Source organism: Rothia sp. HMSC072B03, assembly GCF_001809565.1.
GTDB lineage: Bacteria > Actinomycetota > Actinomycetes > Actinomycetales > Micrococcaceae > Rothia > Rothia mucilaginosa_A.
In genome coordinates this window covers 449,732-502,285 of record NZ_KV797970.1, presented here as the reverse complement: position 1 = coordinate 502,285, position 52,554 = coordinate 449,732, and the positions used below count along the sequence as shown (strand labels likewise).

The following is a 52,554-nucleotide window of genomic DNA, read 5'->3' as shown; positions in this document are numbered from 1 at the left end:
TTTAGACAGAGGTTTTCGATAGGTTAGTGTCTTCACCGTGGGTCTTTAACCCGCATTAAAGTCACTAACCTATCGAAAATCCATGAACCCGGTGCGCCCTCCATCTGCATCGGGTGGGGGCGCGAATATAACCCCCGCAGACACGCAGAAGCCACATGTGTTTCGAGAAGCCACGATATTGGTGGCTTTTCGAAACACATGTGGCTTCTCGGCGTTAATTAGACCGTCGGCTAGACCCTAGTTGCCGAAACCCTGCAGGGTTGCTGCCCAGGCGCGGCGCGCCTCCAGAGCTTCCTTAGCCTTGGCGATCTTCTTAGAGTCGCCGCCCTTTTCAGCTGCGGCGAGCTCTGCTTCCAGCTCGGCGAGGGAGTCCTCGATCTGTGCGAGCAGGGAGTTCGCGCGTGCCGCCTTGGCGGGGTCGTTGCGCTTCCACTTTGCCTCTTCGGCGCCGTTGATTTCGTCCTGAATGCGGCGCAGTTCGCCGTCGATACGGCGCAGGTCGTTGCGGGGCACGCGGCCAGCCGCATCCCAGCGATCCAGAATCTTCTCGAAGGCGGCCTTTGCTGCCTCAATATCCTCAACGGGCAGGAGCGCGCGGGCCTCCTCCAGCAGTGCCTCCTTGACCTTCAGGTTCTCGGCGTAGACGGCGTCCTGCGCGGCCTCAGCCTCGTGGCGGGCGTTGAAGAACACGTCCTGAGCGGCACGGAAACGAGCCCACAGCTTGTCGTCCTCGCGACGGTGGCCGCGCGGAACCTGCTTCCAGGCGCGCATCAGCTCACCGTACGCGCGGGAGGTCTCAGACCAATCGGTCGAGGTGGACAGCTCCTCGGCGCGAGCAATCAGCTCTTCCTTCGCGCGCTTGATGCGTGCGTTGCGGTCGTCCAGCTGGGAGAAGTGTGCGCGGCGGTTGCGGTCGAAGGTGGTGCGGGCGGCGCGGAAACGCTTCCACAGCTCATCCTCCACGCTCTTGGCCAGGTGAATCTCACGCTGAGCCTTCTTCCACGCCTCGAACAGCTCGTTCATGCGGGTATGCGAGTTCTTCCAGTGAATCTGGTCGGGGTCCTGGCCGGCAATCTGCTCGGCCTCGGCCACAATCTCTTCACGCACGGCCAGGGCACGTTCGCGGTTCTCGGTGCGGGCCTGCTGCTGCTTCTCGCCAAGTTCGGCGATCTGCTCAGCGAGGGAGACGAGGCGCTTCTGCAGGCCGGAGTAGTCGCCGACCATGTTGCGCACGCCAATCTGCGAGCCGATGGAGGCGATGCCCTTCTGCAGATCCGCGGCGGGGGCGTTATTGGCCAGGCGCGACTCGAGCAGGGCGACCTGCGCCTCAACGTTTTCAAACTTACGGGCGAAGTAGCTGAGCGCTTCATCTTCGGATGCGCCGGGCAGCTGACCTACAGCGTACTCTTCGCCATCGACAATGACGAAGACGTGGCCGTCCTCGGAGACGCGACCAAACTGGCGGGCCTTCTCGAGGTTTACAGTGTCGTCGGATTTGGTAGTCACCGCTATAACTCTTTCACTCGGGGGTGCCGGATGCGGGGAGCGCCTTCGCGCCGTCTCGCCGAGGCGTGGGCCGCGGCCAGCCGCAGGGCACCCGTTGGGTTGTGCGTGTGCACCTCCTAAGCATAGCCGGTACGGGCCTCGCGTGAGTAGTGTCCGGTCGTGTTGTGTTCGTGGCGAACCGCCCGCCGCCGCGCATGTGGGCTCCGGCTATTCCGTTGAGCCGCTACCTCCGTTGCCGCGCATGCGAACCGCCGCCGCTACGCGTGCCCGCGGGTGCTTCGGCTTGAATCAACCAACTGGCCCCTGCGGAGGGCCGCCGCCGGCACCACTCACACCGGCAATCAGCCAGGTAGTACCATCCCGGTGCATCGCTTCGACTCCTAATCGTCGTCGTCACGTTCAGGCGCGCCGCTCGCGAGTGTTGGCATGGGGACGAGCGGTTCACTCTGTCCGCGTGCGAGCCCCCGCCGTGCGTGCGGGTGTTGGTATGATGATAGATATGCCCGGCACCGTAGAGCGCCGGGGTTTTGTTGTCGAGTTCTTTATCAAGGAGTAGAGCGCATGGCTCGCAAGGCGTCGCTGTCTGGTTTCCCCGAGTATCTTCCGGCTGAACGACTGGTTGAGAACCACGTTCTCGACACCCTGCGTGAGACTTTTGAGCTGCACGGTTTTTCCCCGATTGAGACTCGTTCGGTGGAGACCATCGAGCAGCTGCTGCGCAAGGGCGAAATCGACAAGGAAGTGTACGCCATCTCGCGCCTGCAGGAGGACGACTCCGCGAAGGCCAAGGAGAAGCTGGCGCTGCACTTTGACCTGACCGTGCCGTTTGCCCGCTACGTGGTGGAGAACGCCGGCTACCTGAACTTCCCGTTCTCGCGTTACCAGATTCAGAAGGTCTGGCGTGGTGAGCGCCCGCAGGAGGGCCGCGCCCGCGAGTTCACCCAGGCAGATATTGACGTGGTTGGCGACGGCGAGCTGCCGTTCCGTTACGACGTGACCCTCGCGCTGGTCGTTGTCGATGCGCTGTCGAAGCTACCGATTCCCGATTTCAAGCTGCGCGTGAATAACCGCAAGCTGGCCGAGGGCTTCTACCTGGGCCTGGGCCTGACCGACACCGCGGCCGTGCTGCGCTCCATCGACAAGCTGGAGAAGATTGGTCCCGAGCGCGTGGCCGAGGAGCTTCAGTCCGAGGCCGGTGCGAGCGCGGAGGCTGCCGCGGCCGCCCTGGAGCTGGCCCAGATCCGTACCGAGGATGCATCCTTCGTGGAGCAGGTGCGTGCACTTGCGGCTAAGTATTCGGTGGAGCACGAGCTGCTGGACCAGGGCCTGGCTGAGCTGGCTGAGGTCATTGAGGAGGCGTCCCGCCGTGCGCCGGGTAAGGTGCTGGCTGACCTGTCGATTGCTCGCGGTCTGGACTACTACACCGGCACCGTGTACGAGACCGTGCTGGTCGGCCACGAGTCGCTGGGTTCGATTTGCTCGGGTGGTCGCTACGAGTCGCTGGCCTCAAACGGTAAGAAGACGTACCCTGGCGTGGGCCTGTCCATTGGCGTGACCCGCGTGGTGGCTCGTATTCTGTCGCAGGGTTTTGCGCAGGCGAGCCGTAAGGTGCCTTCGGCCGTGTTCGTGGCCCTGACGAATGATGAGGGCTGGTCGGCCGCGAATGATGTTGCGGATGCACTGCGCGCCCGCGGCATCGCCTGCGAGGTGTCTGCGAATGCGGCGAAGTTCGGCAAGCAGATTAAGTACGCCGAGAAGCGCGGTATTCCGTTCGTGTGGTTCATCTCTTCGGATGAGTCTGGTGCCCCGGTTCACGAGGTGAAGGATATCCGTTCGGGTGAGCAGGTGCCCGCCGACCCGAATTCGTGGATGCCGCCGGCTGAGGACCTGCACGTTCAGATTGTGCGTGCCGAGGGTCTGTAAATACCTGTAATACCCGTATTATCTGGCTGCGGTAATATTTGGCTGCTGTATTATCTGGCCGCTGTAAGTCTGTCGTTTACCCGCCCGGTGGGTGGTTTAGTAACCCGGTGGATGGGCTAGTCGCTTTTGGGATGGTTAAGACCCACCCCATACGCGACTAAACCACCCACAAACCGAAACCGCGACCCATTGAGAGGCGACCGGGCTCACCGCAGAAGCAACCTCCGCAGGTGGGCCACGACTTCCGGTTCCTTCTGGAAGATATCGGCCCAGGTCAGGTGTATAACCGTCCAGCCGGCGCGGGTGAGCGCCCGGTCGCGGGCCGCCTCCTGCCGGTCTCGACCCGGGTAATCGACGTACTTCTGCTCGCCGTCAAACTCGAGAATGACCCGTAGCTCGGGCCAAGCGAAATCCGTTCGGTAGCGTCGACCCTCGCACACAATCGGGTACTGGGTCACGGGGGAGGGCAGCTCGTGCTCCATGAGTAGGCATCGGGTGAGGCTTTCGCCGGCCGACTCGCTGGATGCATCCATCGCCCGGACAACGAGCGGCCCATTCGAGCGGCCGCGCCTCGTAAGGTGCGTGAGGGCGTCGGTCACAGCCTCGGGCGTCAGGAGCCCCCGCCGCATCACGGAGTCGGTCAGCACCACGGCGTTCCGAAAAGGCATGGTCCGCACGCAATCCTGCAGCGTGCGAGTCACTGTTGTAACGGGAATGGATGTGCCCGGAATTACGGTCACCTCGCTGGGGTCAAGAGTAAATCTGTACCGACGGATTCGCCCCCGGTCCGAGGGACTTTTAGCGTTGCTACACACGTTGAGTCTGGCCGGAACGCCCATCAGGTCGAGCCCCCAGAGCACCGCGGCTGATTCGTGCGAGAAGACCCCTTGCAGGCCGGCCTTGTGGGCGGCGATGCATCGTACACGAAGCCGATCATCGTCTCGAAGGCCGGTAGCATCGGAGGCGTAGATGTAGGCTCCTCGCTGGATGCGTTGCAGGGTCCCGGAGGCTATCAGTCTATTGACTTCCCTCGCGCCGATTCCCCGCAGCTTAAGGATGCGCGTGGTCAGCACGAGGGAGTACAGTTCGACGGTTCGTGGGGTGGGAGCGGTCAGGGAGTTCATACCCATCAGGCTGTCATGTTGTGGCCGTTGCACGTGGCGAAAATCAAAATCTGTGGATAACTCGGCTGAAGACGAAGGAGGTTGCCCATCCACAGGGGAGGGGTTCGTCCCGTCGGATGGATTCTGGGTGATCTAGTATCGGGGTCTGATTAGTCCGGTGGGTGGTTTAGTCACTCAAAGCATGGTTTAGTCGCATCCGCGGTGGGTCTTAACCACCCCAAACGCGACTAAACCACCCACAAACCGAAACCGCCCCTCGCAGCCCCTACCAACCTCCTTCCGCGAGAGAGTCCATGCCCCGGCAAGACGGGCTACAATGGATAGGGCGCACGCAGTGTGCGCATATCATCAACCGCGAGTACCCGGCTACTGTCTATAGTCGTGAGGTGCTCGCTATGAAAGGAATGTCTGTGCTTCGCACTCACACCAACGGCGAGCTGACCGCCGCAAATATTGGAGAGACTGTTACCCTGACCGGTTGGGTGGCTCGCCGCCGCGACCACGGTGGCGTCGCTTTCGTTGACCTGCGTGACCGTGAGGGTGTCACCCAGTGTGTTTTCCACAACGAGGCTGACTTCGAGCACCTGCGCAACGAGTACGTTCTGCGCGTGACCGGTAAGGTTTCCAAGCGCCCGGAGGGTAACGAGAACCCGAACCTGGCCACCGGTGAGATTGAGGTTGAGGTGTCCACCGTTGAGGTGCTGAACACCGCGGCCCCGCTGCCTTTCCAGATTGACGAGCACGTTGAGGTGGGTGAGGAGGCGCGCCTGCGCTACCGCTACCTGGACCTTCGCCGCCCGGAGCCGGCCCGCATCATGCGCCTGCGTTCGGACGCGAACCGTGCGGCACGCAACCTGCTGGCCGAGGACGGCTACATTGAGGTTGAGACCCCGACCCTGACCCGTTCCACCCCCGAGGGTGCACGCGACTTCCTGGTGCCGGCTCGTCTGGCTCCGGGTTCGTGGTACGCTCTGCCGCAGTCCCCGCAGCTGTTCAAGCAGCTGCTGCAGGTGGGCGGTATTGAGAAGTACTACCAGATTGCCCGCTGCTACCGTGACGAGGACTTCCGCGCCGACCGTCAGCCCGAGTTCACCCAGCTGGACATTGAGGCTTCGTTCATTGACCAGGAAGACATCATTGACCTGGGCGAGCGCATCGTTGAGGCTGTGTGGAACCTGATTGACGTGAAGGTTCCCCGCCCGATTCAGCGCATGACCTACAAGGATGCGATGGAGAAGTACGGTTCGGACAAGCCCGACCTGCGCTTCGGCCTGGAGCTGACCGAGCTGACCGAGTACTTCAAGGACACCACTTTCCGCGTGTTCAAGGCTCCCTACGTGGGCGCCGTTGTGATGCCCGGTGGCGCATCCCAGCCCCGCCGCACCCTGGACGCTTGGCAGGAATGGGCTAAGCAGCGCGGCGCTAAGGGCCTGGCTTACGTTCTCATTCAGGAGGACGGTGAGCTGACCGGCCCCGTGGCTAAGAACATTACCGACGCTGAGCGTGCTGGTCTGGCTGAGGCTACCGGCGCGAAGCCCGGCGACTGCATCTTCTTCGCTGCTGGTGAGGCTAAGGCTTCCCGTGCACTGCTGGGTGCTGCTCGTGTTGAGATTGGTCACCGCACCGGCCTGATTAAGGATGACGAGTGGTCCTTCGTGTGGGTTGTTGACGCCCCCATGTTCGAGTCTGCTGCTGAGGCTACCGAGTCCGGTGACGTGGCTCTGGGCCACTCCGCATGGACCGCTGTGCACCACGCGTTCACCTCCCCGAAGCCCGAGTTCATGGATACCTTTGACACCGACCCGGGTTCGGCTCTGGCCTACGCTTACGACATTGTCTGCAACGGTAACGAGATTGGTGGCGGTTCGATTCGTATTCACCGCCGCGACGTGCAGGAACGCGTGTTTGGCGTGATGGGCATTGGTGAGGAAGAGGCTCAGGAGAAGTTCGGCTTCCTGCTGGATGCGTTCAAGTACGGCGCACCCCCCATGGGTGGTATTGCGTTCGGTTGGGACCGTGTTGTGTCCCTGCTGGCTGGCGTTGATTCGATTCGCGAGGTTATTGCGTTCCCGAAGACCGGTAACGGTTATGACCCGCTGACCGCCGCACCCGCTCCGATTACTCCGGAGCAGCGTAAGGAAGCCGGCGTGGACTTCAAGCCGAAGAAGAAGGACGAGGAGTAATCTTCTCCAGTCTTTGGTCTTGCACCCCGTGCGGGGTGTGAGGCGTGCGGCGATTATCCGGCGGGGCATTGAGTCTTGAGCTTTGAGCTCCGAGCTGTGAGGCTCGGGTCTTGCCGGGGTCGCCGTTGAGGGTGGGCTGTGTATTCTGCTGTGCAGGGTCGCAGCCCACCTTTTTGTCAATGGATACGCGAGAGAACAGCGGGAGGGGAGTATGCGCATCCTGATTGCCGGCCCGAGCGGTAGCGGTAAGACGACGTTTGCGGCGCGGTTGGGGCGCATCCTGGACATTCCACATACGGAGATGGACTCGCTGCACTGGGGGCCGAACTGGACCCCGCGCCCTAGCTTCGAGGCGGATGTTCAGGCGCTCATCGAGCGGCCCGCGTGGATTACGGAGTGGCAGTATCCGCAGGTGCGTGGCCGCCTGCTGGAGCGTGCGGACGTGGTGATTTACCTGCGCTATAGCCGCGCGGTGGTCATGTGGCGCGTGGTTCGCCGGACGGTGCGCCGCGCGGTGACGGGTCAGAAGCTGTGGGCTGATAACGTGGAACCGCCGCTGAAGAATATTCTGCGGGACCCGGACAACATGATTCGGTACACGTGGAGGAGTTACCCGCACGTGGGCCAGCTGCTGGCGGAGGCTCGCGGGCAGCATCTGCAGAAGCGTTTTATCGAGTTCCGTACCCCGCGGGCGGCGAACCAGTTTTTGCGTGCCGTGCAGCTGCGCGGCGTGCTCTGAGGAGGCTGCCTCTAGAACTGCGGCTCCTTTTAAACAGACCGCCGCGGATGGTATCGAAAGAGATGCTCGAGCCCGGCGAAAGCCGGCTCCATGATGAAAGGTGAACGATGCGAGTAGTTATTCAGCGCGTAACCCGCGCGGCGGTGCGCGTGAACGGCGAGACGGTCGGCGCGATTGAGCAGCCCGGCTACCTGGTGCTGGTCGGCATCACCCACGGCGACGGCGCGGCGCAGATTGCGAAGCTTGCCGATAAGACCGCGAACCTGCGCCTGCTGGAGGGGGAGAAGTCCCTCCTCGATGAGGGTGCGCCCGTGCTGGCGGTCAGTCAGTTCACCCTGTACGGGGATGCGAAGAAGGGCCGCCGCCCCTCCTGGTCTGCCGCGGCCCCGGGCCCGGTGAGCGAGCCGCTGTTCAACGACTACGTTCAGGCGCTGCGTGAGCGTGGCCTGCACGTGGAGACGGGCGTGTTCGGCGCGGACATGCAGGTGGAGCTCGTCAACGACGGCCCGGTGACCCTGATCCTCGACAGCGAGACCCTCTAGGGTCGACATCTCAATCGGCGAGCGAATCGGCCCGGGGTATAAACCCTACCCCCGGGTTATAAACCCGCGGCGAAGACACTAACCTATCGAAAACCCCGTTGATAAAACCCGTGGCTTCACGCCGCGAGCTAAATCCACGCCTGTAAATCCACACCCCGCGCCCGCCTCAAGTCTGTGAAACGATAGAGTAAGACTATGGCTGATTCCCTCTTTGACCTTGAGCTGCCCGACGACGGGGACCGCGTGAGCCTGATTGGTGCGCCCGCCGAGGAGCCCGCCTCCTCGCGCCCCTCTGCGTCGCGTGCGCGCTCTGCCCGTTCGGCGTCCCGCGCGCCCCTGGCGGTGCGTATGCGTCCGCGCACCATCGACGAGGTTCTTGGCCAGGAGCACCTGCTGACCCCCGGCTCGCCCCTGCGCGTGCTGGCCGGGGAGAACGCCGGCCCGGCTGGCCCGTCCTCGGTGATTTTGTACGGCCCTCCGGGTACGGGTAAGACTACCCTGGCGCATGTGATTGCGCGCGCGCCGGGCCGCAAGTTCGTGGAGCTTTCGGCGATTACCGCGGGCGTGAAGGATGTGCGCGCGGTCATGGATCAGGCGCTACTCGACCGTGACATGTACGGCACGACCACCGTGCTCTTCCTCGATGAGATTCACCGTTTTACAAAGGCTCAGCAGGATGCGCTCCTGCCCGGCGTGGAGAACCGCTGGGTGATTTTGGTGGCGGCTACGACCGAGAACCCGTCGTTCAGCATTATTTCGCCGCTGCTCTCGCGCTCGCTACTGTTGCGGGTTCATTCGCTGGAGCAGTCCGATATTGAGCGTCTGATTGACCGTGCTCTGGCCGATCCGCGCGGTTTTGACGGTGCGGCGGTCATTGATGAGGACGCGCGCGCCCACCTCGCGGCGGTTTCCGGAGGCGACGCTCGCCGCTCCCTGACCTCGCTGGAGGCGGCGGCCGCCATCGCGTTCAGCGAGGCCGAACAGGCTTCGGCAGAGGCCGCCGGCTCGCACGGGGGCGGCTCCGCCGAAACCGCAGAAACCGCCGAAACCAACCCGGCTGAGAATGACCCCGCTCAGTCCGACCCTGCGCAGCCCGACCCCGCCGAGGGCTCAGATGAACCGGCGGGGGAGAAGTCCCCGAAACCCGCCGCCCCTGTCCGCATCACCCTGGCGCACGCCGTGGAAGCGGTGGACCGCGCCGCAATTCGTTACGACCGTTCGGGTGACCAGCACTATGACGTGGTGAGCGCGTTCATTAAGTCCATGCGCGGCTCCGACGCGGATGCCGCGGTGCACTATCTGGCGCGCATGTTGGAGGGCGGCGAGGACCCGCGCTTCGTGGCGCGTCGCATCATGATTCTGGCGAGCGAGGACATTGGCCTGGCCGATCCGCAGGCCCTGCAGGTGGCGACGGCCGCGGCGCAGTCGGTGGCGCTGGTGGGCATGCCGGAGGCGCGCATTATCCTCTCGCAGGCGGTGATTTATTGTGCGCTCGCGCCGAAGTCGAACGCCGCCTATAACGCGATTAACCGCGCGATTGCGGATGTGCGTGCGGGCGCCTCGGGTCAGGTTCCGGTGCACCTGCGCGACGCTCACTATGCGGGGGCTAAGCAGTTTGGTCACGGCGACGGCTACATTTACGCGCACGATGCGCCGGGCCACGTGGCGGCGCAGCAGTACCTGCCGGATACCCTGCGCGGCACGGTGTACTACGAGCCGACTCAGCACGGTTTTGAGCGTACGTTGACGGAGCGTCGTGAGCGTATCCGCAGGATTCTTGACGGCGGCAACTAGCCGCACGGAGGGGCCGTGTCGTTTCACCGCGCGAACTAGCCGCGGCGCGCGCTTGCTGCGTAGACTACTCGCGCAGACTAGCCGTGCTCATTAGCCGCGCGGGCCGGTTGGCTGAGCGGTTTAGCCGCATGAATTAGCCGCGCGGACTTATCACGCAAACCACCCGCGCCGGCCCGTCTATAGGACAGCAGACAGCGAGCACACGCAAAATGCGGTGCGCAGTACCTCGGTCGTACTGCGCACCGCATCAGAGTTTGAGTTGTGATAGATGTCTTGACCGCCGGCCAATCCCGGAAGGGCGGACGCCAAGCTTGTATGCCTAGTCTAGGCGATGCGAGAGCTCGAAAGCAAGCTAATCCCATAGATTCACAGGTTAAAAATAACGGAATGATTACAATCCAACATCTACACCCGGCAATTTTGTGGGGAAGGCTCCCCTAAATGCTTCTGACGGGTGTAAATATTCCCCGTGGGGTTCGTGTGGGTATATGTCAAAAACCCACACAAACGGCAATTTAAACTAAAGATTCCCCAAAAGGCTGGTAAAGCCGGGGCGCATCCGGTAAGCTTGACGGGTCTGGCAATTGCTATGCCCGCATCCGTGCGAGCATGAGTAATGTAGCTGCGAGGTACTCTGCCTCGCGCTCTCCGCCTCACCGCCGCGCAGCAACGACCGAATCGGTCGCGCGCGGGCCACGGCGAGGTCACCCGAGGAGGCCAGTATCCAAACAGACCGAGGCCCCACCCGTGAGGGTGCAGGAGCCTCACATAGAAAGGTAGATTGTGGCTAAGCACAACCGCACCCGCCGTACCGTGCGTCAGTCCCGTGCCCTGGGCATTGCACTGACCCCGAAGGCAGAAAAGTACCTCGAGCGTCGTCCTTACGGCCCCGGCCAGCACGGCCGTGCCCGCAAGAAGGCTGACTCCAACTACGCTACCCAGCTGAAGGAAAAGCAGCGTCTGCGCGCTCAGTACAACATCCGCGAGGCACAGATGCGCCGCGCATACCTCGAGGCAAAGCGTACCGAGGGCCAGACCGGTAAGAACCTGGTCGAGCTGCTCGAGACCCGCCTCGATGCCCTGGTTCTGCGTGCAGGTTTCGCCCGCACCATTGCTCAGGCACGTCAGATGGTTGTTCACCGTCACATTCTGGTTGACGGCGTTCGCGTGGACCGCCCCTCGTTCCTCGTCAAGCCCGGCCAGCTGATTCACGTTCACCCCAAGGCTGAGAAGACTGCCCCCTTCCAGGCTGCGGCTGCTGGCGAGCACCAGGCAGTTCTGCCCGAGGTTCCCGCATACCTGAACGTTGAGATTGAGAAGCTGCACGCAAAGCTTGAGCGCAAGCCCAAGCGCGAAGAGATCCCCGTGATCTGCGACGAGCAGCAGGTCGTTGAGTACTACTCGCGTCTGGCATAATCTCGATTTTTCGAGAAGCAACCCGTTCCGTACCGTTTCGGTGGGGGACGGGTTGTTCCCGTTTAAGGGCCCGGCTTGGGGTTCTGCCCCTCGGATGCGGGCTTCGCCTCGGCTCATTCGGGAACCTGTGAATTGTTCAATCCTGGGAGTTTCATGAGAGTTTAAGGGGCGCGAGAAGGAATTTTCGACTAGAATAGGGGATTGAACTGTGTAGGCAGTCCGACCGATGCGCCACGGCGGCGCGCCGGTGAGTATGACTATTGACAAGCACCATGCGTTACGCGAAATGAGGTACAGATGACTGGCGGAGATATTGCAGGCCTGATTGCGGCGGGAGTTTTCGCGATTCTCGTGGCGCTGTTGGCCCTTCCCATTATTCGCCTGACCAAGGTGTTTGATGAGCTGATTGTGACGATTCGTTCGCTCAACCAGAGCACCGCGCCGCTCATTGAAGAGGTGACCCGCACCGTGGTGACCACCAACGAGCAGCTCGAGAAGGTTGACGACATCACCTCGAACGTTTCGGACGCCTCCGCGAACGTTTCGGCCCTGTCCTCGCTGGTGACCTCGACCGTGGGCCAGCCGCTGATTAAGGTGGCTTCCTTCTCCTACGGCGTGCGCCAGGCCTTCCGCGGCGGCAACAAGTCCGGCCAGCAGGGTGGCACCTCCGCGGGCGGTGAGAACTAATGGGTCTGCTCCGTTCCGTTCTTCTGCTCGGTGCCGGTGCCGCGGCGGGCTACCTTGCCTCCCGACGCGCCTCCTCTTCGGAGCCCGCACAGCGTACCCCCGGTAGCGCCCTGCTCAAGCGTGAGCACGGCGAGCTGGCCCTCAACCCGGAGTCTCAGATGGCAAAATTCTTCGATTCGCCGATTGGCAAGCCCCTGCAGCCCTACGCGCTGAAGGCCGTCGAGTTCGCAGCCCGCGTGCGCGAGGGCATGCAGGAGAAGGAGATGGAGCTCAACGCCAAGGTGGAGCGCCAGAAGCAGGACCTGCGTCCCGGTTCCCTTGACACCTGGGAGAGGGGCATGAGCACGACCGAGATTGAGGCCGCAAACCGCCGCATTGCCGAGCGTGAGCTCATTGAGGTGGAGTCGCAGATTGCCTCGCTGGAGAAGGCCCGCGAGCAGCGCATCGCCCGCGACCGCGAGCTCGGGGACGACTTCTTCAACTAACTAGACTTTGGCCGAAAGGCCGCCGTCTACCGAACCGACCGACCCGTAGCGTGAGGGCGTTGGAGGGGCCCATAATGGCCCCTCGATTAGCCATTTTGCGCGCGGAGAGGCACCATAGGTCAGTAGACTATTTAGAATTTCGCACAGATTATTCAAAGGAACGAGATGCTCTCACAGGAGATTTCCAAGCGCTGGATCGATTTCTTCGCTTCCCGCGGCCACACCGTGGTGCCTTCGGCATCGCTGATTTCGAACGAACCCGGCGCCATGTTCACCATCGCCGGCATGGTTCCGTTCATTCCCTACTTCCTGGGCCGTGAGACCCCTCCGTTCTCCCGCGCGACCAGCGTGCAGAAGTGCATCCGCACCCTGGACATCGAAGAGGTCGGTAAGACCGCACGTCACGGTACTTTCTTCCAGATGGCCGGTAACTTCTCCTTTGGTGATTACTTCAAGGAGCAGGCGATTCCTTTCGCTTACGAGCTGCTGACCACCCCGCAGGATCAGGGTGGTTTTGGTCTGGATCCGGAGCGCCTGTGGGTCACCATTTATGAGGGTGACGACGAGGCGTTCGATATTTGGCACAACAAGGTGGGCTTCCCGGCTGAGCGTATTCAGCGCATGGGCATGAAGGAGAACTACTGGTCCACCGGCCAGCCCGGCCCCGCAGGCCCCGACTCCGAGATTTTCTACGACCGCGGCCCCGCCTACGGTAAGGAAGGCGGCCCGGCGGCTGACGACGACCGCTACATCGAGATCTGGAACCTCGTGTTCATGCAGTACCAGCGTGGCGAGGGCATCGGCAAGGACGACTTCGAGATTCTGGGCGACCTGCCGAAGAAGAACATCGATACCGGTCTGGGCGTTGAGCGTCTGGCCATGCTGCTGCAGGGTGTCGAGAACTTCTACGAGACCGACCAGGTGCGCCCCGTGCTGGATGCGGCGTCCAAGCTCTCCGGCAAGAAGTACCACGGCTCCGAGTCCGCCGAGGACGAGGGCTACGAGGACGACGTGCGCATGCGCGTGGTGGCCGACCACATCCGTTCCTCGCTCATGCTGATTGCCGACGGCGTGACCCCCTCGAACGAGGGTCGCGGCTACATTCTGCGTCGCCTGATGCGCCGCGCGATCCGCGCTATGCGCCTGCTGGGCGTGACCGAGCCCTGCCTGCCCGTGCTGTTCCCGGCTTCGCGTGACGCGATGAAGGGTGCTTTCCCGTACGTGGCTGACGACTTCGAGCGCATCTCCCGCATTGCCTACGCCGAGGAGAAGGCGTTCCTGCACACCATCGAGACCGGTACCGAGCGCCTGGAAGAGGCCGTGGCCGCCGCTAAGAAGGACGGCTCGAACTCCGTTTCCGGCGCCGAGGCCTTCGCACTGCACGACACCTACGGCTTCCCGATTGACCTGACCCTCGAGATGGCCGCCGAGGCCGGCGTGAAGGTTGACGAGAAGGCCTTCCGCGAGCTGATGGCAGAGCAGCGCCACCGCGCACAGGCTGACGCCAAGGCTAAGAAGGGTGCCTTTGCCGATCTCTCCGAGCTGCGTAAGCTCGTGGACGAGCGCGGCTCCATCTTCACCGGTTACACCGAGTTGCGCACCGAGACCAAGCTGCGCGCCATCCTGGTGGACGGCGTGTCCGTGCCCGCCGCCAAGGCCGGCGACAAGATTGAGGTCGTCCTGGACGAAACCCCGTTCTACGCCGAGGCCGGTGGCCAGGCAGCCGACACCGGTGTGATTACCGGTAACGGCTTCATCATTGACGTTCAGGACGTTCAGCAGCCCGTCAAGGGCCTGAGCGTTCACCGCGCCATCGTGCGTGAGGGCGAGGCTCACGTCGGTGCCGATGTTGTGGCACAGGTTGACGTGCAGCGCCGCCGCGACGGTGAGAAGGCACACTCGGGTACCCACATCATCCACGCCGCTCTGCACCAGGTGCTCGGCAACGAGGCAACCCAGCGCGGCTCCTTCAACAAGGAAGGCTACCTGCGCTTCGACTTCGCGTGGGGCGAGGGCCTGTCCGAGTCCGCTAAGCGCGAGGTGGAAGAGGTTGCTAACCTCGCCATCCGCGACAACCACGAGGTGATTACCCGCGTGATGCCGCTGGCCGAGGCGAAGGCTCTGGGTGCCATGAGCCTCTTCGGCGAGAAGTACGGCGACGTGGTGCGCGTGGTTGAGATTGGCGGCGACTTCTCCCGCGAGCTGTGCGGTGGTACCCACGTGGGCACCTCTGCCGAGATTGGTTCGCTGTCGCTGCTGACCGAGAGCTCCGTGGGCTCCGGCAACCGCCGCGTCGAGGCCCTGGTGGGTCTGGACTCCTTCAACCACCTGGCAGCTGAGCGCACCCTGGTGAACCAGCTGACCGGCCTGATGAAGGTTCAGTCCTCCGCAGACCTACCCGAGAAGATTAACCAGACCCTGGCTAAGCTGAAGGCCGCCGAGAAGGAGCTGGCTCAGCTGCGTCGCGAGAAGCTGCAGGCCGAGGCCGGCAAGCTTCTGGAGAACGCACAGACCATCGGCTCCGTGCGCGTTCTGGCCCACAACGCCGGCGAGCTGGACGCCAACGGCGTGCGCGAGCTGGCCCTGGACCTGCGTTCCCGCTTCGGTTCCGAGGCCGCCGTGGTGGCCGTGGCCGGCGTATCTAACGGCCGTCCCGTGATCCTCGTGGCAACCACCGAGGGCGCCCGTGCCGCCGGCGTGAAGGCTGGCGCACTGGTCCGCGTTGCTGCCGGTGTTCTCGGCGGTGGCGGCGGCGGTAAGGACGACGTCGCTCAGGGCGGTGGCCAGGACGCATCCAAGATTGGTGCCGCTCTGGACGCCGTTCGCGACGCTATCGCACAGGCTCAGGCCTAAGACATGGCAGAATTCCAGCGCGGAGTGCGGATGGGTGTTGACGTGGGTAAGGCCCGCGTCGGCACCGCCCTCAGCGACCCCGACGGCATCCTCGCCACCCCGCTCAAGACGCTGCGTCGCGACGAGAAGAAGAACTCCGATCGTCGCGTGCTACGCAAGCTGATTGAGGTGAACGAGGTGGTCGAGGTGTTCGTCGGGCTTCCGAAGACCATGCGCGGCGGGGAGTCCTCCTCGACCGAGATGGCTCGGGAATACGCTCAGGCTCTGCGCTCCGAGCTGGACGCCGAAAATAAGACACACATTAACATTTGGCTGGTGGATGAGCGACTCACCACCGTGAGCGCTCACCGTGCACTGCACGAGGCTGGGGTATCCAGCCGAGACTTCAAGACTATGGTTGACCAGGTGGCGGCTGTGAACATTTTGCAGTACAGCCTGGACGCCCTCAAGGCAGGGCAGTCTGTAGCCGGGTACAAGGTGAGCGATCCGGCCCACGAAGAGAACCGATCGCACGAGTTAGAAGGGGCTGCGGTTGGTGCCGTCAATGAAACGGAGAACCTTCAGTGACCGAAAAGAATAAACATTCCGAGGAACACCCCGAAGAGAGCGGTCTGGACCTTTTTCGGCCGACGAAAGCCGATGAGGAAAAAGGCATTACCGGCATTACCTTGGAGCACGAGATTGTCTCTGTAGCGACTCTGCGTGCTCGCAAGCGCCGTCGCCGCGCCATCATGCTGAGCGCCATGTCGCTCTTCGTGGCGGCCCTGGTGATTATTTCTGCCGCTTTCATCACGCGGTACGACCCGTTCAAGACGCGCGACTACTCCGGCGGCGGTAACGGCACGACCGTGACCTTCACGATCCGCTCGGGCCAGTCCACCGCGCAGGTGGCGAACGAGCTGGAGGCGGCCGGCGTGATTGCCGACGCCGATAAGTTCGTCGAGGTGTACAGCAAGGAAAGCAACGGCAAGTACCTGCAGCCGGGCACCTACGAGCTTCAGCAGCACATGAGCAGCTCGAGCGCAATCAACACGATTATCGAGGCGAACAGTAACGTGCTGTACTTGGCGATTCCGCAGGGTAAGCGCGTGACCGAGACCATCGACCTGATCGTTTCCGGTTCTGACGGCGCGTTCACCCGCAAGCAGGTGGAAGAGGCCGTGCAGAACTACACGCAGTACGGCGTGCCGAGCAACTTCCCCTCGATTGAGGGTTGGCTGCACCCGGGCGAGTACCGATTCCCGAAGGACACCGACATCAAGAAGGTCATTCAGACCATGGTCGATAAGACCAAGGCCGACCTGAAGGAAGCCGGCGTGAGCGGCGATCAGAAGGCCTTCGAGGTGCTGACCATCGCCTCCATCGTGGAGCTTGAGGCTCAGCCGAAGGACTACGTGGCGGTTGCGGGCATCATTGAGAACCGTCTGAATAACCCGGATGGTGAGACCTCCGGCCTGATTCAGTCGGACGCGACCGTGACCTACGGTCTGGGTGTCCGCTCCTACCACCTGACGGAGGAGCAGAAGGCAGACAAGAGCAACAAGTACAACACGTACGCGAACAAGGGTCTGCCGAAGGGTCCGATTGGTTCCCCGCAGCTGGCGTCCATCAAGGCCGCCGCCGCTCCGGAGAAGAACCCGTACTACTACTGGGTGACCGTCGACCTGGATTCCGGCGAGACCAAGTACTCCCGCACTTACGCTGAGCACCAGCGTTACGTGGAAGAGTACAACCAGTGGTGCTCGAAGCACCCGGGCCGCTGTAACTAAGCTGCAGCTGATGTAGAGGGCGGGCACCGTTCCCACGAGGGTGGGGCGGTGCCCGCCTTTGCTGTACCCGCTAAAATGGGAGGTGGCCCCCGCGGCCGTCCGTGACCCGGCATTGAGAGCGAAAGAGTATCGATGAAGACTGAACCGTACCGCGAAGCCCCGTATCTTCGCCGCGCCTACGTGCTGGGCCACCCGATTGCCCATTCGCTCTCGCCCGCGCTGCATCGGGCCGCGTACGCGTACCTGGGCGAGGCGAACCTCGAGTACGATCGTCGCGATACCCTGCCCGATGACCTGCCGGCGATTATGCGCGGCGTGCGTAACCCGGCTGGCACCGAGGAAGCCCCGTATATTGCGGGCCTGTCGGTGACCATGCCGCTGAAGACCGCGGTCATTCAGTACTGCGATGAGCTGAGCGAGACCGCTCGCGTGACCGGTGCGGTGAACACGGTGTACCCGCGCGGTGAGAAGGTTCTGGGCGATAACACCGACGTGATCGGCATCGTGAACGCGCTGCTGCACGCGGGTCTGAAGCCGAACCACGAGCGCGACGAGCCCGCCGTGATTGGTGGGGGAGCGACCGCGATTTCCGCCCTGACCGCCCTGCATAAGCTGGGTTACCGCCGCGCGAGCGTGTACGCCCGTTCGTTGCATAAGCTCGGTAGCGTGCAGGAGGCGGCGGACCGCCTGGGCGTTCAGCTGGAGCAGGTTTCCCTGGCTGATTTGCCGCAGAATCTTGCGGAGCGCGGTCATCACCCGGTGGTGTCTACTCTTCCTGCCCATGCGGCGGATGAGTGGGCGAGCCAGCTGAGCGGGCTGAAGGGCGCCTCCGCAACACACCGGCCGGTGCTGCTCGATGTTGCGTATAACCCGTGGCCCTCGGTGCTGGCGAGCGCCTGGGAGGCTAACGGCGGCACGGTGGTTTCTGGCCTGGAGATGCTGCTGTACCAGGCGGTGGAGCAGGTTCTGCTCTTCACGGATTGCACCCTGCAGCCCGCCGAATTGCTGGGCCTGATCAATGCGATGTGCGCGGCGGTAGGTCTTCCGTCCCGTGAACACCTCCCGGCGCCGCTCGCCGAGTAAAGCCCGCATTTTATACACTTTCTACATTGAAGAATTATTATTCCTTCCACCTGCGCGCCGGTGCGGGTGACACGAAAAGAGGTTAACCTATGGCTCTTCGTTGGCTCACTGCCGGAGAATCCCACGGCGAGGCGCTCGTCGGCATCATTGAGGGCGTTCCCGCCGGTGTGGAACTCACCAGCGATATGGTGCGTGACGCCCTGGCTCGCCGCCGTCTGGGCTACGGCCGCGGTGCCCGCATGAAGTTCGAGGAGGACCGCGTGCGCATCCTCGGCGGTGTGCGTCACGGCCTGACTCAGGGCGGCCCGGTCGCTATTGAGATTGCCAACACCGAGTGGCCCAAGTGGACCGACGTGATGAGCTCCGATCCGGTTGACCCCAAGCTGATTGAGCACCGCGCGCGTAACGCGGCACTGACTCGCCCGCGTCCCGGTCACGCCGACTTTACCGGCATGCAGAAGTACAACTTCTCTGAGGCTCGCCCGGTGCTGGAGCGCGCCTCCGCACGTGAGACCGCGACCCGCGTGGCGCTCGGTGTGGTTGCCGCCCAGATTCTGAAGGCTCTGGGCGTTGAGCTGGTTTCTCACACCGTGGCTGTGGGTGGCGTGCACGCCCCCGAGGGCGCCCCGGTGCCTTCGCCCCGCAACGTTGAGCAGCTGGACGCCGACCCGCTGCGCTGCTTCGACAAGGCAACCTCGGACGCGATGGTTCAGCGCGTGGACGAGGCGCACAAGGACGGCGAGACTCTCGGTGGCGTGGTTGAGGTACTCGCGTACGGTATGCCTCCCGGACTGGGTTCGTACGTGCACTGGGACCGCCGCCTGGACGCGCGCCTTGCCGCAGCCCTGATGGGTATTCAGGCTATTAAGGGCGTTGAGGTTGGCGACGGTTTCGCGACCGCCGACCGCCCGGGCACCGCCGCTCACGACGAGATTTCCATTGGCGAGCACGGCGTAACCCGCGATACCAACCGTGCCGGTGGTATTGAGGGCGGCATGAGCATTGGTGACCTGCTGCGTGTGCGTGCGGCCATGAAGCCCATTGCGACCGTGCCGAAGGCCCTGAAGACCATTGACACCTCCACCGGTGAAGAGGCTCGCGCCCACCACCAGCGTTCGGATGTGTGCGCCGTTCCCGCCGCCGGTGTAGTGGCGGAGGCTATGGTCGCCCTGGTGCTGGCCGAGGCCGCGCTGGAGAAGTTTGGCGGCGACTCGATTGGTGAGACTCGCCGCAACATGGATTCCTATCTGGAGGCCATTCCGGCGTCTTTGGCGTGGGAGTCTAACGTTGCCGGTTGGGACGCGTAGTGCCCCTTCCGGTTGAGCCTGCGGGCGTTCACCCCGTCGCGTCGAGCCCCCTGGCGCGTATTGCTGCGGCTGCGCAGCGTGCGCGAGGGGGCGCTTCGCCGCGCCCGGAATCCGGCGCAGAATCCGGTGCGGAACCCGGTGTATCTTCCGCGGCTGAGCGGGTTGTTGAGGCTGCGAGCGCTGAGGTTCGTGAGACTGTTGCGCGTGAGGCTGCCGCCTCGGTTTCTTCCGCGTCAGTTTCTTCTGCGCGCGCGGCTTCTCGTATGCCGACCCCGGCCGACCTGATGCGTTCGGGTGTTCGCCCCCTGCCCGCCGCTCCCGTGAGCGCGCGGGGCGTGCGTCTGTACGCCTCCTCGGCCTCCGAGGATGCCGACCCGGCTGCGGGCCTGGATGAGGACCTGCGCCTGAAGCTACTGAGCGCCCTGCAGGGCATGGCTGAGGAGGAGCCTCGCGAGGAGCCCGTAAAGGCGGAAGTTCCCAAGCCCGCCGCTCCAAAACCGGCCGCGCCCAAGCCCGCTGCGCCCAAGCTGACCGCTCCTAAACCTGCCGCACCTCAGCAGGCTCAGCCCGCGGCGGGGGAGAGCGCAACCTCTGCCCCCGTGCCTGCTCCCGCGCAGAAGGCCGAACCCCAGCCCGCGCCGGCACAGACCGAAACTTCCGCGGCCCCCGTGCCCAAGCCCGCTGTGGCTAAGCCGCTACGTCCGACCCCGGCGCTATTCGGCAAGGTGCAGGTTTCTGCGGCCGAGTCTGTGGCTGAGGAAATCGCGGCGGTGGACTCCGCCGAGGCTGCTGCCGAGATTGAGGCGCGCGCCACATCCGAGGCGGAGCTGAACGCCGAGCTCGAGCCCGGTAAACTTGAGCCCGGCGAGATCGAGGAGTCCGCCCGCATCCACCCCCAGCAGGTGCGCGAGATGCACGAGAACTTTGCCGAGCAGTCGCGCCCCATCGTGCTGATCGGCCCCATGGCGGCCGGTAAGACCTACATTGGCACGCACCTGGCGCGATTCTACGGCTACGAGTTCCTCGACGCCGACCAGCTGATCGTGGAACGCTACGGCGAAGTCTCCGAAATCTTCGAGATTTTCGGTGAGGCACACTTCCGCGAGCTGGAACGCAAGACCATCGAAGAGGTGCTGACTTCCCCGGTGTACCGCAACACGGTGTTTTCGCTCGGTGGCGGCGCGCCCATGACCGATTCGGTTGCGGAGCTCCTCAAGGACGAGTGCGTGGTGTACATTCTGGTTGACGCCGAGACCGTCACCCCGCGCATTACCGGCAATAAGACCCGCCCGCTGTTGCAGCCGAACCCGGTCGAGCGCTGGACCGACATTTTTGAGCGTCGCCGCACCCGCTACGAGGAGCTGGCGCACTTTACCCTGGACGCTCGCGGCGGCCGACCCATTACCGAGATGACCGCAGAGATTCAGGCGTACGTGACCGCCAGCCGCAAGGCGCGGGCGAACAACTCCTGACCCCTTCCTACCCACTCTCCTGTGAAAGGACACACGATGAGCACTCAGCCCACCTTCGGCGCTTCCGGCGAAGCGGATATTACCCGTATTCCGGTGACCGGTAGCTCCCCGCGCGAGAACTACGAGGTGCTGATTGGCCACAACCTGCTCGGCACCCTGCCCGAGATTCTCGGTAACCGCACGAAGAAGGTGCTCGTGATTCACCCGCGTGCCCTGCGTTCCACGGGCGAGCTGGTTATGGAAGACCTGCGCGCGATGGGTTACGAGTCGTTCAGCGCCGAGATTCCCGACGCCGAGGAGGCGAAGCACTACCAGGTGGCGGCGTTCTGCTGGCAGGTGCTCGGCCAGAACGACTTCACCCGCACTGACGCGATTGTGTCTGTGGGTGGCGGCGCCATCACCGACGTGGCCGGCTTTGTGGCGGCGACCTGGCTGCGCGGCGTGCGCGTGGTGCACATTCCGACCACCCTGCTCGGCATGGTGGACGCCGCCGTGGGCGGTAAGACCGGCATCAACACCGCCGAGGGTAAGAACTTGGTCGGCGCGTTCTGGCCGCCCGCCGCGGTGCTCTGCGAGATTGGCACCCTGCGCACCCTGCCCGAGCACGAGTTGCTGACCGGCATGGGTGAGGTCGTCAAGTGTGGCTTCATCGCAGACCCCGAGATTCTTGACCTGATTGAGGCAAACCCGCAGGCCGTGCGCGATTCGCAGTCCGCCGTGATGCGCGAGCTCATTGAACGCAGCGTGCGTGTGAAGGCGGAGGTCGTCTCCGAGGACCTGCGCGAGTCCGGCCGTCGCGAGATTCTGAACTACGGCCACACCCTGGCCCACGCGATTGAGCGCAACGAACGCTACCAGTGGCGTCACGGCGCGGCCGTTGCGGTGGGCATGGTGTACGCCGCGGAGCTGTCGCTGGCCACCGGCCACGCCGACGAGGAGCTCGTGGCACGTACCCGCCGCATCCTGGAGTCGCTGGGCCTGCCCACCTCCTACAAGGCGGACGCATGGCCCCAGCTGCTCGAAGCGATGCGCCGCGACAAGAAGGCACGCGGCAACCTGCTGCGCTTCATCATTCTTGACGGTTTGGCTCGCCCGCGCGTGTACGAGGTGCCGGACGATTCGATTCTGTACATGACCTACCAGGAGATTACCGAGTAGGTGGTGAGTCCCGTATAGTCGCCGGGCGCGCCCGGCCACGTGGTTGCCTTCACTTGGTCGCCTTCGTGTGATTGCTTCCGTGTGATTGCTTCCGCGCGGCAGCCGGGCGGGGTGCCACAGAAAAACTGTGGTGCCCCTGCTAGGCAAATTCGTGCGCATCCTGTAGAATGTACGGGACATATTTTTGCTCATTGAAAACTTAGCGCCTCGCCGGGTACCACTACGGCGTGAGCGTCGATGACACGAAGGAGAGCCCCATGGCATCCACTACCGATATTAAGAACGGCGCCGTCCTGAAGATTGACGGCAACCTCTGGTCCGTCGTAGAGTTCCAGCACGTTAAGCCCGGCAAGGGTGGCGCATTCGTCCGCACCAAGCTGCGCAACGTTACCTCCGGCAAGGTCGTCGACCGCACCTTCAACGCTGGCGCTAAGATCGAAACCGCAACCGTTGACCGCTCCGACTACCAGTACCTGTACCAGGACGGCGACGACTACGTCTTCATGGACATGAAGACCTACGACCAGATCAACGTTCCCGCAACCGTTGTTGGTGACGCAGCAAACTACATGCTCGAGTCCCAGACCGCAACCATCGCAATGCACGAGGGTAGCCCCCTGTACATCGAGCTGCCCGCATCCGTGGTCCTCGAAATCACCTACACCGAGCCCGGCCTGCAGGGTGACCGCTCCACCGGCGGCACCAAGCCCGCAACCGTTGAGACCGGCTACGAGATCCAGGTTCCCCTGTTCCTGGAGACCGGCACCAAGGTCAAGGTTGACACCCGCACCGGTGAGTACCTCGGTCGCGTGAACGACTAATGAATTCGCGTACGAAAGCCCGATTGCGCGCCCTCGAAGTGCTCTTCGAGGCGGATCAGCGCAACGAAGATTATATTGAGGTACTCCGCCGCCGCCGACTGTACACGGTAGCGCAGATCTCTGCTTACTCTGAGGAAATCATTCGTGGCGTCCGCGACCACGACGAAGAGATCCGCGAGTTTGTTGAGACTTACGCCCGTGACTGGTCCTTCGAGCGTATGCCCGCCGTGGACCGTGCCGTGCTGCGTATTGGCACTTGGGAGCTTCTGTACAATGACGAAGTTCCGGATGCTGTCGCAATTTCTGAGGCTGTCGGTCTGGCGCGTGTGCTGTCCACGAATGAATCTCCGAAGTTCGTGAACGGTCTGCTGGATAAGCTCCGTCAGGTGAAGCCGACCCTGCTCGCGTAAGACGTCCCGCCGCGGCCTACCCGCCAGCCCGTAGCTGGTTGGTTCGCTGTTTGAGGATGCGCCCGCAGGGGAGCGTACGTGAAACCCCCGCCGTGCTGTAGTTCGCTACAGGACGGCGGGGGTTTTCTGTGTCTACGTTGCGCTTGTCGTGTGCTTGGGTCTGGGATGCTGAGCCGGATGCGCTGGCTAGATTTGGTGGTACCGGCTGAGATACGTCGGGAGGTGCACCGGAGCCCGTGGGTAGGGGTAACGAACGTTCGAGGCTTCACCGGACAACGCGGGCGGGGGAGTGCCCCCTCTGCGGCGCTGAGTGCCTTGAGGACGGAGCCCCCGCTTTTGTGTTCCAGATTCGATAAGTAGCAGAAGCCCCAGGTTAGAAATATCTCTAACCTGGGGCTTCTGTGTTTTTATATAGCGGCTACTGAACCAGAACACATGCTCTTCAGCTCAGACAAACCGTTTCGGGTACGGCAGAAAGAGACTAGGACTCTTCGTCGTCGCTGTTCCGCTGTTCCTGCTTCGACTGGCTTTGAACCTCGAGGTACACAAGGTCGGAGAGCATGGCGAGAATCTTGTCGCGGCGGTGACGGTCCTCGAAGAACTTCTCCGAAATGATGCTCTGAGTATCCTGATGGTCGAGTACCGCATCGGTGACCGCTGCTTCCAACGTCTGAGACTCTCGGAACTGTTCCTTGGTATTTGCGCTGGCCTGGTTCCTGAGGTCTTCGTTCTGTACAAGAATCGTGACCACACCCTGCACCCATGTTTGCACTGACTCGGGGTCGAAGTCTTCATCCTCAAACAAGGCGTTAATCTTGTCGAGAATGTCAGTCCAAGCGGCCAAGTTGGGATCGTGCGAGCTTCCACCGCCGACTCCCATAGGCTTAAGCTTTTTACCCTCGCCAGTGAGGCGAATTGCGCCTTCACTCTTACGGGTCTGCTTAATGTGGGTCAGTTCGATGTTGCTGAAATCCAACTTATCCGGGGTCTTACGGCCGGTAAGCCAACGGCGGAGCAGACGGAGGAAGAGCGCCAGCTTTTCCAAGTCAGTATCCTGGTAATCCACAATCTGCGAGAGGAAATCGTACAGGCGCACGAATGAGCTAACGTCCTTGCGGAACAGGTCAAGATTATCAATCTCGGCCTTATCGTCGTCCTGCACTGCCAGAATGTAACGGTCGTTGAACCTGTCGGCGGCACGCTTCAACGGCGCAGTGTGCTCTCCATGGTTCTTGTCGCGAACATAGGCCTGGGCGAATTCTTCAACATCATCTCGCGTGTAGATTCCTGCGTACTCGAGTTTGCGATCCAGGTCGTGCACCTTATTCGGGTCGGTGGGCTCGAGAATTTCGGCAGTCCGGTAGTACGGGAGGAAGGCATCCAGGATGGTTTTCGTATCGTTGACAAAGTCGAGGATGAACGTAGTGTCCTTACCCTTAGCGGGAAGCGTACGGTTCAATCGCGACAAGGTCTGAACGGCTTCAATTCCATCGAGGCGCTTATCGACGTACATCGCACTCAGCAGCGGCTGGTCGAAGCCGGTCTGGTACTTATTCGCCACGATGAGTAGCTGGAACTCATCGCCCGCAAATGCTTGCGGAATACCTCGCCCGCGCAGGTCGGGGTTCACATTTATCTCGGTGTAGGGTTCCTGCACACCGGGTACAGCCCCATCAATCTGCCGCGACGTCAGGCTCCCAGAAAACGCTACCAGGGTACCCAACTGGTAATCATGCTTACGAACGTAGGCGTCGATTGCCATCTTGTACTTCAGGGCCGCGGCACGACTAGAAGTTACCACCATGGCCTTTGCATGACCATCAAGAAGATGCGCAACATTCTCGCGGAAGTGCTCGACGATAATCTGCACCTTCTGCGCAATGTTAGTCGGGTGTAGGCTGACCCAACGGATAAGTCCCTTCTTGGCTGCACTTTCATCCACGAGGTCGCCCTCGATAGGTTCACCGGTCTTTTGTGCCAGCCGGAAGGCCGTCTGGTAGGTTGTATAGTTGCGGAGCACATCGAGGATGAAACCCTCCTCGATGGCCTGCTGCATGGTGTACACGTGGAAGGGAATCGGCTTCCCATCCAGTCCGGGGCGACCGAACATTTCCAGAGTCTTCGCCTTCGGGGTTGCGGTGAACGCGTAGAAGGAAATGTTCGGGGAAACGGAGCGCGCGGTCATCTCAGCGGCGAGCATATCCTCGACGCTGACCTCGCCGCCATCTTCCAGAGCTTCGACCTCTGCCTTAGAGAGTACCGTGCGTAGCTTCTGAGCGCTGGTACCGGTCTGGGAGGAGTGGGCCTCATCTGCGATAACCGCAAACTTCTTGTTCGCGAGTCCGCCCTGTTCGGAGAGCGCGTCCAGCACAAACGGGAAGGTCTGAAGCGTCACGATAATGATGAGCTTGCCGCTTGTCAGCTCATGGGCCAGCAGCTCTGATTTTGAGGATGCGGATGCCTTGCGTACCTCGTCAGAGTTGATGGTACCCACCACACCCTTGGTACCCTCAATGGACTTAATGGCTTTCTGAAGCTGTTCATCAAGCACGGTACGGTCGGTTACCACGATGACAGAATCGAAGACCTTGGCGTCGTTATCATCGTGTAGGTTTGCTAGGCCGTGAGCCAGCCATGCGATTGAGTTCGTCTTCCCAGAACCGGCTGAGTGCTGAATCAGATACTTCTGGCCCGGCCCCTCAGTGCGGGTATCGTTGAGCAGAAACGTGACGGCCTCCCACTGGTGGAAGCGGGGGAAGATAATCTGTTCGCTGCGCTTGCGAGTTCCCGTGACAGGGTCAATCTTTTCGCTCGTCTGCTGGTTTACAAAACGCTCAAGAATCTGCAGCCAGTTATCGCGCTGAAGAACCCGTTCCCACAGGTATGAAGTTGCGGAGCCGTCCGGGTTGACCGGGTTACCTGCACCGCCTTCCCTGCCCAGGTTGAAGGGCAGGAACACCGTTTTGGGGCCGGCGAGCTTGGTCGTCATTTGAATCTCGTTATTGGAGACAGCAAAGTGTACGAGCGCCCCACGACCAAATTTCAGAAGTGGTTCGCCCTGCGGCAGGCGGTCCTTACGATACTGCCATACAGCATCATCAATCGACTGAGTGTTATCGGTCTTTAGCTCAGCCGTCGCTACCGGCAGGCCGTTGACGAAGAAAACCAGATCGATAGAATCGTTCGGGCGCTTCTTCGAGTGGTGTACCTGGCGCACCACTCGAAGCCGGTTCTGCTCGTAGTTTTCCTGAGCGACCGGGTTCATTGAGGTCGCGGGCTTGAAAGCGCACATGGCAAATTTCGCCGAGGTCTCTTTAAAGCCACCCCGGAGCACAGCCAGCAATCCGCCGCCGTGTTCGAGAGGCTGCTCCAAGGCGTTGACCAGACGGTCTAGCAAGGTGCGCTTAGCCCGGTCGACCTTATCTTCCGAGGCGTCCTCGGGTACAACGCGTGCCCATTGTTCGGGTTGCGTTGCCTGCAACCAGGCGAAGACGTCCTCCGGAATGAGGGCGCGCTCCTGGTCGTAGCCGGTGAACTTCTCTTCGTAGAGCCAACCGTGTGAACCGAGATATTCACAAATCTCGGTTTCAAAGCTCTTTTCGTGTTGAACACCCATAAGTGGTTTCCTATACCTCAATCTGGCCGGTCACTGCGGCCGTAATCAGAGCAGAACGTCGCTCCTGCAACAATTTAATTGAGCGTTCAGAAGCTTCATGTAGCTTCTGCGTGTGACTATGAATCTGAGTAACCATTCGAACAATTTCTTCTTGATGCTCTACTGGAGGAATTGGGACAGGAAGATTATCTAAATCAATCTGCTGAATTCGTCGGTCGAAGGTAGTGCTAGCACGTTCGAACAACTTAAACTGCCTACGATAGCTAATACTGCGAAGAATCTCGTGCGCGTACGCTGGGATTAGCTCAGTACCAATCGTAAATACACGATAATCAGGGCTGACAGCACCTGAAAGTCCTGATACACCGATTGCTCCTCCAGTTAGCCACATCGGATTAACAACTAGATTGTTTGGAGACACAGCAAGATACTTGGGTAAAGACTTCTCACTAGGCTCCTGATTTTGGTTAGTCTCGGAGCGCGGTACAACGGCACCTGTTTGTCGCAGGGATAGCATCTCCAACGATAAATCAATATTGCGGTCATCTTTGCGAGAAAAAATTCGCTTAAATCGCTGAACATCCCATGACTCGGGAATTGATGATAAGCGATCAGCAACCGCGAGACATAACACCGGACGAGGCCGGTAGGAATGTTCGGCAATGCTGTCGTTCTTTTCTCTGGCGATAGATTGCCCCCAAATCGCAGCTTCTGCGTTAGCTTCAGCTTGTTCCTGTGTAAGACTTAGCAGTTTTTGCTGCTTGGCAATGAGGTGGTCAATCTTCGCCGTCTCACTATCAAGAAATTGAGCAATCCGCTTTTGGAGGTTTTCAGGAGGAACCAGAATCGGCATATCAGTCAGCATCCAACGACGGACAGAATCAACGGTCGTCTTGGCGCTGCCATCCTGACACATAAATCGAAAATGAGATGAGAAAAAATAGAAAAGATAGCGAGCGTCAATTCCTTGGAACGAATGGAGCACGTATGTGCGCTGATGAGCGAGAAATGGACCATTCATATAATGAAATACTTCACCGACAGCTCCATCACCAGCAGTCACAATTGCTTCGCAATCGAAGGTGTAAGTACTAGCTTGCTTTAGCCGGGGCGAACGAATTACAAAATCGTATGATCCATCCGGGTCAGCGTCCTGAGTATCAGCTGTTCCAGTTTCGATAGTACATAGTCTTTTGAGAGGAATTAGATCCCAGTTAGACTGAAATTCGGGTAGCCAGATAGGCTTTGCGATGGTCATTCCGTCACCTCGCTGAGGAGCCCCAGAATTTCACGCGTGACTTCATGGAGCTCGCTATCGATTTCCTCGAGCGGGCGAGGGGGCTGATAACGGTAGAAGTAACGAGTAAACGGAATCTCGTAACCAACCTTGGTCTTCTTTTTATCAACCCAGGCGTCGGGTACGTACGGCTTTACTTCGGCCTCGAAATACGCCTGAATCGTCTCATCGCGCGCGGCATCTCCCTTGGCATTGCCGTTGTAGGTAAAGGGCACCCGCTCGGTATCACGCAGGCTCGTATCCGGCTTCACCTTGCCGAGAGTATTGGTAATAACCTCGTCGTTCTCGTCACGCTGAGGACACTCAACGGTGATGCTCCAGTAGGCAAACTCGTCAGACGGAACAATCTTACAATGTTCCGTCTCAACATAGTCGGCGTAGAGCTTCACAATCGTAGCCCTGTTAGCCTCGGTAAGCTCACGGCCCTTATCTCCGAGCTTCTTACGCATCTTCTCGTAGAATTCGGTACCGTCAATCAGCTGCACCTTACCCCGGCGTGCTTCCGGCTTGTCGTTGTCGACAATCCAGATGTAGGTGGCGATACCGGTGTTGTAGAACATGTCAGTCGGGAGTGCAACAATTGCGTCCACCATATCGCGTTCAAGCAACCACTTGCGGATATTAGAAGGCCCGGTATCCGCGGCCCCGTTAAAGAGCGGCGAACCGTTCATGACGATGCCGCCACGTCCACCGCCCAGAACTTTAGGGCGCAACTTGCTCACCACATGCTGAAGGAACAGCATCTGACCGTCATTTACAGGGGGAACATTCTTCTCCGGGGTTGCATTACCCGCATAGAAACGTGAGTCGTTGCCGAACTCTTTAAGGTCGTCTATGACTGCAGTCCGGCTACTCTTCCAATCGGTGCCATAAGGTGGATTCGACATGCAATAATCGAAAGTGATACCGGCAAATTTATCATCCGCCAGGGTATCGCCCAGCTGAATATTACTGGGATCCTGTCCCTTAATCAGCAAATCTGACTTACAAACGGCATACGATTGGTCGTTCCACTCCTGCCCGTAAAGGCGTAGCTGAGCCTCGGGGTTGAGGCCGGGCTTCTCAGGAGTGCCGATGAGATGCTCCTCTGCAATGGAGAGCATACCGCCCGTTCCCGCCGTCGGGTCATAAATCGAACGAATCGTTCCCGGGGTGCTAAGAGCCTCATCATCACCCGCGAAGACGAGGTCGACGAGCAGACGGATAGCGTCACGCGGAGTAAAGTGCTCGCCGGGCGCCTCATTAGAGGATTCATTAAAAGTGCGGATGAGGTATTCGTAGAGGTCACCCATCTCAGCATTGGTAACCTTGTGCGGATGCAGATTGATACCGGCAAAGCGCTCAACTACGAAGTAGAGGATCTCCTTCTCCGCCATCGTGCTAATCTCTTCCGCAAACTTAAAGCGTTCGAAGACATCAAGATTGGCAGAGAAGCTATTAATGTAATGCTTCAGATTTGCCTCGAGACCGGCAGGATCGCCCAGCAGAGTCTTGAGAGTCCATTTGCTGGTGTTGTAGAACGGCAAACCGGTTTTACGCCGCACCTGTGCGCCTAGCATGTCTGGGGTGTCTTTGTACTTCTCAACCAGGGGAGCAACCTCGTCTTTGTGTTGCTCAAGAAGGCAGTCCAGACGGCGCAGAATTGTCATGGGCAGGATAACGTTACCGTACTGATACGCCTTGTATGGGCCGCGCAAAATATCGGCGGTGCCCCAGATAAACGAGCCCAAGTCGCTCATATGTATCTTCTTTCATCTGACAAATGAATATCGGTTCGATAATACCAGGCAATGGATAAGTAAAATGACACAGCTAATCATATTCAGCGATTAAAATTTAATCCCTCATATTTGTGGATTCCTGCTGGTCAGGAAAACTTATGAAGCTAAATTTACTCACTGAAGTTGAACGAGAGAAAGCAGAAATGGGGAGCTGTTTTAAAGCGGCGCCCGCCGCAGCCGTCTCACCGTGAGCGGTCTCTCGCCGAACCTGAACGTAGCCTGTGAACTGTGGTACCCTACTAGAAGCACAAAACCTTTAAATCCGTCCCGTGAGGCGGGGAAGGAGACGGCTATGTCGGGGACAAGTGTACCCGCAACCGGTACGAACCGGGCTGCCCGCGTGGCCACCACCGCGCAGCCTGAAGCGCTGCATCCCGCAGCACTCGGGGGCCCTCAATCGGCGACCCCTCACTCGCAGCAGGCGACCACCGTCGGTCGCACCATCCTCAGCGAGGACGAAATTCGCCGCGCCCTCACCCGCATCGCCTACGAAATCATCGAAACCAATAAAGGCGTAGACAACCTCGTACTCATCGGCATCCGCTCCCGCGGCGTGCCCCTCGCGGCGCGACTCGCCGCACGCATCCAAGCCCTCGAGCCGACCTTCACCGCAGAAGACCGCCTCGGCGCCCTGGACATCACCGCCTACCGCGACGACCAGCGCGACGCCCCCGAACCGCAAACAGCGGGGGAGAGCCTTATGCCCTCCGTCGGCATTGAAGGCAAAACCGTGGTTCTCGTCGACGACGTCCTCTACTCCGGCCGCACCGTACGCGCCGCACTCGACGCACTCAACGCCCACGGACGACCCGCCCTCGTGCGCCTGGCGGTCCTCGTAGACCGCGGACACCGCCAGCTACCCATCCGCGCCGACCACGTGGGCAAAAACCTGCCCACCAGCGCCAGCGAAACCGTGCGCGTCGTACTCACCGAAACCGACAACGCAACAGACCGAGTTGACATTATCCAGCTGGGAGGGCTCTCATGAAGCATCTGCTCGACACCCGCGAACTAACCCGCGAAGAAGCCATCGAAATCCTCGACGTCGCCGACTACATGGCGCAGGTCAAGGCCGAAAACCGCACCCTGAACGTGCTCAACGGCAAGACCGTCGTCAACCTCTTCTTTGAGGACTCCACCCGCACCCGCCTCTCCTTCGAATCCGCCGAGAAGCGCCTGGGCGCCGCCGTCACCAACTTCTCTGCATCTGGCTCCTCCCTGTCTAAGGGTGAGTCGCTCAAGGATACCGCGCAGACCCTCAAGGCCATCGGCGCGGACGCCTTCGTGATTCGCCACTCCGCCTCGGGCGCACCGCAGCGCCTGGCGGAGGCCGGCTGGACCGACATTCCCGTGCTCAACGCGGGCGACGGCACCCACGCGCACCCCACCCAGGCCCTGCTCGACGCCGTGTCCCTGCGCCAGTACAAGGCAGAACGCGACGGCCTGGACAGCCCCCGCGGCACCGACCTGTCCGGTATGCGCGTGCTCATCGTCGGTGACATCCTGCACTCGCGTGTGGCACGCTCCAACCTCTGGCTGCTGCACACCCTCGGCGCGCAGGTCGTCTTCGTCGCACCGCCGACCCTGCTGCCGCTGAACACCGCCTCCTGGGTTGAAGAAGCAGGCCTGGAAATCTTCCACGACTTCGACGAAGCCATCGCCACCAAGCCCGACGCCGTGATGCTGCTGCGCATCCAGAAGGAACGCATGCGCGCCGCGTACTTCCCCTCCGCCGAGGAGTACACCGAGCTGTGGGGCCTGACCGCCGAACGCTTCGCAACCCTGCAGGCGCAGCCGCAGCCGGTCGCAATCCTGCACCCGGGCCCCATGAACCGTGGCCTGGAAATCTGCACCGAAGCCGCCGACGCCGCCAACTCCTGGGTTCTGCGCCAGGTCAGCAACGGCGTGGCGCTGCGCATGGCGGTGCTCTACCTGCTTCTGACCGACGGATCCAGCGCCAAGCTCTACGCCGGCGACGAATCCTAAACGACCTTCCTAACGAGAGGAACCAACACCATGAGCAAGTACCTGATTAAGGGCGCAAGCCTCTACGGCGAAAAGGTCGCCGACATCCTCATCGAGGACGGCGTGATTAGCCGCATCGCAGAGAACATTGACGCCGCGGATGCACAGGTCGTCGAGGCGGCAGGCCAGGTGGCGCTGCCCGGCCTGGTGGACATCCACACCCACCTGCGTCAGCCCGGCTACGAGGCCTCCGAAACCGTCGAGACCGGCACCCGCGCAGCAGCCCTGGGCGGCTACACCGCGGTGTTCGCCATGGCGAACTCCCTGCCCGTGGCAGACACCGCCGCCGTGGTTGAGCAGGTGGACCGCCTCGGCAAGGAATCCGCATGGTGCCGCGTGCAGCCCATCGGCGCCGTGACCGTGGGCCTGAAGGGCGAGCGCCTCTCCGACATCGGCGGCATGGCAAACTCCACCGCGAATGTGCGCGTGTTCTCCGACGACGGCATGTGCGTGTACGACCCGGCAGTGATGCGCCGCGCCCTCGAATACGTCAAGACCTTCGACGGCGTGATCGCGCAGCACGCGCAGGAGCCGCGCCTGACCGAGGGCGCCCAGATGAACGAGGGCAAGGTCTCCGCTGACCTGGGTCTGGCCGGTTGGCCCGCTGTCGCTGAAGAGGCAATCATTGCTCGCGACGTGCTGCTGGCTGAGCACCTGGACTCCAAACTGCACATCTGCCACCTGTCCACCAAGGGCTCCATTGAGGTTGTGCGCTGGGCTAAGTCCCGCGGCGTGAAGGTGACCGCGGAGGCAACCCCGCACCACCTGCTGCTCACCGACGAGACCGCACGCACCTACGACCCGGTGTTCAAGGTTAACCCGCCGCTGCGCACCGAAGAAGACGTCATGGCGCTGCGTCAGGCTGTTGCTGACGGCATCATCGACGTGATTGGTACCGACCACGCACCGCACCCGGCAGAGACCAAGGAATGTGAGTGGGCCTGCGCCGCGAACGGCATGACCGGCCTGGAGCAGGCGCTGTCCATCATCCAGATGACCCTGGTCGACACCGGCATGATTACCTGGCGCGACGTGGCACGCATCCTCTCCGAGCAGCCCGCTAAGATTGGTCGTCTGGACCACGAGCAGGGCCGCCCGCTTGCCGAAGGCGAACCGGCAAACATTGTGCTGGTCGACCCGAAGGCAACCCGCGTAATCAAGCCGGAGGAGCAGGCAACCAAGGGTAAGAACAACCCCTACCGCGACATGGAGGTGCCCGGCTCGATCCGTGCAACCTTCTACGCTGGCCACCCGACCGTGCTGAACGGCGAGCTGGCAACCCCGCGCCGCTAAACCCGCGAGGCGAACGTACGTGGTGACTGTGCCTGGCGGTGGTAGGTTCACGCCTGCCACCGCCTTGCGGGGAGCGCCGCCTCCAACCCCACCAACCTAGACCCATTAGCCCAGACCCGCCAGCCCAAATCCGAGGCCCCGACCTGAGGCCCCAACCGAAAGAGAGAACCTTCGTGGGAAAGCTCATCACCGCCATCATCTGCATCGCCCTGGTTGCGCTATGCATCTACGGCATGTGGCATGGATGGCGCTCGCGCCTGGCACGCCAGGCGAACATGTTCGGCTCCCTCAAGGAAGTTCCCGAACGCTACGAGGGCATGACCGCCGACGCTGCTTTTGAGGGCGAGTACGTCAGCACCACGATTTTCGGTAACTGGCTGGACCGCGTGGGTTTCGATTCGCTCGGCTTCAAGAGCAAGTCCACCCTGCTGATTTACCCGGACAGCATCATCTTCACCCGTAACGGCGCGAAGGACCTGTGGATTCCGGCGAAGAAGCTCGCAGTCATCACCACCGACCGCGGTATGGCGGGCAAGGTTGTGGAGAAGAACGGCCTGGTCGTGATTGGTTGGACCCTGGACGGTCACCGCGTGCAGACCGGCTTCCGCACCCGCTACGCCGAGGACAAGCAGGCGGCCCTGGAGGAGCTGCGCCGCATCGCCCCGAACGCGGTGGATGCGCCCGAAAAGTGGGCGGCAGACCCCGCCGAGGGCACCGAGCAGGCCAAGTAGGCGGCGCAACGCACCCCGGCACTTCCGGCAACATACCCCGGCCCCGAAGCCGAGCACGACACAGCACGACACCCTAGATTTAGCCCGGGCGGGCAGAACAGCCCGCCCCGGCAACAAGAGACTATCCCCAACGCACCGAGCGGCACTCACCGCAAGGCCCGCGGGGGAGAGCACCACAGAAAAGGAAAAGAGAGCATGACTGACATGACACGATCCGGCGCCCTGCGTACGGACCGCGCGCTGCTCGTCCTGGAGGACGGCACCGTCTACCGCGGCTACGGCTACGGCGCAACCGGCGCGTCCCTGGGCGAGGCGGTTTTCGCGACCGGCATGACCGGCTACCAGGAAACCCTGACCGACCCCTCCTACGCGGGTCAGATTGTGGTTCAGACCGCTCCCCATATTGGCAACACCGGCGTGAACACCACCGACGCTGAAGCCCCCAAGATTTGGGTTGCCGGCTACGTGGTTCGTGACGCCGCACGTGTGGCATCCAACTGGCGTTCTGAGCGCACCCTTGACGAAGAGCTCATCGAGCAGGGCATCGTCGGTATTCAGGGCATTGACACTCGCGCCCTGACCCGCCGCCTGCGTTCGAGCGGTTCGATGCGTGCGGGCGTGTTCTCCGGTGAGCACGCAGAACGCCCCGAAGCTGAACTGCTGGAGGAGGTGCGCGCCTCCGAGCCGATGGCAGGCCGTAAGCTCGCTGACTCCGTTTCGGTTGACACCGCCTACACCGTTGAGCCGCACCAGTTCAACTGGTTCGCACCTCCGGTCGCAACCATCGTCGCCCTGGACCTGGGCATTAAGGCGATGACCCCGCAGCGTTTCGCTGAGCGTGGCGTGCGCGTGCACGTGCTGCCCGCAAGCGCAACCCTCGAGGACATCTACTCCTACAACCCCGACGGCGTGTTCTTCTCCAATGGCCCCGGTGACCCGGCAACCGCTGACGAGCAGGTTGAGCTGCTGCAGGGCGTGCTGCGTAAGGGCACCCCGTTCTTTGGTATCTGCTTCGGTAACCAGCTGCTCGGCCGCGCCCTGGGCTTCGGCACCTACAAGCTGCCCTTCGGCCACCGCGGCATCAACCAGCCGGTCATGGACAAGACCACCGGCAAGGTTGAAATCACCGCGCATAACCACGGCTTCGCTGTGGACGCGCCGATTGGCGACTACGTAACCGCACCGAACGCCGAGTTCGGTCAGGTCATGGTCTCCCACGTGGGTCTGAACGACAACGTGGTTGAGGGCCTGACCTGTAAGGACATCCCCGCGTTCTCCGTGCAGTACCACCCCGAGGCTGCTGCGGGCCCGCACGATTCCGCCTACCTCTTTGACCGTTTCATCGACCTGATGGTCGCAACCAAGACTGCAAAGGAAGCATAAATGCCTCGTCGTACTGACCTTAATAGCGTCCTCGTCATCGGTTCCGGCCCCATCGTCATCGGTCAGGCTGCGGAATTCGACTACTCCGGCACTCAGGCGCTGCGCGTGCTGAAGGAGGAGGGCGTGCGCGTCATCCTCGTGAACTCGAACCCGGCAACCATCATGACCGACCCCGAGTTCGCGGACGCCACCTACATTGAACCCATCACCCCCGAGGTGATTGAGAAGATCATCGAGAAGGAAAAGCCGGACGCAATCCTGCCGACCCTGGGTGGTCAGACCGCTCTGAACGCGGCCATCGAGCTGGGCGAGCGCGGCATCCTCGAGAAGTACAATGTTGAGCTGATCGGCGCGAACATTGAGGCGATTAACCTCGGTGAGGACCGTGAAGCATTCAAGGGCGTGGTGGAGCGCGCCGGCGGCGAGTCTGCACGTTCGGTGATTGTTCACTCCATGCCGGAGGCGCTGGAGGCCGCCAAGGAGCTCGGCTACCCGATGGTGGTTCGCCCCTCCTTCACCATGGGTGGTCTCGGCTCGGGCATGGCGTACAACGAGGAAGACCTCTACCGCATCGCCGGCGCCGGTATTCAGTACTCGCCCACCAGCGAGGTCCTGCTCGAGGAGTCCATCCTCGGCTGGAAGGAATACGAGCTGGAGATGATGCGTGACACCAACGACAACGTCGTGGTCGTCTGCTCCATCGAGAACTTCGATCCCGTGGGCGTGCACACCGGTGACTCCATCACCGTGGCCCCCGCACTGACCCTGACCGACCGTGAGTTCCAGAAGCTGCGCGACATCGCAATTAACGTGATTCGCGAGGTCGGCGTGGACACCGGTGGCTGCAACATCCAGTTCGCTATCGATCCGAAGACCGGCCGCGTCATCGTCATTGAGATGAACCCGCGCGTGTCCCGTTCCTCGGCACTCGCATCGAAGGCTACCGGCTTCCCGATCGCGAAGATTGCGACCAAGCTGTCGCTGGGCTACACCCTGGACGAGATTCCGAACGACATCACCCAGAAGACCCCGGCCTCCTTCGAGCCGACCCTGGACTACGTGGTCGTGAAGGTTCCGCGCTTCGCGTTTGAGAAGTTCCCGGCTGCCGACCCGACCCTGACCACCACCATGAAGAGCGTGGGCGAGGCCATGGCCCTGGGCCGTAACTTCACCGAGGCTCTGCAGAAGGCCATGCGTTCGCTCGAGCAGAAGGGCGCCTCCTTCTCCTTCAAGCCGCTGACCCTCTCCGAGGTGGAGCTGGCCGAGCTGATTGAGAAGACCAAGGTTCCCACCACCCAGCGTATCTACCAGGTTCAGCAGGCCCTGCTGGCCGGCGCAACCGTGGAGCAGCTGCACGAGGCCACCAAGATTGACCCGTGGTTCCTGGACCAGCTGGTGCTGCTGAACGAGGTGGCCGGCGTGGTCTACGAGAAGCGTGACCACCTGGATCCGGAGACCCTGAAGCTGGCCAAGCGCCACGGCTTCTCGGATGCACAGATTGCCGAGATTATCGGCTCCTCCGAGGACGTTGTGCGCGGCGTGCGCCACGCCCTGGGTATCCGCCCGGTCTTCAAGACCGTGGACACCTGCGCCGCCGAGTTTGAGGCGTTCACCCCGTACCACTACTCCTCCTACGACCTGGAGGACGAGGTCGCTCACCACGAGAAGCCCTCGATCATGATTCTGGGTTCGGGCCCGAACCGCATCGGCCAGGGTATCGAGTTCGACTACTCGTGCGTGCACGCCTCTATGGTGCTGCGTTCGCTCGGTTACGAGACCGTCATGGTCAACTGCAACCCCGAGACCGTTTCGACCGACTACGATATCTCGACCCGCCTGTACTTCGAGCCGCTGACCCTTGAGGACGTGCTCGAGATTGTTGAGTCGGAGCGTCGTACCGGCGGCCTGATGGGCGTGTTCGTGCAGCTGGGCGGCCAGACCCCGCTGAAGCTGGCTCGCGCCCTGAAGGATGCGGGCGTGCCGATTCTGGGCACCACCCCCGAGGCCATCGACCTGGCCGAGGACCGCGGCGAGTTCTCCCGCGTGCTGGAGGAGGGCGGCCTGATTTCGCCCAAGAACGGCACCGCGTTCACCTTCGAGGGCGCTAAGCGCATCGCCGACGAGATCGGTTACCCGGTTCTGGTTCGCCCCTCGTACGTGCTGGGCGGCCGCGGCATGGAAATCGTCTACGACGAGGCTAACCTGGCCCGCTACCTGGAGAACGCTACCGAGGTTTCGCCCTCCCAGCCGGCTCTGATTGACAAGTTCCTTGAGGACGCCATCGAGATTGACGTGGACGCCCTGTTCGACGGCGAGGAGCTGTACCTGGGCGGCGTCATGGAGCACATTGAGGAAGCCGGTATTCACTCCGGTGACTCCTCCTGTACTCTGCCCCCGATTACCCTCGGCCCGGACATCATCGCCAAGGTGAAGGACGCTACCGAGAAGATTGCTCGCGGCACCGGCGTGCGCGGCCTGATTAACATTCAGTTCGCGTACGTTTCCGAGAACCTGTACGTGATTGAGGCTAACCCGCGCGCATCCCGTACCGTTCCGTTCGTGTCGAAGGCTACCGGCGTGCAGCTGGCTAAGGCCGCCGTGCTGATTGGCCTGGGCAAGACCATTGCCGAGCTGAAGGCTGAGGGCTACCTGCCGCAGCACATGGACGGCGCATCCCTGCCGCAGGAGACCGCGATTGCTGTGAAGGCTGCGGTTCTGCCGTTCGCCCGCTTCCGCACCCCCGAGGGTGTGGTGGTCGATTCGCTGCTGAGCCCCGAGATGCGTTCGACCGGTGAGGTCATGGGCCTGGATCAGCACTTCGACACCGCGTTCGCGAAGGCTCAGGCCGGCGCAGGTTCGCCGATGCCGACCTCCGGTAAGGTGTTCATTTCGGTGGCCAACCACGACAAGCGTAACGTCATCATCTACGCGAAGATGCTGGAGTCGCTGGGCTTCGAGATCGTTTCGACCGGTGGTACCGCCGAGATTCTGCGCCGCAACGGCCTGAACTCGATTCTGGTCGCTTCGAAGTTTGCCGAGGCAAACGGCGACCACTCGATCGTGGATATGGTCCGCAACGGTGACATCGACCTGATTCTGAACACCCCCGCCGGTGGTGCCGCTCGTAGCGACGGCTACGAGATTCGTGCCGCTGCGGTTTCGGTGGGTTGCCCGGTCATGACCACCATCTCCGAGTTCGCCGCCGCCGTTCAGGCGATTACCGCTCTGCGCGAGCACAGCTGGGACATCATGAGCCTGCAGGAGCACGACGTCAAGCTGGCCGCCGCCGTGGACGCTCGCCTGGCTTCCGAGGGTGGCGAGGCGTAATGTCCGCTTCCTTTGGTGACCGCCTGGCGAAGGCGATGGCCGAGCGCGGCCCGCTGTGCGTGGGCATTGACCCGCACCCGAACCTGCTGGAGCAGTGGGGCCTGGAGGATTCCGCCGAGGGTCTGGCCGCCTTCACCGAGGCCGTGTACGAGGGTTGCGCACCCTTCGCGGCCGCGCTGAAGCCGCAGGTGGCGCTGTTCGAGCGTCACGGTTCTGCCGGCCTGGCCGTGCTGGATGCGCTGTTCGCCCGCGCCGCCGCCGACGGCGTGCTGATTGTGGCTGACGCGAAGCGCGGCGACATCGGCTCGACCATGAAGGCCTACGCGGATGCGTGGCTCGGCTCCACCTCGCCGCTGGGTACCGATTCGGTGACGCTGAGCCCGTACCTGGGCTTCGAGTCGCTGCGTCCGGCGCTGGATTTGGCCGCCCAGAACGACCGCGGCACCTTCGTGCTGGCGCTGACCTCGAACCCCGAGGGTAAGAGCGTGCAGCACGTGGGCGCCTCGGAATCCGAGGGCGCGGTGGCCAAGCGCATTATTGCCGCGGCTACCGCCGAGAACGCGTCCCGTCAGTGGGAGCAGATGGGCCCGTGCGGCCTGGTGGTCGGTGCGACCGTCGGCCAGGCGCTGGTTGACCTGGACATTGACCTGGGCTCCTTCAACGGCCCGATTCTGTCGCCCGGTTACGGCGCGCAGGGTGCTTCGGCCGCTGACCTGTACCGCGTGTTCGCGGGTGTGGAGTCGCAGGTGCTGGTGAACTCCAGCCGCGGTGTGCTCTCTGCGGGCCCGTCGGTTGAGGCTCTGGCGCAGGCTGCGCAGGCGGCTCGCGACGACCTGCTGGCTGCCCGCGGCGCGTAGTCCGCGCTCAGCGTATAGCTAAGCCTAGAAAAGGGCGCGCACCCCGGTCGGTTCCTTCGGGAGCTCGGCCGGGGTGCGCGCCCTTTTCTGGGTCCGCCGGGGTGGGGGGAGGGGCCGCGCATCCGGCAGTGTGACCAAACAGTATCGGTCCCGCCCGTGCGTGGCTTTTGATCGGGCGATGACTCCGCTATGCTAGGAAGAGTGCTTCCGGAATTTACGTGCTGACGTGCGTAGACGCATTGTTGGTGCGTGGGGAGCACCGCGAATGGAGCGGGGCCTCCCGAGACATTCGTGATACATTAGTTGATAAGTAAAATTCAATACTCGCAGAAATGGGGGACCCAACCATGCCGCTGACTCCGCTAACCGAGGATGCGCGCGCCTCCGCCCGCGAGAAGGCAGTACTTGCCCGAGCACACCGCCAGGAAATTAAGCGTGCACTGAGTGAACGTGAGCTTTCCGTACGTCAGGTTCTCGATATGGTCGATTCCGACCCTGCACTGGCTAAAATGCCGGTGGGGCAGATGCTGCGCGCACTTCCGGGCATTGGTGCCGTTCGAGCAGAACGCATCATTGAAGAACTTCATATTGCGCCGACCCGCCGTCTGGGTGGTCTTGGCGTTCACCAGCGTCGCAAGATGGTGGAGTACTTCAACCGTAATTCGCGGTATCTCAACCGCGCACGTCGCAGGACTGCTGCTCAGTCTTCTGAATCTTCTCAGTCCTAAAGTGTTTGCGCCCCGCGCGTGCGGCGGCGCATCTGGAAGGAAGCTATGTCTCAGCCGACTTTGACCGTTCTGGCCGGCCCCACCGCCGTTGGTAAGGGTACGGTGTGCCAGTACATTCGCGAGAACTATCCGAAGGTGTGGTTCTCGGTGTCCGCAACCACTCGCGATCCTCGCCCCGGTGAGGTCGACGGCGTTCACTACTACTTCGTCTCTATGGACGAGTTTGATCAGATGATTGCCGACGGCCAGATGCTGGAGTACGCGGTGGTGCACGGCAAGAATAAGTACGGCACCCCGCGCGCTAAGGTGCAGGAGGCTCTGGACGCCGGTCACCCGGTGATTCTGGAGATTGACCTGCAGGGCGCTCGCCAGATTCGTGAGACCATGCCTGACGCTCGCCTGATTTTCCTGGCCCCGCCGAGCTGGGATGAGCTGGTGTCGCGTCTGAAGGGCCGCGGTACCGAGAGCGAGCAGGAGCAGGCTCGCCGTCTGGAAACCGCGAAGGTTGAGCTGGCCGCCGAGAAGGAATTTGACGTGACGGTGGTGAACGACAGCGTGGAGCGTGCGGCTCGGGAAATTGCCGAGCTGATTGGCGCCGCGTAGGTCTCCCGCCGTGAGGGGCGGGTCACGCAAAAATAGCGTGACCCGCCCCTTTGCGTCTTCTCCACCATCCGGTACGTGCTTTTTAGCCGCCGAGAGGGTAGAATAGTTCTTTAGTTTTGACCGAGCCCTTCCCGCGCCCGCCCGAATCCGAGCGTGGGCACCCCGCGAAGGGCGTTCGGTACGTACATCCATCAAGATTTTTGGAGTTTTTAGTGGCAAACGAAATCAAGGAACACGAGGACTACAACTTCGTTGACGGCGTTACTCCCGAGGGCATCGTGCGCCCCAGCGCAGACTCGCTGATCGAGAAGGCAGAGTCCAAGTACGGCCTGGTGATTTTCGGTGCCCGCCGCGCCCGCCAGATCAACGCGTACTACGCTAACCTGCAGGATTCCAAGAACCCTCACATCGGCCCGCTGGTCGACGCTGACTCGACTGAGAAGTCTCTGTCGGTTGCTATGCGCGAAATCATTACCGACCGCGTTGAGGCTGAGCACAAGCCCGGCACCAAGTTCAACGAGGACGGTTACCCGATCGCTGAAGAGCCGAACGCTCTGATTGACTTCAGCGTCACCGAGTACCCCGACGCTATCGAGGAAGAGTACATTCCCGCCGGTAGCGACGAGGTCATCGCGATTGAAGAGGTTATCCTCGACGACCACGCCGAGTAACGAGCCGACCGGCTAGTTTAAGGATTATCTGACGTACCATGCGCATTATCGTTGGTATGGGAGGGGGCATCGCCGCGTACAAGGCGGCGATGCTCCTTCGCCTTTTTGCGAAGAATGGTGACGAGGTTATCGCCATGCCCACCCCGAACGCGACCAAGTTCGTGGGGGTCCCCACCCTGGAGGCGCTGAGCGGCAACCCTGTTTCGACCGACGTGTTCGAGCGCGTGCCCGAGGTGAACCACGTGCGCCAGGCCGAGCAGGCCGACGCCGTGGTGATTGCCCCGGCCACCGCTGACCTGCTGGCCCGCCTGGCCGCCGGACGCGCGGATGATTTGCTGTCGGCGACCGTGCTGACCACGCACGCGCCCGTGATTCTGGCCCCGGCCATGCACACGCAGATGTGGGAGAACCCGGCGACCCGCGCGAACATGCAGACCCTGCGTTCGTGGGGCTACCACGTGATTGAGCCGGCGATTGGCCGTCTGACGGGCCCGGACTCCGGCCCCGGCCGCATGCCCGAACCCGAGGACATCTTCCGCCTGGCGCAGGAGGTTATTGCGCGGTTCCCGAAGCGTTCCACGCACCCGGTGTACACGCCCGGCTACGCCCCGACCCAGCCCCTGTACGCCGATACGGAGCAGGAGCGCGCGGCCGCCGCACGCCTGGCGACCCTGGGGTCGGTGAGCATTGACGGTCATGGCGGCCCCGAGGCCGTCGAGGGCGCGGCCCGGGAGGTGCCCGTCTCGTCCGGTCCGCTGGCCGGCCGTACCGTGGTGATTACCGCCGGCGGCACCCGCGAGCCCCTCGACCCCGTGCGCTACCTGGGTAACCGCTCGACCGGCAAGCAGGGCGTGGCCCTGGCCGAGGCGGCCCGCGACCTGGGCGCGCACGTGCACCTGATTGCCGCAAACATCGAGGTGCCCGCCCCAGAGGGCGTGCGGGTGACCCGCGTTGAGCGCGCCCTGGAGCTGCGCGAGGTCGTCCTGGAGGCGAGCGCATCCGCGGACGTTCTGGTGATGTCCGCGGCGGTGGCTGATTTCAGGCCCGCCGAGTTCGCCGAGTTCAAGATTAAGAAGAGCGCCGATTCCGAGGATGCGCCGGTCATCAACCTGGTGCGCAACCCCGATATCCTGCGTGAGGTTGTGGTGCGTCGCGCTCAGGCTCGGGAGGCCGGTCAGACCTGCATGGGCCCGCAGATTATTGTGGGTTTCGCCGCGGAGACCGGCTCGGCAGAAAAGACCCCGCTGGAGCTGGGCCGCGAGAAGATGCAGCGCAAGGGCGCCGACTTCCTGGCCGTGAACACGGTGGGCGTGAACCTGGGCTTCGGTACGGACGAGAACACGATTACCCTGCTCTCTGCGCTGACCGATGAGGAGCCGGTGCTGATCGGCTCGAAGAAGGACGTTTCGGTGCGCCTGCTGGAGTACGTGAGCGGCTTCTTCGGCCCGGACTGCTCCTAGCCCGCGGCCGTTCCCGCGGCAGACGCATCCGCAGCACATTCGTAGCGCTCTCCCCAACGTTTTCATAACATTTTTACGGCGCTTTTCACGAGCGGAACATTCGACCCGTCGCATTCTTTGCGGCGGGTCGTTTCGCGTTAACGCTCGGGGGAGATGGGGGAGGGGCGACTCTTTTTTGTCATGTCCTGAAATATGTGAGCATGGGCCCGGACCGTCTAATCAAGGTCTTGTATCATGGCTTATAGAGTAGTTCGCGTCAAAGGGGAAGAGACACCATGGCAGACAATCAGCACCATGCCGCCGCACATTCCGTCCAGAGCGATGAGCGCCCGCAGATTCTGGTGATTACCGGCATCTCCGGTGCGGGCCGTAGCACCGTCGCTAACGTGCTCGAGGACGAGGGCTGGTACGTTATCGATAACATCCCCCCGCAGATGCTCGGTTCCCTGGCCGAGCTGGTGACCCGCGACGGCGCTCGCGTGCCGAAGGTGGCTCTCGGTATTGACGTGCGCGCCCGCGCGCTGTTCTCTGATTTGCCGGCCGCCATCGAGACGTTGCGCAAGTCCGATATTGACTTCTCCATGCTCTTCCTGGATGCCAAGGACGAGACCATCATCGCCCGTTACGAGGCTCAGCGCCGCCCGCACCCGCTGCAGGGTGAGGGCCGCGTGCTCGACGGCATCCGCGCCGAGCGCACCCTCTTCGAAGGCCTGCGCCTGGCCTCGGACCGCACGATTGATACGACCGGCATGAACGTTCACGAGCTGGCCCGCACGGTGCGCGAGATGTTCGCCGAGGGTGCGGACAAGAAGCTGAACCTGACCGTCATGAGCTTCGGCTTCAAGTACGGTGCGCCTTCGGACGCCAACTACATGGCCGACATGCGCTTTATTCCGAACCCGCACTGGGTGCCCGAACTGCGCCCGCTGACCGGCCAGGACGCCCCCGTGCGCGACTACGTGCTGGAGCACGCCGGCACCGAGGAGTTCATCAGCAACTACCTGGCCGCCCTGCGTCCCGTGCTGGAGGGTTACCGCCGCGAGGGTAAGTACTACGCCACCATCGCGATTGGTTGCACCGGTGGTAAGCACCGCTCGGTGGCCGTGACCGAGGAGCTGGCCCGCCGCCTCTCCGCCTTCCCCGATGTCAACGTGAACGTGCAGCACCGCGACAAGGGCCGCGAATAGCCCCGCAGTACTGACCGGCAACCCATAATCAGCTACCGGTCGCCCTTCGCACCCCGAGCGGAGGGCCGGCCGCTTCCGGGTATGTGAGATACAGACTATGAACACTCATTCAACCAGTTATGACACTCAGGGGATTCCCCGCCTACCCGCGCTCCCAACCCAGGCTCTGCGTCTGCTGAAGACCACGCACCGTTCACCGAAGGTGACGGCCATGGGCGGCGGGCACGGCCTGTACGGATCGCTTTCGGCTCTGCGCCACGTGACCCCCGACCTGACGGCCGTGGTAACCGTGGCGGACGACGGCGGCTCCTCGGGTCGCCTGCGTGAGGAGATGGGTATTCTTCCTCCCGGAGATTTGCGCATGGCGCTCTCGGCGCTCTGCGACGACACCGATTGGGGCCGCACCTGGCGCGACGTCATGCAGCACCGTTTCGCCGCGCCCGAAGGCTACGAGGGGGAGTTTCCCCTGGACTATCACGCGCTTGGCAACCTGCTCATCGCGACGCTCTGGCAGCTGCTGGACGACCCGGTGGCCGGCCTGGACTGGGCGGGCGCCTTGTTGAACGCCCGCGGCCGCGTGCTCCCCATGGCGCTGGACCCCATGGTGATTTACGGTACCGTGCTGCGCGAGCACTCCGGTGGCGGAATCGAGCGGGTCAAGGTCGTGGGGCAGGTGAACCTCTCCAAGGAGGAGCGCGTGCACGATATTGGCCTGTCCCCGGAGCATGCGCGTCCCTGCCCGGAGGCGCTCTCCGCTATTGAGGAATCCGACTGGATTGTGCTCGGCCCCGGCTCGTGGCGCACCTCGGTTCTGCCGCACCTGCTGCTGGACGCCCAGCGCGAGGCGATTATTCGCACGGAGGCGCGCCGATGCGTGGTCATGAACCTCTCCGACGACAAGGAGACCGTGGGGTTTACCCCGGCAACCCACCTGGAGCTTCTGCGTCAGTACGCGTCCAAGCTGCACCTGGACGCCGTGATTGCCGACGCCGACATGCAGGCCGACCACCGCGCGGGACTCGAGCGCGAGGCCGCCTCGATGGGTGCGAAGGTCGTGTGGGCGCACCTGCGTTCGAGCACCCGGCCGGATGTGCACGATCCGCTGAAGCTCGCCTCCGCGTACAACGAAACCTTCGAGCTGAGCGCTTAGAGGTTCTCTTCGCCCGCTCAGGAAGCGGCGCACCGAATTTTAGCCCGAACTTTACCAGACTGAACTTTTCCGGCCACCCGTGCCGACTACCCGCCCAGAAGGACACCGACCTATGGCATTGACCACCCTCGTCAAAGACGAACTCGCCAGCTATGATGCGCCGAAAATCTCTGCCCGCAAGGCCGAGATTTCAACGATTCTGCGCTTCACCGGCGGTCTGCACATTGTCTCGGGGCGAATCGTGGTGGAATCTGAGGTAGATCACGAGCCCACCGCCCACCGCATGCGCCGCATCATCTCTGAGATTTACGGTCACGACTCCGAGCTCACCAGCGTCACCGGTGGCGGCCTGCGCCGCGGTGGCCGCTACGTGGTGCGCGTGGATCAGGGCGGCGAGGCCCTGGCCCGTCAGACCGGTCTGCTGGATGTGCGCGGTCGCCCCGTGCGCGGCCTGCCGCCGGCCGTGGTCAACGGTTCCTTGCAGGATGCGGAGGCCGTCATGCGCGGCGCATTCCTGGCGCACGGCTCCCTGACCGAGCCGGGCCGTTCCTCCGCACTGGAGTTTACCTGCCCCGGCCCCGAGGCCGCCCTGGCTCTCGTGGGTGCCGCCCGTCGCCTCGACATCATTGCGAAGGCCCGCGAGGTGCGCGGTACCGACCGCGTGGTGGTGCGTGACGGCGAGACCATTGCGCAACTGCTCGAGCGCATGGGTGCGACCGGCACCCTCACCACCTGGCGTGAGGCCCGCACCCGCAAGGAGGTGCGCGCGACCGCCAACCGACTGGCCAACTTTGATGACGCTAACCTGCGCCGTAGCGCCCAGGCCGCCGTGGCGGCCAGCGCCCGCGTGGAGCGCGCCCTCGAAATTCTGGGCGATCAGGCCCCCGAACACCTGCGTTACGCGGGGGAGCTACGCGTGGTGAACAAGCACGCCTCTCTGGACGAGTTGGGTCGCCTGGCCGAGCCGCCCATGACGAAGGACGCGATTGCGGGCCGTATTCGCCGCCTGCTGGTCATGGCCGATAAGCGTGCCGCCGAGCTAGGTATTCCCGGTACCGAGCTGCCGCGCGAGGACTAGGGCGTGGCTGGCTAAGGCCGCGAGCCGATAGGGGCGCCGGACGATTTCACGGGTGTTGAACTATTTTGTGGGCGCCGGGGCCAGCGTGGATGCCGGGTAATTGCCTGACCGGGTAATTGCCTGATAGCGCCGTAACGGAAACCGTGCTCTCACGGGGGCTCCCGTGGATATCCAGGAACTCGTGTGGGCTCCGAACTATTTTGTGGGTGCTGCGGAAGGTTTTACGAACGCCGAAAACCCACGACTTAGCCGTTATGTTTTGGCCCCCGTGTTACGTGTGCACGCCGTGCATATTTGAATAAAAGGGTAGATTTTTTCAAAAAGAAGCCTGTGGATTGCGCCTTTTCCCGCCGGGGAAGGAGCGTTATCCACAGGCTTTTCTGCGCTCCAGAATAGCCGCGCGCGCAAGCCTAGTGTGGGGATATGACGAGCATGACCCCCAACCACCGCACTTCCTTTCAGAATCTCCCGCCGCGGGAAGATTCCTCGGCCGAGCGGGCTTTCAACGAGTTCGCCGACGAAGACGTCCCCGCCGAATACGGGTACCACGTGGCAGATTCACCGGGCGTCACCACGCCGACCGGGGTGCCGCCGCGCACAGCGCGCGAACTCATGAACGGCCTGTACCGCACGCCCGGGCGCGCCCCGGAACCCGCGAACCCCGCGGCCTCCGAAAGCGGTGGGCCCGTCGGGCCCAATCCTTCGGGGCGCGCCGAGGCAATTCCGGACTGCGACCGGGAAGACACCGTGCGCCTGGGCAGCGCATCCCGCGCCGAGGATAGCCCGGAGGCCCCCGACGAATCGGGCGCTCTGGAAGAGCCAGGGGCCCTGGAAGAGTGGGACGATTGGGAGGACTGGGAAGAGGCCGATGCACCCGGCACCACCCGCAGAACGCGCTGGGGCATCTCGCCGCGCGCCCTGGTACTCGTGGCGCTCATCGTCCTGGCGGTCGTCATCTGGGGAGTCTCGCAGTTCTCGGCGGCGCCCCGTAGCGAGCCGGTAGCCCAGGTGCCCGCACCGGCTTCGGGCACCGCGCAGGTGAGCGGGCAGGGGGCGGAGAGCGCGCATCCGACGCCCCAGCCCAGTCAGGCGGCCGAGGTGCGGGTGCACGTGGCCGGGGCCGTCAATAACCCCGGCGTGTACACCCTCCCGGCGAACGGCCGCGCCGTGGACGCCATCGCCGCCGCATCCGGGGCCGCCGCCGATGCCGACCTGGATCGGGTGAACCTCGCCGGCGAGCTGACCGACGGCATGCAGCTCTACGTTCCGCGCCGAGGGGAAACCGCCGCTCCAGCGCCCATTCAACCCAACACCGCGCAGGGAGGGGCTCAGGGTACATCTCGGGGAGGAGGCTCGCAGCCTCAGCGCACCCTCACCCCCTCCGGCGGCACGGGTACTTCCGCCACCTCAGCCCCGGTCAACATCAACACCGCGACCGCCGAGCAGCTGCAGAGCCTGCCGCGTATCGGCCCAGCCATGGCCCAGCGCATCATCGCCTGGCGTGAGGCCCACGGCGGCTTCCGCAGCGTGGATGAGCTGGATGCGGTGCCCGGCATCGGCCCGACCCTGCTCGAGACCCTGCGTCCGCTGGTGACGGTCTGATGGCTCGTACTTTGCGCACCCCGGCCCGCGGAGGCAATCGACTGCGTGGCCTTTACGGCAGCCTTCGGCACGGCTGGGCGGTGCAGGCTGAGCGGTGGGCAGAACGCCGAGGCAGCGAGGAGCTGAGGGCCCAGGGGAGCCTCATCCACCTGGACCTGCGTCTCATCCCGGCCACGCTTACCCTCTGGGGGTTCACCGCGTTGGCCCTGAACCGTGGAACATGGTCGGTACTCCACCCGGCGGCGTGCGTTCTGATTGGGGTGCTGGGGTGCCTGGCTATAGCCTTGCTGGCGCCGAGAGGTGGGGCGGATGCGCGCCTCGCGAAGGCACGGGGGCCCTTCCTCTTCCGCCTTGCGGGCCAGGGGGTGCTGGTTGCCTGCGTCATCGTCGCGCAGGCGGTGCTGCTCTGCGCCACGGGGGTGGATGCCTCCCGCGCCACCCTGCACCAGGCTCAGGGCCGGTCCATTCGCCTGAGCGGCGTCGTGGAACAGGTGCGTCCCGTCGATCCGCGCACCACCCTGACGGTCATCATGCTGGAGGAGGTGCAGGGCCGTGCCGTGCGGGCCGCGGTCAACGAGCGGGTGCGGGTGTACGCGCGCACGACCTCCGGCAAGGCTCCCCAAGACGCGAAGGGAGGCTCGGGGAGTCGGCAGCTGCCACCCGGAACGAGGGTGACGGCCATCGGCACCGTGGAGTTCGGCGAGGGCCCGTTCACCGCGACGGCTCGCCTGCGCGGAACGCTCTTCGCACAGAACAACAGCTCAACGAGCGGTAACCCCGGTGGCGCGGACCCCCGAGGCATACTGACCGGCCTTAAGGAGCGGCTACGAGCCCACGGCCGGGAGGTTCTCGGGGCAGACTCGGCGGCTATCGTTCTGGGCACGGCCTACGGTGACGACTCCCTCATGAGCGCCACAATCCGTGAGGAGTACAAGCTCAGCGGGCTCAGCCATCTGACGGCGGTTTCCGGGGCGAACATCGCCCTCATGTTTGCCGCCGCCTACCATCTGGTGCTACACGTGCGGCCCTACCGCATCGCCACCGGCTACCTGCACTACCGCTCCTGGGCCGAGCGGCTGAGGAGGCTGGGAGAGTTGCGGCACGGTATCGCCGGGCGGGGTGGTGCACGCACCCGTCCGAGGAGACACGACGGCACTAGGCACGCGACGGTCACCTCCACCGACCCGGCACCGAGCGCCACCCTCCCTCCGCTCGTACGCAGGCTGAGCCTCTTGAGCGTCCCGCGCCGGGCCGTGGTGCTCTGCGGTATCGCGGCGGTGCTCGCCTACGCCACGCTCCTGGAGAACGAGGGATCGGTCGTACGTTCCCTCGCCATGGGCCTGCTCGGCGCCTACGCCCTGCTGCGCGGCTCGGGTCGCCAATCGCTGGCCGCACTGCAGGTTACCGTGCTGGCCTGCCTGCTCTTGGCACCTCATCGCGCCCTGGACGCCGGATTCGCCCTCTCAGTCACGGCCACCGCCGCGCTCATCCTGCTGGGCCCGCCCCTGGCACGCCTTTTCATGCGGGCCCTGCCGGGATTCTGGGCTCACGCGCTTGCAACCCCCATCGTGGCCTCCCTGTGGTGCACCCCGCTGATTCTGGCGATGAGCGGTAAGGTGCCGCTCTACGCGGTCCCGGCCAACCTCGCGGCGGCACCCCTCGCCCCCGTGAGCATGCTCGCCGGGCTGGCCGCCCTGGGATTCCTCGCGACGGGCATGACGCCCCTGGCCGACCTCTGCCTGCGCGTCGGAGGCCTCGCGGCGGCGGGCATCGAACACATCGCCGTCACCGCGGCCCAAGCCCCCGGAAACCCCTGGGAACCGGGAAACAACCTCCCGGCGGTGCTCCTGAGCATCGCGGTCGTTGCGGGGCTTAGCGCACTGCTCTGGTGGGCGGATGCGCGCCGCTACCGCACCGTAACCCACCGCCGCTACCTGCGGGTCGTCGCGCGGAGCACCGGCACGCGAGGTGCAGGCGGAAATATCACCGGCAGAAAGGAGGCAACCGGCGCGGAGAGGCTATGATGGATACTCAGCGGAACCCCGCGAGATAAACCCAACAGAAGGCGAGTGATGAGCGTGGCAGGTCAGCGTACACCCCAGCGTGGCCGAGGAGGATACAGCCGCCGCGGCGGCCCGGCCCTCGACACCGCCTGGCGTACCGTCACGCCCGCGCCGGCCGTCATGCTCTACGGCCCCGAGGAGTACTTCGCCTCCCGCGCCGCGGCACGCCTGCGCGAGCTCTTCCGCGAGGCGCACCCCGAGGTGGACCGCGTGCAGATGAACGCCGCAACCTACACGGCGGGGGAGCTGACCCTGCAGGCGTCCCCCTCACTTTTCGGTTCGGCCAAAATCATTGAGGTGGAGAACGTCGCCTCCATGAGCGAGGACTTCCTCACCGACACCCTGGCCTACCTGAAGGCTCCCGAGCCGGACATCATGCTGATCCTGAACCACTCGGGCGGTAACCGCGGCAAGAAGCTCATCGACCTGGTGCGATCACAGTTTGTGCTCGTCAACTGCAAGGCGCTCAAAACCGACCGTGAGAAGGGCGAGTTCCTGGCCAGCGAGTTCTCGGCCGCCCACCGACCCATCACCGGGGGAGCGCTGGCCCTGCTGACCGCTGCCGCATCGGACACCGCAGAGCTGGCCGCCGCCTGCCAGCAGCTGCTCGCCGATATCCCTGGCGAAATCACCGAGGAATCCGTGAACCTCTATTACGGTGGCCGTACCGAGGTCACCGCCTTCCGAGTAAGTGACGCCGCCATCTCGGGTAACGCTCCCGAGGCCCTGCGCCTGCTCCGCCACGCGTTGGCCACCGGCACGGAGCCGATTCCGATGCTCGGCGCGCTCGCCATGCGTATCCGCAATATTGCACGCGTGCACCACGTGCGCATGAGCGCCAACGAGCTGGCGCGCGAGGTGGGCATGGCGCCGTGGCAGGTAGAACAGGCTCAGCGCGACGGCCGCCGCTTCACCGGCGCGCAGCTGGCGCATATCGTGCAGCTTCTGGCTGATGCCGACGCCCAGCTCAAGGGAGAATCGCAGGATGCGGTGTACGCCGTGGAGCGCGCGGTGTTGGCGATTGCACTGCCCGCCCGCGACTAGTGCATAATGGTGCGCATGCTTGAATTCCTGAAGAAAATTTTCTTTGCCCTGCTGCCCCACCTGCAGAAGGCGGCGGAGGACATGCTCAACGAGGCGGCCTCCTCTAAGGGCTCCGACGGCTCGCACGAATCGAAGGGCGAGGAACGCCGCGCGTCCTCGCAGTCTTCGCCCAAGCCGAGCGCCCCGAAGTCTTCCTCGGCAAAGTCCACGGCAAATTCCTCGGCACCTAAGCCTTCCGCACCGGCTTCGACCGTCGCATCCGACGGTTCGGACTACCCGGGCGATTACCGCGACATGATTAACTTTGAGTACTCGCCCTCCCTGGACGGCGACGCTGACCCGGGTGAAATCGTGTGGACGTGGGTTCCCTTCGAGGAGGACCACTCGCAGGGTAAGGACCGCCCGGTGCTTCTGGTGGGTCGTGACGGTGAGTACCTGCTGGCGCTGATGATGACCAGCAAGGATCACAATAACCGTGAGCACGCTGATTCGAACTACCTTGATATTGGTTCGGGTCCGTGGGATCCGCAGGGCCGCGCTTCTGAGGTGAAGCTGAACCGTGTGATTCGTGTTCGCCCGGATTCGATGCGCCGCGAGGGTGCGATTATGCCGGAGGATACGTTCCGCCTGATTGAGCGTGCGTGGACTCGCCATAACGGCTAACGCCCTGTGCCGGTAGTTTCACCGGTGACCGGTGCCGATTATCTGCGCCGGATGTGGAGGCTGCGTGTAGTGGTTTTCACAGTATTTTTCTCTCCGCGGGGGTCTGTCGTGGAGGCTGTTCATCTGGTATTATGTGTGGTTGAGTGTCCGATGGTCATCGGGCACTGCTGGCCGGTTGCCATAGGCATCCCCACGCCGCTCAGTCGATGATCGGCCAGCGTCGCCCTCACCGACCAATAAGACAAAACAGAAAGTTTAATTGTGGCTAACATTAAGTCTCAGAAGAAGCGTATCCTCACCAACGAGAAGGCTCGCCTGCGTAACAACGCTGTAAAGTCCGAGCTGAAGACCGCGACCCGCAAGGTCAAGGCTGCTGTTGAGGCACAGAACCAGGAAGCTGCTGTTGAGGCTCTGCGTTTTGTGAACCGTAAGCTGGACAAGGCTGTTTCCAAGGGTGTTCTGCACAAGAAGACCGCTGCAAACAAGAAGTCCGGTCTTGCTGCGCTGGTAAACAAGGCTTTCTAAAACTTGCGGGGTACGTGAGTACCTCTCTGGTTTAAGGGCAGAGACCCCCTGTGTTCCCCCTCCTCTAAGGGGAACGCAGGGGGTTTCTTTTTCGTGTATACTTGGGCTCAAGGAGTTAAACGACCCCTCTGAAACCCTGAGCCTCACCTATTGGTGTGGCAATAACGCTCGGGCGGCCGCGGCTTTATGCTTCGGTCT

41 protein-coding genes are annotated in these 52,554 nt (G+C 62.8%); 36 read left to right on the top strand and 5 right to left on the bottom strand.

The genetic code is table 11. From position 1 onward, the window contains the following. Positions 1-237 precede the first annotated feature (237 nt). Positions 238-1,506, bottom strand: coding sequence for a DUF349 domain-containing protein (locus tag HMPREF2630_RS08635; RefSeq protein ID WP_049343778.1), 1,269 nt, complete (start codon positions 1,504-1,506; stop codon positions 238-240). Positions 1,507-2,067: 561 nt separating this feature from the next. On the opposite strand from HMPREF2630_RS08635, the gene hisS reads away from it, so the two are divergent. Further along, complete coding sequence (gene hisS / locus HMPREF2630_RS08630) at positions 2,068-3,429, top strand: histidine--tRNA ligase (protein WP_049343776.1); 1,362 nt, start codon at positions 2,068-2,070, stop codon at positions 3,427-3,429. A gap of 206 nt (positions 3,430-3,635) precedes the next feature. Here the strand turns inward: hisS and HMPREF2630_RS09360 are convergent, their stop codons facing one another. Continuing rightward, positions 3,636-4,097 carry an endonuclease domain-containing protein gene (locus tag HMPREF2630_RS09360; protein ID WP_239663151.1) on the bottom strand — a complete coding sequence of 154 codons (462 nt, stop codon included), beginning with the start codon at positions 4,095-4,097 and terminating at the stop codon, positions 3,636-3,638. A gap of 866 nt (positions 4,098-4,963) precedes the next feature. Between HMPREF2630_RS09360 and aspS the strand changes: the two genes are divergently transcribed. The 16 genes from aspS (at position 4,964) to nusB (ending at position 23,272) form a co-directional block, all read left to right on the top strand. Then, positions 4,964-6,736 (top strand): aspartate--tRNA ligase, encoded by a 1,773-nt coding sequence (aspS, locus tag HMPREF2630_RS08620; protein WP_070484524.1) that lies wholly within the window; start codon positions 4,964-4,966, stop codon positions 6,734-6,736. A 211-nt stretch (positions 6,737-6,947) separates the two neighbouring features. Continuing rightward, complete coding sequence (locus HMPREF2630_RS08615; protein WP_070484521.1) at positions 6,948-7,475, top strand: P-loop NTPase family protein; 528 nt, start codon at positions 6,948-6,950, stop codon at positions 7,473-7,475. Positions 7,476-7,582: 107 nt separating this feature from the next. After that, positions 7,583-8,017 carry a D-aminoacyl-tRNA deacylase gene (gene dtd, locus HMPREF2630_RS08610; protein WP_070484518.1) on the top strand — a complete coding sequence of 145 codons (435 nt, stop codon included), beginning with the start codon at positions 7,583-7,585 and terminating at the stop codon, positions 8,015-8,017. A 195-nt stretch (positions 8,018-8,212) separates the two neighbouring features. Continuing rightward, positions 8,213-9,811: a replication-associated recombination protein A gene (locus HMPREF2630_RS08605; RefSeq protein WP_070484515.1), complete on the top strand. Its 1,599-nt coding sequence runs from the start codon at positions 8,213-8,215 to the stop codon at positions 9,809-9,811. Positions 9,812-10,594: 783 nt separating this feature from the next. Then, positions 10,595-11,227 carry a 30S ribosomal protein S4 gene (gene rpsD / locus HMPREF2630_RS08600; RefSeq protein WP_049334274.1) on the top strand — a complete coding sequence of 211 codons (633 nt, stop codon included), beginning with the start codon at positions 10,595-10,597 and terminating at the stop codon, positions 11,225-11,227. A gap of 297 nt (positions 11,228-11,524) precedes the next feature. Continuing rightward, complete coding sequence (locus tag HMPREF2630_RS08595) at positions 11,525-11,914, top strand: DUF948 domain-containing protein (protein ID WP_049334273.1); 390 nt, start codon at positions 11,525-11,527, stop codon at positions 11,912-11,914. Then, positions 11,914-12,399: a hypothetical protein gene (locus tag HMPREF2630_RS08590; protein WP_049343760.1), complete on the top strand. Its 486-nt coding sequence runs from the start codon at positions 11,914-11,916 to the stop codon at positions 12,397-12,399. The genes HMPREF2630_RS08595 and HMPREF2630_RS08590 overlap by 1 nt, the downstream gene beginning before the upstream one ends. A gap of 165 nt (positions 12,400-12,564) precedes the next feature. Then, positions 12,565-15,252: an alanine--tRNA ligase gene (alaS, locus tag HMPREF2630_RS08585; RefSeq protein ID WP_070484512.1), complete on the top strand. Its 2,688-nt coding sequence runs from the start codon at positions 12,565-12,567 to the stop codon at positions 15,250-15,252. A gap of 3 nt (positions 15,253-15,255) precedes the next feature. Further along, on the top strand, positions 15,256-15,819 hold the full coding sequence (gene ruvX, locus HMPREF2630_RS08580; RefSeq protein ID WP_049346314.1) for a Holliday junction resolvase RuvX: 564 nt from the start codon (positions 15,256-15,258) through the stop codon (positions 15,817-15,819). Beyond that, positions 15,816-17,021 (top strand): endolytic transglycosylase MltG, encoded by a 1,206-nt coding sequence (gene mltG / locus HMPREF2630_RS08575; protein WP_049334269.1) that lies wholly within the window; start codon positions 15,816-15,818, stop codon positions 17,019-17,021. The genes ruvX and mltG overlap by 4 nt, the downstream gene beginning before the upstream one ends. 132 nt (positions 17,022-17,153) lie before the next feature. Then, the gene (locus HMPREF2630_RS08570) at positions 17,154-18,104 is read left to right on the top strand and encodes a shikimate dehydrogenase (protein ID WP_070484509.1); all 951 of its coding nucleotides are present in this window, start codon (positions 17,154-17,156) and stop codon (positions 18,102-18,104) included. An 89-nt stretch (positions 18,105-18,193) separates the two neighbouring features. Then, positions 18,194-19,411 (top strand): chorismate synthase, encoded by a 1,218-nt coding sequence (aroC, locus tag HMPREF2630_RS08565; RefSeq protein WP_049362634.1) that lies wholly within the window; start codon positions 18,194-18,196, stop codon positions 19,409-19,411. Next, entirely contained in the window at positions 19,411-20,883 is a 1,473-nt protein-coding gene (locus HMPREF2630_RS09005; protein ID WP_246822774.1) for a shikimate kinase, read from the top strand. Before aroC ends, HMPREF2630_RS09005 begins: the two co-directional genes overlap by 1 nt. A gap of 36 nt (positions 20,884-20,919) precedes the next feature. Further along, positions 20,920-22,041, top strand: coding sequence for a 3-dehydroquinate synthase (aroB, locus tag HMPREF2630_RS08555; RefSeq protein ID WP_070484504.1), 1,122 nt, complete (start codon positions 20,920-20,922; stop codon positions 22,039-22,041). A 257-nt stretch (positions 22,042-22,298) separates the two neighbouring features. After that, a complete protein-coding gene (efp, locus tag HMPREF2630_RS08550; protein WP_005505932.1) occupies positions 22,299-22,862 on the top strand; it encodes an elongation factor P in 564 nt (187 codons plus the stop codon). After that, positions 22,862-23,272: a transcription antitermination factor NusB gene (nusB, locus tag HMPREF2630_RS08545; protein WP_005505934.1), complete on the top strand. Its 411-nt coding sequence runs from the start codon at positions 22,862-22,864 to the stop codon at positions 23,270-23,272. Before efp ends, nusB begins: the two co-directional genes overlap by 1 nt. Before the next feature lie 481 nt (positions 23,273-23,753). Here the strand turns inward: nusB and HMPREF2630_RS08540 are convergent, their stop codons facing one another. The 3 genes from HMPREF2630_RS08540 to HMPREF2630_RS08535 are packed head-to-tail and all read right to left on the bottom strand — an operon-like array spanning position 23,754 to position 29,924. Continuing rightward, positions 23,754-26,888, bottom strand: coding sequence for a type I restriction endonuclease subunit R (locus tag HMPREF2630_RS08540; protein ID WP_070484500.1), 3,135 nt, complete (start codon positions 26,886-26,888; stop codon positions 23,754-23,756). A gap of 10 nt (positions 26,889-26,898) precedes the next feature. Then, the gene (locus HMPREF2630_RS09000; protein ID WP_083298919.1) at positions 26,899-28,146 is read right to left on the bottom strand and encodes a restriction endonuclease subunit S; all 1,248 of its coding nucleotides are present in this window, start codon (positions 28,144-28,146) and stop codon (positions 26,899-26,901) included. Further along, positions 28,143-29,924, bottom strand: coding sequence for a type I restriction-modification system subunit M (locus tag HMPREF2630_RS08535; protein WP_070484498.1), 1,782 nt, complete (start codon positions 29,922-29,924; stop codon positions 28,143-28,145). The genes HMPREF2630_RS09000 and HMPREF2630_RS08535 overlap by 4 nt, the downstream gene beginning before the upstream one ends. Positions 29,925-30,258: 334 nt before the next feature. On the opposite strand from HMPREF2630_RS08535, the gene pyrR reads away from it, so the two are divergent. From pyrR to rpsT, 19 genes are all read left to right on the top strand, one after another. Then, positions 30,259-30,954, top strand: coding sequence for a bifunctional pyr operon transcriptional regulator/uracil phosphoribosyltransferase PyrR (gene pyrR, locus HMPREF2630_RS08530; RefSeq protein ID WP_083298918.1), 696 nt, complete (start codon positions 30,259-30,261; stop codon positions 30,952-30,954). Beyond that, positions 30,951-31,952: an aspartate carbamoyltransferase catalytic subunit gene (locus HMPREF2630_RS08525; RefSeq protein ID WP_049350073.1), complete on the top strand. Its 1,002-nt coding sequence runs from the start codon at positions 30,951-30,953 to the stop codon at positions 31,950-31,952. The genes pyrR and HMPREF2630_RS08525 overlap by 4 nt, the downstream gene beginning before the upstream one ends. Before the next feature lie 30 nt (positions 31,953-31,982). Beyond that, positions 31,983-33,284 (top strand): dihydroorotase, encoded by a 1,302-nt coding sequence (locus tag HMPREF2630_RS08520; RefSeq protein ID WP_070484496.1) that lies wholly within the window; start codon positions 31,983-31,985, stop codon positions 33,282-33,284. A gap of 173 nt (positions 33,285-33,457) precedes the next feature. Further along, entirely contained in the window at positions 33,458-34,015 is a 558-nt protein-coding gene (locus tag HMPREF2630_RS08515) for a PH-like domain-containing protein (RefSeq protein WP_070484493.1), read from the top strand. 195 nt (positions 34,016-34,210) lie between these two features. After that, positions 34,211-35,398 (top strand): glutamine-hydrolyzing carbamoyl-phosphate synthase small subunit, encoded by a 1,188-nt coding sequence (gene carA / locus HMPREF2630_RS08510; RefSeq protein ID WP_070484490.1) that lies wholly within the window; start codon positions 34,211-34,213, stop codon positions 35,396-35,398. Continuing rightward, positions 35,399-38,725, top strand: a complete 3,327-nt coding sequence (gene carB, locus HMPREF2630_RS08505) for a carbamoyl-phosphate synthase large subunit (protein ID WP_070484487.1) — start codon at positions 35,399-35,401, stop codon at positions 38,723-38,725. After that, positions 38,725-39,582: an orotidine-5'-phosphate decarboxylase gene (gene pyrF, locus HMPREF2630_RS08500; protein ID WP_070484484.1), complete on the top strand. Its 858-nt coding sequence runs from the start codon at positions 38,725-38,727 to the stop codon at positions 39,580-39,582. Before carB ends, pyrF begins: the two co-directional genes overlap by 1 nt. A gap of 347 nt (positions 39,583-39,929) precedes the next feature. After that, the gene (gene mihF, locus HMPREF2630_RS08495; RefSeq protein WP_049334257.1) at positions 39,930-40,310 is read left to right on the top strand and encodes an integration host factor, actinobacterial type; all 381 of its coding nucleotides are present in this window, start codon (positions 39,930-39,932) and stop codon (positions 40,308-40,310) included. Positions 40,311-40,355: 45 nt separating this feature from the next. Continuing rightward, positions 40,356-40,913 (top strand): guanylate kinase, encoded by a 558-nt coding sequence (gene gmk / locus HMPREF2630_RS08490; protein WP_049334256.1) that lies wholly within the window; start codon positions 40,356-40,358, stop codon positions 40,911-40,913. Between the two features lie 212 nt (positions 40,914-41,125). Next, complete coding sequence (rpoZ, locus tag HMPREF2630_RS08485) at positions 41,126-41,584, top strand: DNA-directed RNA polymerase subunit omega (RefSeq protein ID WP_049343732.1); 459 nt, start codon at positions 41,126-41,128, stop codon at positions 41,582-41,584. Between the two features lie 38 nt (positions 41,585-41,622). Continuing rightward, complete coding sequence (locus HMPREF2630_RS08480; protein ID WP_070484482.1) at positions 41,623-43,044, top strand: bifunctional phosphopantothenoylcysteine decarboxylase/phosphopantothenate synthase; 1,422 nt, start codon at positions 41,623-41,625, stop codon at positions 43,042-43,044. A gap of 275 nt (positions 43,045-43,319) precedes the next feature. Then, positions 43,320-44,231: an RNase adapter RapZ gene (rapZ, locus tag HMPREF2630_RS08475; protein ID WP_049334253.1), complete on the top strand. Its 912-nt coding sequence runs from the start codon at positions 43,320-43,322 to the stop codon at positions 44,229-44,231. A 97-nt stretch (positions 44,232-44,328) separates the two neighbouring features. After that, a complete protein-coding gene (gene yvcK / locus HMPREF2630_RS08470) occupies positions 44,329-45,381 on the top strand; it encodes a gluconeogenesis factor YvcK family protein (RefSeq protein ID WP_049343726.1) in 1,053 nt (350 codons plus the stop codon). A 112-nt stretch (positions 45,382-45,493) separates the two neighbouring features. Beyond that, positions 45,494-46,459: a DNA-binding protein WhiA gene (gene whiA, locus HMPREF2630_RS08465; protein ID WP_049334251.1), complete on the top strand. Its 966-nt coding sequence runs from the start codon at positions 45,494-45,496 to the stop codon at positions 46,457-46,459. 432 nt (positions 46,460-46,891) lie between these two features. Further along, positions 46,892-48,061 carry a ComEA family DNA-binding protein gene (locus tag HMPREF2630_RS08460; protein ID WP_070484479.1) on the top strand — a complete coding sequence of 390 codons (1,170 nt, stop codon included), beginning with the start codon at positions 46,892-46,894 and terminating at the stop codon, positions 48,059-48,061. Further along, a complete protein-coding gene (locus HMPREF2630_RS08455) occupies positions 48,061-50,085 on the top strand; it encodes a ComEC/Rec2 family competence protein (RefSeq protein ID WP_070484476.1) in 2,025 nt (674 codons plus the stop codon). The genes HMPREF2630_RS08460 and HMPREF2630_RS08455 overlap by 1 nt, the downstream gene beginning before the upstream one ends. A gap of 54 nt (positions 50,086-50,139) precedes the next feature. After that, the gene (holA, locus tag HMPREF2630_RS08450; protein WP_371440191.1) at positions 50,140-51,168 is read left to right on the top strand and encodes a DNA polymerase III subunit delta; all 1,029 of its coding nucleotides are present in this window, start codon (positions 50,140-50,142) and stop codon (positions 51,166-51,168) included. Between the two features lie 15 nt (positions 51,169-51,183). Beyond that, a complete protein-coding gene (locus tag HMPREF2630_RS08445; protein WP_070484470.1) occupies positions 51,184-51,831 on the top strand; it encodes a type II toxin-antitoxin system PemK/MazF family toxin in 648 nt (215 codons plus the stop codon). 261 nt (positions 51,832-52,092) lie between these two features. Then, positions 52,093-52,356, top strand: coding sequence for a 30S ribosomal protein S20 (gene rpsT, locus HMPREF2630_RS08440; protein ID WP_049346199.1), 264 nt, complete (start codon positions 52,093-52,095; stop codon positions 52,354-52,356). The last annotated feature ends 198 nt before the right edge of the window (positions 52,357-52,554 follow it).

What these genes read in the sequence shown, in the direction of transcription:
- mihF (WP_049334257.1), top strand. Translation starts at nt 39,930, where the DNA reads ATGCCGCTGACTCCGCTAACCGAGGATGCGCGCGCCTCCGCCCGCGAG.
- carA (WP_070484490.1), top strand. Translation starts at nt 34,211, where the DNA reads ATGACTGACATGACACGATCCGGCGCCCTGCGTACGGACCGCGCGCTG.
- whiA (WP_049334251.1), top strand. Translation starts at nt 45,494, where the DNA reads ATGGCATTGACCACCCTCGTCAAAGACGAACTCGCCAGCTATGATGCG.
- yvcK (WP_049343726.1), top strand. Translation starts at nt 44,329, where the DNA reads ATGAACACTCATTCAACCAGTTATGACACTCAGGGGATTCCCCGCCTA.
- HMPREF2630_RS08615 (WP_070484521.1), top strand. Translation starts at nt 6,948, where the DNA reads ATGCGCATCCTGATTGCCGGCCCGAGCGGTAGCGGTAAGACGACGTTT.
- pyrF (WP_070484484.1), top strand. Translation starts at nt 38,725, where the DNA reads ATGTCCGCTTCCTTTGGTGACCGCCTGGCGAAGGCGATGGCCGAGCGC.
- efp (WP_005505932.1), top strand. Translation starts at nt 22,299, where the DNA reads ATGGCATCCACTACCGATATTAAGAACGGCGCCGTCCTGAAGATTGAC.
- HMPREF2630_RS08570 (WP_070484509.1), top strand. Translation starts at nt 17,154, where the DNA reads ATGAAGACTGAACCGTACCGCGAAGCCCCGTATCTTCGCCGCGCCTAC.
- HMPREF2630_RS08590 (WP_049343760.1), top strand. Translation starts at nt 11,914, where the DNA reads ATGGGTCTGCTCCGTTCCGTTCTTCTGCTCGGTGCCGGTGCCGCGGCG.
- HMPREF2630_RS08595 (WP_049334273.1), top strand. Translation starts at nt 11,525, where the DNA reads ATGACTGGCGGAGATATTGCAGGCCTGATTGCGGCGGGAGTTTTCGCG.
- HMPREF2630_RS08445 (WP_070484470.1), top strand. Translation starts at nt 51,184, where the DNA reads ATGCTTGAATTCCTGAAGAAAATTTTCTTTGCCCTGCTGCCCCACCTG.
- aroB (WP_070484504.1), top strand. Translation starts at nt 20,920, where the DNA reads ATGAGCACTCAGCCCACCTTCGGCGCTTCCGGCGAAGCGGATATTACC.
- hisS (WP_049343776.1), top strand. Translation starts at nt 2,068, where the DNA reads ATGGCTCGCAAGGCGTCGCTGTCTGGTTTCCCCGAGTATCTTCCGGCT.
- HMPREF2630_RS08520 (WP_070484496.1), top strand. Translation starts at nt 31,983, where the DNA reads ATGAGCAAGTACCTGATTAAGGGCGCAAGCCTCTACGGCGAAAAGGTC.
- HMPREF2630_RS08525 (WP_049350073.1), top strand. Translation starts at nt 30,951, where the DNA reads ATGAAGCATCTGCTCGACACCCGCGAACTAACCCGCGAAGAAGCCATC.
- HMPREF2630_RS09360 (WP_239663151.1), bottom strand. Translation starts at nt 4,097, where the DNA reads ATGCCTTTTCGGAACGCCGTGGTGCTGACCGACTCCGTGATGCGGCGG.
- HMPREF2630_RS09000 (WP_083298919.1), bottom strand. Translation starts at nt 28,146, where the DNA reads ATGACCATCGCAAAGCCTATCTGGCTACCCGAATTTCAGTCTAACTGG.
- gmk (WP_049334256.1), top strand. Translation starts at nt 40,356, where the DNA reads ATGTCTCAGCCGACTTTGACCGTTCTGGCCGGCCCCACCGCCGTTGGT.
- nusB (WP_005505934.1), top strand. Translation starts at nt 22,862, where the DNA reads ATGAATTCGCGTACGAAAGCCCGATTGCGCGCCCTCGAAGTGCTCTTC.
- HMPREF2630_RS08455 (WP_070484476.1), top strand. Translation starts at nt 48,061, where the DNA reads ATGGCTCGTACTTTGCGCACCCCGGCCCGCGGAGGCAATCGACTGCGT.
- HMPREF2630_RS08605 (WP_070484515.1), top strand. Translation starts at nt 8,213, where the DNA reads ATGGCTGATTCCCTCTTTGACCTTGAGCTGCCCGACGACGGGGACCGC.
- pyrR (WP_083298918.1), top strand. Translation starts at nt 30,259, where the DNA reads ATGTCGGGGACAAGTGTACCCGCAACCGGTACGAACCGGGCTGCCCGC.
- rapZ (WP_049334253.1), top strand. Translation starts at nt 43,320, where the DNA reads ATGGCAGACAATCAGCACCATGCCGCCGCACATTCCGTCCAGAGCGAT.
- ruvX (WP_049346314.1), top strand. Translation starts at nt 15,256, where the DNA reads ATGGCAGAATTCCAGCGCGGAGTGCGGATGGGTGTTGACGTGGGTAAG.
- alaS (WP_070484512.1), top strand. Translation starts at nt 12,565, where the DNA reads ATGCTCTCACAGGAGATTTCCAAGCGCTGGATCGATTTCTTCGCTTCC.
- aroC (WP_049362634.1), top strand. Translation starts at nt 18,194, where the DNA reads ATGGCTCTTCGTTGGCTCACTGCCGGAGAATCCCACGGCGAGGCGCTC.
- dtd (WP_070484518.1), top strand. Translation starts at nt 7,583, where the DNA reads ATGCGAGTAGTTATTCAGCGCGTAACCCGCGCGGCGGTGCGCGTGAAC.
- HMPREF2630_RS08535 (WP_070484498.1), bottom strand. Translation starts at nt 29,924, where the DNA reads ATGAGCGACTTGGGCTCGTTTATCTGGGGCACCGCCGATATTTTGCGC.
- HMPREF2630_RS08480 (WP_070484482.1), top strand. Translation starts at nt 41,623, where the DNA reads ATGCGCATTATCGTTGGTATGGGAGGGGGCATCGCCGCGTACAAGGCG.
- carB (WP_070484487.1), top strand. Translation starts at nt 35,399, where the DNA reads ATGCCTCGTCGTACTGACCTTAATAGCGTCCTCGTCATCGGTTCCGGC.
- HMPREF2630_RS08540 (WP_070484500.1), bottom strand. Translation starts at nt 26,888, where the DNA reads ATGGGTGTTCAACACGAAAAGAGCTTTGAAACCGAGATTTGTGAATAT.
- HMPREF2630_RS08460 (WP_070484479.1), top strand. Translation starts at nt 46,892, where the DNA reads ATGACCCCCAACCACCGCACTTCCTTTCAGAATCTCCCGCCGCGGGAA.